Genomic DNA, 56,641 nt, shown 5'->3' on the forward strand with positions numbered 1-56,641 from the left:
GGGTGCGTGCATCGCAAGGCGGAGGATTGAGCCATGGCGGAGCCCTGGTGATTGACGACAACGCCGCGAGGTGCGTGCCCCAGCCCCGTGACGCCACCCCCCAACTGCCGGTCGGTCCAAGGCCCCACGTCCGGAACTGCCCGCTCTCCTGTCCCCCGCGACCTTTGCCAGCTCTGCCACCTTTGCCAGGAGCCGATCAGATGGCCAACTTCTCCAAGTCCCACGTGCCGCAGTTCTCCGTCGACGTGTACCAGAACGAATATCTGCCGGAGGGCGGCCGCGAGGTCAACGCGATCGTCACCGTCACCTCCACCGGCGGCGGCACCACCGGTGGCGTCCCGCTGACCGGGGCGACTCTCTCGCCGGGGCAGATGCCGGGCCGGGGGCCGAACGCCGCCGTGGTGATCATGGTGGACTGCTCCGGTTCGATGGACTACCCGCCGACGAAGATGCGCAACGCCCGTGATGCGACGGCCGCGGCCATCGACACCCTGCGTGACGGCACCTCGTTCGCCGTGGTCGGCGGTACGCACATCGCCAAGGAGGTCTATCCGGGCAACGGCCGCCTCGCCGTGGCCGACACACAGACCCGCGCCCAGGCGAAGGAGGCCCTGCGCCGGCTCAGCGCGGGCGGCGGTACGGCGATCGGTACCTGGCTGCGGCTGACCGATCGGCTGCTCGGTGCCGCCGATGTGGACATCCGGCACGGCATCCTCCTCACCGACGGCCGCAACGAGCACGAGTCGCCGAAGGACCTGCGGGCCGCGCTCGACGCGTGTGCGGGCCGCTTCACCTGTGACGCCCGCGGAGTCGGAACCGACTGGGAGGTGAAAGAGGTCACAGCCATAGCCTCGGCGCTGCTCGGCACGGCCGACATCGTCGCCGACCCGGCGGGGCTCGCCGCGGACTTCACGCAGATGATGGAGAACGCGATGGGCAAGGAGGTCGCGGACGTGGCGCTGCGCCTGTGGACGCCCGTCGGGGTCGAGATCAAGTTCGTCAAGCAGGTCGCGCCGACGGTCGCCGAACTGACCGACCGCCGCACCGAGGCGGGCCCGCGCGCCGGCGACTACCCGACCGGCTCCTGGGGTGACGAGTCCCGCGACTACCACGTATGTGTACAGGTGCCGGAGGCCGGGATCGGACAGGAGATGCTCGCCGCCCGTGTCTCGCTGCTCCTCCCCGACCCGTCGGGGGCGGCGGCTCCGCAGGTGCTCTCGCAGGGGCTGGTTCGAGCGGTGTGGACGGACGACATGGCGGCATCCACCTCGATCAATCCGCAGGTCGCGCACTACACCGGCCAGGCGGAACTGGCACAAGTCATCCAACAGGGTCTCGATGCCCGCAAGTCGGGAGACTTCGACGGAGCGACGGCGAAACTCGGCCGTGCGGTGCAGCTGGCATCGGCGTCCGGAAACGAGGACACTGCGAAACTGCTTTCGAAGGTGGTAGACGTCGTCGATGCGGCGACAGGTACTGTGCGACTGAAGGCGAAGGTCGCGGAGGCCGACGAGATGACCCTCGAAACGCGCTCCACCAAGACCGTCCGCGTGAAGAAGTAACACGAGGGCCGCGCAGCTCAGCGGCGTGGCGAAGCGATCAGCAATGACGGCCCCCGGGCCGGACGAGGAGAGGGGGAAGCGCCGACATGCCGACCTGCCCGAACGGACACCAGTCGGGTTCCGAGGACTGGTGCGAGGTCTGCGGCCATCGCATGGCCGGGGCCGGCGCGCCTGCGGGTGCAGTCCCCCCGCCGCCTCCACCGCCGCCCGCGCCCGGATACGGCTACCCGCAGGGCCCCGGCTCCGACGCCACCCAGCAGGCAGAGCTCTGCCCGCAGTGCCGCACCCCGCGTGAGACGATGGCGCCGTTCTGCGAGGAGTGCCGCTGGAACTTCCTCACGAACACGGCGACGTCGTACACCCCGCTCGCCCCGCAGCACGGCGGTCCGGGCGGACCCGGCCCCGGCGGACCCGTGCCCGGTCTGAACCTGCCGCCCGGCTTCCAGGCGCAGCAGGGACCGCCCACGCCGCCGCAGCAGCGCGACCCGTTCGAGTACCAGAGCTCGCGGCCCTCCCAGGTGAACCGCCCGGCCGAGCCGCTCACCCCGGGGCCCCCGGCGCCGGGCCCGCAGCAGCCGCCGCAGCCGTTCCAGCAGCAGGGCCCGCCGCCGCCGTCCTTCCGGCAGCAGGGCCCGCCTCCTGCTCCGTCGTTCCAGCAGCAGAGCGCGCCGCCGTCCTTCGAGCGGCCCGGTCCGCCCGCCCCGCCGCAGCCGCAGGCTCCGCAGTCCACGGGTGACGACTGGATGCTGCCGCCGCCCTCGCAGCAGCAGGCCCCGGCGCAGCGGCCGTTCCAGGGCCAGGGCCCGAACCAGGGACCGGACCAGAACCAGACCCCCACGGGCTGGACTGCGGTCATCGCCCCGGACCGTGAGTACTTCCTGGCGATGATGCAGCGCAGCGGCCCCGAGGCGACCGGGCTCAACCTGCCCGCGTACTCGCCGGAGCAGCGCCTGCCGCTCACCGGCAACCAGGTCACCATCGGCCGTCGCCGGCACAGCACCGGCGAGTCCCCCGATGTCGATCTGTCCGTGCCGCCGGAGGACCCGGGGGTCTCGCACCAGCACGCGGTGCTGGTGCAGCAGCCCGACAGCAGCTGGGCCGTGGTCGACCAGAACTCCACCAACGGCACGACGCTGAACGGCGCCGAGGACCCGATCCAGCCCTACGTCCCCGTACCCCTCCAGGACGGCGACCAGGTGCATGTCGGGGCGTGGACGACGATCACCATCCGCCGCGGCTGACCGGGTTCCTCAGAGCCTGTCGGGTGACCTCTGATCGGGCGGCCACGCCCTGGCACGCACGCTTCCCGCGTTGCCGAAATGTCCTAGTAGCTCCGCTACAAGGACATCCCGCCGCCTTGGAATCGCACGCACCAGACCGCGTCCGCTATCCGATCGAAGGTCACCCGACAGGCTCTCAGTCGGCGAGCAGTGGCCAGGCGTACGGCCCTTCCGGGTCGTCCAGCCAGGCCCACTGCCTCCCGTCCCGGACGGTGATGCCGAACCTCTCCCGCTCGGGGCGCTTCTCGCGCTGCCAGAGGGAGAGGGCCTCACGCGGGTCGAGGGTGGTGCCGGTCAGCGCCAGCAGGAACCGGAACAGTTCGTTCCCGGCGACCCGCCTCGGCACTCCGCCGGTGTGCGGGTGGCGCTCCGGCGGCACGGCCCCGCGCAGCGGCACGAAGTACGCGGGCGTGTGCAGGAACCGCCCCTCGGCACACGGACCGTGCGGTGACCTGCGTACCCGCAGGAGAATCAGACCGGTCGCGAACGGTGCCAGGATCCGTGCCTCCGGCTTGCACTGCGCCAGCCAGGCCTGCGGTACGGACGGCAGGGTGCAGGTCGCGATGATCCGGTCGTACGGGGCGCGCTCGGGGCAGCCCCGCGCCCCGTCCCCGGTGATCACCGCCGGGTGATAACCCGCTGCCGACAGATGGCTGCGCGCCGACTCCGTGATCTCCGGGTCGAGGTCCATCGTGGTCACCGCGTCGTCGCCGAGGCGGTGGGCGAGCAGCGCGGCGTTGTAGCCGGTGCCCGCGCCGATCTCCAGAACGCTCTGGCCGTCCTGTATGCCCAGCTCTTCCAGCATCCGGGCCATCAGCGACGGCTGGCTGCTCGACGAGACGAGTGCGCCGTCCCGGATCCGGGTGGCCAGCGCCCCGTCGGCGTACGCGCCGTGCAGCCACTGGGCCCGCCGGGCCGGGTCGGGGTCCTCGCACCAGAGTCGTTCGGGCCCGCTGGTCCCGGTCACGTAGTAGTAGGGCACGAACAGATGGCGGGGCACCGCCTCGAACGCGGCACGCCAGGCGGGGTCCTCCAGCTCCCCGTCCGCGACGATTCCCCGCACCATCGCCCTCCGGACCTCGGCGCCGGCCTCCGCGAACTGATCCAGGTGTGGGCCCATACCTCCACTGTCCCGCTCGGGATCGCCGGAGGCGACGAGGCGGACGGTGGACCGGAGCCGACGAACGGCAGGTACACGCCACCCCGGTAGCCGTTTCCGGCCGATCCGGTCGGTCATCCACGTCGGCCGGCGGGCTGCTCTCCCGGCGGTACGGGCACAACCGGGTGCCCCGGGGGGACTGAGCCGTCCCGGTCTGCGGTCCGGGGGTCCTAGGACCCCGGACCTCGGCCGGTGCGTCTGCGACCATGGACGGGTGACAGAGATTCCGCGCGACACGCTTCAGGAGCAGACCTTTTACGAGCAGGTCGGCGGCGAGGAGACTTTCCGGCGCCTGGTCCACCGCTTCTACCAGGGGGTCGCCGAGGACCCGCTGCTACGGCCGATGTACCCGGAGGAGGATCTGGGGCCGGCCGAGGAGCGGTTCACGCTGTTCCTGATCCAGTACTGGGGTGGCCCCCGGACGTACAGCGAGCAGCGTGGTCATCCCCGGCTGCGGATGCGGCATGTCCCGTTCCGGGTGGACCGGGCCGCGCACGATGCCTGGCTGAGCCGGATGCGCGTGGCTCTCGACGAGCTCGGGCTCTCCCCGGAGCACGAGCGGCAGCTGTGGGACTACCTCACGTACGCCGCCGCCTCGATGGTGAACACCGACGGCTGACGGCACGGCCGCGTCCCCCCTCCGGCACGCATGCGCGCGTGCGGAATGCGATGCTCCGCCACCGGACAACGGTCACGATCGCATCAAGGCGCATGCGAAAGCGATGTCCAGGAGCGGGTGCGCTCTGAAAGCATCCGGGGAGCGGCGGGGGCGTGCGGGTGCCGGAGTCGGGCGGCCGGGTGACGGGGCTCGTCTTTCTGCGGGTGAGGGCGCATCGGCTCCTTCTCGCCGCAGCCGTCCGAGGTGCTGCGCCGTACGGAGGTGGACGCGGCGACGGGCCAGGAGTCCCCGGTGGCCCGCGCGTACGCGATGCTCGACCGCGCGGGGCGGCTGCAATTGCCTGCCGAGTACACGGAGACGCTCGGGATGGAGCACCGCGTGATGCTGGAGCTGGAGCAGGACCACATCGGGGTGTGGCCGGACGACCAGCAGCGCGGGTAACGGGCGCCTCTCCCGCGGGTCCGCTCCGGCTCCGCGTCAGCGGGCGCCGATCGTCACCGCGAGGTTGCCGAGTCCGCCGCCTGCGCCGCGCACGGCGATCGACCCGAACGGGGTACGCAGCCGCAGCCACGGTCCCGAGGCGAACAGCGCGACCGGGAAGTCCGGGACCGGGCGGAGGAAGCCGAGGGACTGGGCCGCGTGGACGGCGCGCAGCGGGAGTCCCGTGCCGCCGACCGTGCGCGACCATATCTCGCGGCCGATCAGGTCCCGTTCCGCCCTGGTGCGGCGGTCCTCGGGCAGCGCCTCGTCGCGGGAGCGGAACTCCGCCACCGCGGCGGTGACGGCGGCACGCAGGGAGACGGGGTCGGGCAGTCCCGGCCGTTCCTGCCAGCCGGTGCGCGGCGGGAGCATCCCCGTCCACGGCGGCCCGGTGACGGGCGCGGGCAGCCCGCCACGGGAATCACCCGTGTCGGCGTCGAACGATTCGAGGAGTTCACCGGCGGACACGGTGATGTCGAAGTCGAGCGGGTCGGCCAGCCGCGCCGTCCGGATCGCGAGGACCTCGAACGACGGCGGCCTGCCGAACACGGCCAGTGCGCCGCCGCCCGCCTGCAGCCGGACGGCGGCCGCCCGGTCGTAGTGGAGCAGGCGGCCGAGGAAGGCGGCGAGATCCGCCGCCTCCCTCGGATCGGTGAACTGCAGCGACTGCACGGGCACCGTCATACGGCGGCGGGCTCCTCGGCCAGGTACTCCTGAAGGAAGAGCTTCTCCTCCGCGGAGATCCGCCGGGGCCGCTCCTCGGCCAGGTCGTACGGCACGACGACGGTCGAGGCCCGCACGTACACCTGGTCCGGGTCCTTGATCTCGTACGAAATCGTCAGGGACGCGGCACCTATCTTCGTGACCCAGGACTCGACGGTCACCGGCGCGTGCCGGTGGACCAGCGGGCGCACGTAGTCGATCTCGTGCCGGGCCACGACGGACCCGCCGGCGAAGGAAGGCGAGCCGTCCCCCGGCGCCAGCCGGAACATGAAGTCGATGCGCGCCTCCTCCAGGTAGCGGAGGAAGACCACGTTGTTGACGTGGCCGAAGGCATCCATGTCCGACCAGCGCAGCGGGCAGTTGTAGATGTGACGAGCCAAGACGATCAGCCTCGCGTGAGCTTCTTGTACGTGGCACGGTGCGGGCGGGCCGCGTCCGCGCCGAGGCGCTCGACCTTGTTCTTCTCGTACGACTCGAAGTTGCCCTCGAACCAGTACCACTTGGAGTCGCCCTCGTACGCCAGGATGTGCGTGGCGACGCGGTCCAGGAACCAGCGGTCGTGGGAGATGACCACCGCCGCACCCGGGAACTCCAGGAGCGCGTTCTCGAGCGAGGACAGGGTCTCGACGTCGAGGTCGTTGGTGGGCTCGTCGAGGAGCAGCAGGTTGCCGCCCTCCTTGAGCGTCAACGCCAGGTTGAGGCGGTTGCGCTCACCACCGGAGAGCACGCCGGCCGGCTTCTGCTGGTCCGGGCCCTTGAAGCCGAACGCGGAGACGTACGCCCGCGACGGCATCTCGACCTGGCCGACGTTGATGTAGTCGAGCTCGTCCGACACGACCGCCCAGAGGGTCTTCTTGGGGTCGATGTTGGCGCGGCTCTGGTCGACGTAGGAGATCTTGACGGTGTCGCCGACCTTGATGCCGCCGGAGTCCGGCGTCTCCAGGCCCTGGATCATCTTGAACAGCGTGGTCTTGCCCGCGCCGTTCGGACCGATGACGCCGACGATGCCGTTGCGCGGCAGCGTGAACGACAGGTCGTCGATGAGGACCTTGTCGCCGAAGGCCTTCGAGAGGTTCTCGACCTCGACGACGATGGAACCGAGCCGCGGGCCCGGCGGGATCTGGATCTCCTCGAAGTCCAGCTTCCGCATCTTGTCCGCCTCGGCCGCCATCTCCTCGTACCGGGCGAGACGCGCCTTGGACTTGGTCTGCCGGCCCTTGGCGTTCGAGCGGACCCACTCCAGCTCTTCCTTGAGCCGCTTGGCGCGCTTCTCGTCCTTGCGGCCCTCGACCTTGAGGCGGGAGGCCTTCTTGTCGAGGTACGTGGAGTAGTTGCCCTCGTAGGGAATGGCGCGGCCGCGGTCCAGCTCGAGGATCCACTCGGCGACGTTGTTGAGGAAGTACCGGTCGTGCGTGACGGCGACGACGGCGCCCGCGTACTTCGAGAGGTGCTGCTCCAGCCAGTTCACCGACTCGGCGTCGAGGTGGTTGGTGGGCTCGTCGAGAAGGAGCAGGTCCGGGGCCTCGATGAGCAGCTTGCAGAGCGCGACGCGGCGCTTCTCGCCACCGGAGAGGTTGACGACGGGCCAGTCGCCGGGCGGACAGCCCAGCGCGTCCATGGCCTGCTCCAACTGCGCGTCCAGGTCCCAGGCGTTGGCGTGGTCCAGGTCCTCCTGGAGCTTGCCCATCTCGTCCATGAGCGCGTCCGAGTAGTCGGTCGCCATCAGCTCGGCGACCTCGTTGAAGCGCGTGAGCTTGCCCATGATCTCGGCGGCGCCGTCCTGCACGTTCTCCAGGACGGTCTTGGACTCGTCGAGCAGCGGCTCCTGCATGAGGATGCCGACGCTGAAGCCGGGCGACAGGAACGCATCACCGTTGGACGGCTGCTCCAGGCCGGCCATGATCTTCAGCACCGTGGACTTACCGGCACCGTTGGGTCCCACCACACCGATCTTGGCGCCGGGCAGGAAGCTCAGCGTGACGTCGTCAAGGATCACCTTGTCGCCGTGCGCCTTGCGCGTCTTGCGCATCGTGTAGATGTACTCAGCCAAGAGAAACCGTCCGGCAATCGATGTGTGGGCAGATACACCCCATCTTGCCTGACGTCCACCCCAGGACGGAAACCCGTCCGGCCGACGGTACGTCCCGTGGATGCCTTCCGGTACGCGACAGCCCCGGTACGCGTGGACGTACCGGGGCTGCCATCAGCGCATCGTGACGGCGTGGTCCCGATGCGTCACCCTTTGTTTACTCGTTTACTCCGCGGTGGTCTGCGTCTTCCGCCTCCGCAGGAGGAAGACCGCGCCGCCGCCGCCGACGACCAGGGCGATGGCGATGCCCGCGATGACCGGGGTGGCGCTCGAGCCACCGGTCTCGGCGAGGTCGCCCCCGGTTCCGGTCGAGCTGCCGCCCACGGAAGCCGGGGCGGGCTGGTCGACGGTCTGGGTGTCGGGGCCGCCGGTGGAGCTGCCGCTGGTCTTGCAGTCCAGGACGCCCTTGAACGTCTTGGTGAAGCCGCCGGGACCGGTGATCGTGAAGTCGTAGGCCTGGTCCTCGGCGACCGGGACGGTCACGGTCTCGGACGTCCCGGCCTCGATGGTGTGCTTGATGCCGGCCAGCTCGAAGGTGAACGCCTCGTCGCCCTCGTTGCTCGCGGTGACGTCCACGCCGCCCTTGGCGCAGTTCTTCTTCGCGGTGACCGCGGGGATCGCGCCCTTCTTGGCCCAGGTCGCGGTGGCCGTCGCGGAGACCGTGGACTCGCTGGACCCGGCCAGGATCTGCGTCTGGCTCTTGGTCACTCCGGCGAAGGCCCGGCCGACCGGCACCGAGGTGGTGGCCTGGACGGTCAGCGAGGCGGTGCCGTCGGCGGTGCCCGCCGGGACGTCGAAGTAGAGCTCGGCGCCGTTGGCGGCGGCGGTGACGGGCTTGCCGCTCTTGTCGGTGACCGTGACGCCGCTGGCGGAGTCGGCGGGCGGGGTCACCGAGACCTGGCCGGCGTTGGTGCGGACGGTGACCGGCCCGAGCCGCTCACCGGACCGGCCGGAGACCGCGGCCGCGTCCAGGGCGAGGGACGCCTTGGGCTCGGCGGCGTCCTCGGCGTGCTCCTCCAGCCAGTCGGCGAGCTTCTTGGCCTGCTTGTCGGTGGCCTCGACATCGGCGTCGTCCGAGTAGCGCCAGATGGCGACCTGGGTGCCCGCCGCCGCGGTCTGCTCGGTGAGCGGCCCGGTGCCGGCCTGCTCGGCAAGTGCCGCGAGGTCGTCGATCTGCGGGTAGGAGTGCTCCAGGATCCAGCGGATCCGGCCCGCGTTCTTGTTGGCGCCGAGCGACGTCTGGTTCCAGGGGGTCTCCAGGTACTTCGCCTGGTCCTGGGTGGGGTTATGGATGTCGATGCAGTACGTCTTGAGCTTGCCGCCGCCGTCGACGGTCATCTCGAAGAGCCCGGCGGGTAGTTCCTGCTTCTTCCCGTCCGTGCTGAGCACTGCCCGGTCGTAGGTCTTCAACCCGTCCAGGACTGCGGTGGCGCCGCCCTGGTGGTACGGCGCCTCGTCGGCGGCCGCGGTGCCCGCGCCGACGAGGGCCCCGGCTATGACGAGTCCGGATGCCACCACCGATGCGGCCAGCCGGGCGATGCCCCGGCTCCGTGGCGGATTCGCCTCCGTGTCGGACGATGAAATGGTCGCTGAAGAAGCAGAAAACACAGATGTCCCCTCTGGGCGGGGCCCTCCGCGCCTGATGCGCGTGTGGGGATTGCCCCGCCAGTCGACTCAAGTGCCCCGTGAGTACTGGGGAATCCTAAGGAAGCGACGAAGCACAGTCCCCCGTCATACCGTCGCACAACCATTCCGAATCAGAATCGTTATCGCCGAAACTGTTTGCCACCCGCCGACCCCCGCTCCGCTCGCCCCGAGCACGGCCAGGGACACGGTCACGGCGCCGACGCCAGCTCGGGGATCTGCTCTTGACGCACCATCACCCCCACTGGCGCTCGCGCCGCCGTCCCTGCCGCCTCCCCCGCCGCGGCTCCCGCCCGACGTCGCCCCCGCCCGGCGGCGTTCCCCCTTCCCCGCTCATCTCCCACCGCGTCCGGCCCTTCCCTCCTGCCGGGCCGGGCCGTCAGCGTCGGGTCGCCCCGCAGCACCCGCCGGAAGGCCGCCGTGCCCCGTGTCAGATCGTGTCCGACCGCCACCGCCTCGATGTCCACGAACGTCCGCCGCTGTCCGTCCCGTTCCTCCTCGCGCACCTTCAACCGGCCGTGCACGAGCAGTGGTTCTCCGACCGCGACCGAGCCCGCGATATTCGCCGCCAGCGTGCGCCACGCCCACACGGTGTAGAAGCTGGTGTGCCCGTCCGCCCAGAGCTGTTTCTCCCGGTCCCAGCGGCGGGCCGTCACGGCGAACCGGAATCGCGCCATTCCGCCGGTCGCGGTCTCCCGGAACTCCACCCCGGTCGCCGCGTTGCCCACCAGTGTCACCACGGTCTCGTTCATGTCTCCGCCTCCCCTTCGGCTCCGTGGCCGCTGCCGCGCGGTCACTGATCTCATGCTGAAGGGAAGGCGGGGATCCTGCTGAGGGCTGTGTACTACCGACCGGTTGTGGAAAACTCCGTCACCGCCACGTACCGCTCGCGCACCTCCCGGTACCGCACCAGTTCGGCCGCCACCGGATCGAGTACCCTCGCCCGGCCGACGGCCGCCGCCGCCTCGCGCAGGCGCCGCTCGGCCTCCTGCCCGTACCGCCGGGCGGGCCCCCGTGCGGCCGCCGCACACGACCACTCGACCAACGGCCCGCCGATCACACCCGCCAGCATCACCAGCGCGGGCGTGAGCAGTCCCGGTTCGACTACGCCGATGATCTGGCCGACCAGCCAGAGTCCGCCGAAAACCTGCAGCAGCGTCATGGACGCCTGCGCCAGCACGGCGGCGGGCCACCACGCGGGCCTCGGCGGCTTGCCGCCCATCCGACCGTTGTGCGCCACACCCGATGCACCGGCCACACCGGTGGCCACGACACCCCCTCCGCCGACCGCGGCCGCAGTACCGCGTCCCGCGTCCTCACCCGCGCCCCTGGCCCGCCCGTCCCCCGCCGTTCCCGCCTTCTCGGCCAGCTCGTCCAGTGCCTCCGGCAGCCCCGTCGCCCCGTGCACCGCGGCCTCGCGGACCGCCTGCGCCCAAGGACCCGGCAGCCCGTCCGCGGCGGCGTCCGCCACCGTCCGTACCGCCTGCTCGACCCGTTGCCGGGCGGTGAGCTGTTCCTCCGTCGGCGCGGGCATGGCCGCCGACCGGTCCGGGCTTCCCGGCTGCCGGGTGGACTCGTACCACCGCCACAGCCGCAGCCACGGCGTCCCGCAGGCGCGTCCGGCGTTCCTTCGCCACTCACGTTCGGCGGCCTGACCGGCCGCGGCCGCGCCCACCGCCTCCCCCAACCGGTCGGCGAACTCCTCGCGGGCCCGTTCCCCGAGACCCGGCCGCCCCTCGGCGACGTACACCGGACGCAGCTTCGCCGCCGCGGCGTCCACATCGGCCGAGAGCCGGCGCGCCGCTGCTGTGCGCTCCTGCACGAACCGGCCGAGGAGCTCGCGCAGTTCATCCACGCCTTCCCCGGTGAGCGCGGACAGCGACAGGACGGTGGCGCCCGGTTCGCCGTGTTCGCCGAGCGCCATGCCGTCCTCGTCGAGGAGCCGGCGCAGATCGTCGAGGACCTGGTCGGCGGCGTCACCGGGCAACCGGTCCACCTGGTTGAGGACGACGAACGTGACCTCCGCGTGGCCGGCCAGCGGTCGCAGATAGCGCTCGTGCAGGGCGGCGTCCGCGTACTTCTCGGGATCGACGACCCAGATCACCGCGTCGACCAGCGCCAGCACCCGGTCCACCTGCTCGCGGTGCCCGGCCGCTGCCGAGTCGTGGTCGGGCAGATCGACGAGGACGAGCCCCTGGAGCCCCTCGTCCGCCTCCGTACCGCCCTGCTGGGGCCTGCGCCTGAGCCGTCCCGGGACGGCCAGCCGGTCCAGCAGCCCGGCGGCGCCGTCGGTCCAGGAGCAGGCAAGGGGCGCGGCGGTGGTCGGCCTGCGCAGCCCTGTCTCGGAGATCTGTGCGCCCGCGAGGGAGTTGAAGAGCATCGACTTGCCGCTGCCGGACGCCCCGGCGATGGCGACGACGGTGTGCCGCGAGGAGAGCCGCTGTCGTGCGGCGGCTTCGTCGAGCACGCGTCCCGCCTCGGCGAGCGTGGTCCCGTCGAGCCGGGCCCGGGACAGCCCGACGAGTTCGCGCAAGGCGTCGAGCCGCGGCCGGAGCGGGCTGCCGGAGGGTACGTACGCCTCGACCTGAGGACGTACGTCGTCGGGGGCGGGCTCGGGGTCCTCGGGGTCCTCGGCGAGGACCGCTGCGCGCCGGGCGATGAGCCCGTCGTCCCACCGGCCCACGGACGCGGGGACGTGCCGGCCCTGGGACACGACGACACCACCGGCCTCGCCCTGCTCCTGGCCGTGATCCTGGTCAGTGACGGCAGTCAACACTCCCACCTCTCCTTCTGCAGTACGGACAGCGCGGCGATCAGTTCGGCCTGTGGCTCCGGGGACACGTCGAGCGCGTCGAGCGGCGCCATCCGCCGGTCGCGCTCGCTGCCCAGCACCCGGTCGAGACAGCTCGTCAGCAGTACCCCGCCCTTGTCGCGCAGCCGCAGGGCGCCCTGGACTCCGATGCGTTCGGCGAGCTGTTCCCCTGCGCTGCGGGCACGACGGCCGCCGAGCAGCACGGCGGCCAGCAGCGCGGCCACCGTCTCGGCGTCGGGTGCGGCGCCGCGTTCCAGCCGGCGCACCTCTTCCTCGGCCAGCTCCTCCAGGACCCGCCGCCACCGCCGTACGGCCATGGCGACCCGGCCCGGGACGTCCTCGGCGGGCCCCCAGACCCCGGCTTCCCGGCCCGCGTTCCCGAACCCGAACACACCGGCTGCGGGTTCGCACTGCCAGGTGGTCCGGATCTGTTCGTCGGCGGCGGCCACGGCGCACTGCAACAGCGCGGCGAGGCTCTCCACCAGCGCGTCGAGGAGTTCCTCGGACGTGCTGTAGTGCGGGTATCCGCGCCATCGGGTACGGGCGTCCCCTGCGAGCACGCCCCCGTTCCGCAGCCGCCGCCGGACCCGTGCACCCTCCTTCTGGTAGGCGTCCTCGACGACGCCGGTGAGCCGCACGGCCGCGGCGTACTGTGCGGCAACGGCGCCGGCCAGCTCCGGCATCCGTACGTCCAGCGAGTCGATGACCCCGGCCGCCGTACGCCCCACCGCCTGCTGGCGGGCCGCCGGATCCTGCACGCGGTGGCTGAGCCAGGCGCGCAGCGGGGCAACCGCGGTGGTGGGCAGCAGCCCGCTGCCGCCGCCCGCCGACTCGGGCAGTTCCGGGATGGTGAACCGGGGCACCTCACCCAGTCCCGCTTTGGTGAGGAGCGCCCCGTACTGCCGCGAGACCTCGCCGATCACCTGGTGCGGCACCCGGTCGAGCACGGCGACGAGCGAGGCGTCGTACTCCTTCGCGGTACGCAGCAGATGCCACGGCACCGCGTCGGCGTACCGGGAGGCGGTGGTCACCATGACCCAGACGTCGGCGGCGCAGATGAGTTCGGCGGCCAGCACCCGGTTCCGTACGACGAGCGAGTCGATGTCGGGGGCGTCGAGCAGCGCAAGCCCGCGCGGCAGACTCGCGGCGGTCTCGACCCGCAGCGTCGTCCCCTCCTCCTCCGCGCCGTCGTCGAGCGCGGCGAGCTCGTCGCGGAGGCCGGGATCCGTGGGTTCCCCCGGCGGCAGCCAGACCCGGGTCAGCTGCGGCAGCACTCGGACCCCGGCGAACCAGTGGTGATCATCCGGATGGCAGACAAGGACGGGGATCCGGGTGGTCGGCCTGAGTACCCCGGCCTCACTGACCCGCCGCCCCACGAGCGAATTGACGAGCGTCGACTTCCCGGCGCCGGTGGATCCGCCGATGACCGCGAGCACGGGCGCTTCGGGATCCTTGAGCCGGGGAAGCAGGTAGCCGTCGAGCTGTGCGAGCAGCTCGACCCTCGTCTGCCGGGCGCGTGTCACCCCAGGGAGCGGCAGTGGGAGACGCACGGCGGCGACACGGTCGCGCAGGGCGGAAAGTGCGTCGATGAGCTGAGGCCGTACGTCCATGGTCACCACATGCGAAGAATGCCCAATTTTGGCGCCTTTTTGAAGCGTATAGCCCCCTCTGCGCGCCGATTGCGCCGTCGGGACAGAGGGGGCGAGTGGGACGCAGGCATAACGAGTGCACAACACCCGGGGCGCGAGGCGTCAAAAGCGATGCGCGAGCCGCCCCTACCTGCGATTATCGGTTCGCTTCACCGAACCTACACATCGTGCCACGCAGGTGAAGCAACCGGGTCGAGGCGATCGGAGCCCTATCCTTGTCCCGGCAAGGTCACGGAACGGCCCGGATCCAGGCCACCGAGGCCACCGCCCGGCCCCCGTAGCTCAGTGGATAGAGCAGGCGCCTTCTAAGCGCTTGGCCGCAGGTTCGAGTCCTGCCGGGGGCACTTTGCCCGTACGACATCAGGCCCTCCCTCGGGAGGGCCTTTTTGCTGGTCATGGCACGGTAGCGAGGCCGCTGTAGCGAACGCATAAGCGCCGGACCGGCCCCAGGTCACGGTGGGTGGGGTCCGGCACTGTCCGGCTATCCGGGTCTGTTCGGAGACCCGTTCGTAAATCGTGGTGCACACGGCGCCGAGCGGGGCGCCGTGGTCGGCGCCGAGCAGTCAGCGGCGTCCGGCGGGCTCGTCCGTGCGGTCGAGGGCGACCGAGAAGGCGCGGGCGACGTCGTCGAGGTGGAGGAGGTCCCGGCGGGCCGTCCGTCGGGCACATCGTTATGGGCTCACCGGCCACCGCGCGCGGCGCACCTTCATGGAGACGATGCCCTTGTCCCGGGTGGTCGGCCCGGCGTACGGGGAATGCGGTCTCAGCGGCCGGTCCTCGGTCCACGCGCCCTGCTCGATGGATCCGTACACCTCGTCGGTGGAGACGTGCGCAAAGCGGCGGAACGCCGGCGCGCAGCGCGGCCTCCAGCGGCGTCCGGGTGCCGGGGACACCGGCACGGGCGAAGGGCGCGGCGGTCTCCGGGGAGCGGTCCACAGGCGATTCGGCCACGAAGTGCACGATCGCATCGTGGACCGGCAGCACGGCCGGCCGCGGCGACCGATCGCAGATGTCGCCCTGGGTGAAGGTGAGTCGGCCGTTCGGCGCAGACAGGTTGTCGCAAGGGCCGGCGGACGTCAGCCTGTCGACGACGGCGACGAACCGTCAGAACGAAGATCTCCTGCGCCACACGGACGCTCGGGAGCGACGGCCCGTGACCGCACCGGTCGCGTCGGGGGCGTCGTACGCGCGGCAGGCCTCCTCGACCCGCTCCAGGTTGGCCTGGGACCGGTCGGCAAGCACGGCGAACAGCGGCGAGAGCGGCTCCGGCCGAGGTCGCTGATCTCGTACCACCGGTCCGATGGAGCACGCCTGGGCAGGAGCGACCGTCGTGGCGGAAGGAACCGCCGCTCCCGAAGCGGGAGTCCGCGGGACGGGGGTGTAGGCCTCCCGCGGCCGGCCGCGGTCAAGAAGGCCCGCGATCCCTACGGCTTCTTCCGTTTCGCCCACGGCATCCGCGTGGACCGACGGGTGAGGACCGGGTGGTGGGCTGCTGTCGGCCCACCGTCCGGCCCGGTCATCCCTGCCCGCCAGGCATCAGGACGTTTCTGTACCAGCCGGCATGGAGCGGGAAGTCCGCTTTGAAGCCGTCACCGGGATCGCAGTCGAGGAGCTCCCACACCCGACCATCGGCGAACCAGTGCTCCACGGCGAGCAATTGGAGGGAATGCAGGAGGCGCGGTGACTCGACGAGCCGTGCCCGGGCCTCGTCCAGCGCGATGCCCGCGGCAGCCCACTTCAGCCCGAGCGCGGTGGAGACCACCGCCACGAGATCGGAACAGGCCACCGGATCGGGGTGGTTGACGTGATGGATACCCGCGGTCTCCCGGGGCGAGAGCGCCGCGGCCAGCAGAGCCCGGCCCAGCGCCCGCACATCGATCATGGAGTGCCGGGCTGCGCACCCGGCCAGACCGGACGACAGTTCCCGGACCAGCGCGAACAGACCGGGGATCACCCAGCGGTCCCCCTCGCCATAGACGAGATGGGGGCGCAGCACGGTCCCGCCGGCAGCCAGCACATGGCTTTCCGCGGCGGCACGCGTAACGCTGGTGAGCGAGACCGGGGCGAGCGGCGCCCGGCCGGGGGCCAGGTCCGTGAACGGCCCGCGTCCGTACACGGCTGCCGTGCTCAGACAGACGATGCGGGCGACGCCTGCGCGCTCCGCCTCCTCCACCAGTGCCCGGGTCCCGAGGTCGTTCACGGACCGGACCGTTCGTTCGTCCCCGTTGATCTGCGAGGCGCAGTGAATCACCGCGTCGACCCCGTCGCAGATGCCGCGCAACGACGCGACGGAGGTGAGGTCCCCGTGCACGGTTTCGATGTCGGAGCCTGCGCCGGACGCAGGGACGTCGACGGGCGCCCGGTGTTCCATCAGACGCAGCCGGACGCCGGGTTTGGTGTCCGCGGCCGCCACCACATGTCTGCCGACGAAGCCGCTCGCCCCGGTGATGAGGATGTGCGTCACGACCGGTCGTCCCCATGTGTGTGAGTGAGTTCGCTGGTGAATACCGGCTCGCCGTCCTGTTGTCCGCGTACCCGCACCACAGTCCGGGAACTGTCGTCGAAGGGCATCAGCTCGGCCTCCACCCAGCAGGCGCCGTCGAGTTCGGCGTATTTATGGAAAGCGATCTCCACCGACGTCGGGAGAAATGTGTGCCCCGGAACGACAGCGACGGCTGCCTGGCGAGCCGCCTCCAGCAGCACGATGCCCGGAACATGGTCGTTCGGGCGTCGGAACAGGGTCGGGTGGGTGGTGTCCAGCCGCAATCGCCAGCGGTTCGGCTGAGGTGTCGGCGTCAGTACGACGTCCGACTCCTCCGTCCGGCCCACCTCGTACGGATCCGCACCGGGCGACAGGGGCACGGGACGGCCCATCATGTCCAGACTGTCCTGGCGGAGTCGGCGGTAGGCGCGCGCCGATGTGCAACTGATCCGTCCCGAGCTGGTCGCCAGCACGGTGCCGCCGCGGCAGAAGCGCAGGTCGACCCGCATGGCAGCGATGCTCTTGCCCCGCTTCCGCACATCCGAGCAGGTCAGATCGATCAGGACCTTTCCGGACGCGACCTCCAGGGAAAAATCCGGAACAACGATGTCGTACGCCAGGTCCCACATCACGAACTGGTCGTCGACCGGAACTTCCAACTCCGCGTGGGCCAGCATCATCGTCGCCTGCCGCATGGTCTCGGCTATCAGCAGGGGATCCTGATGGTGGCCCGATCCGGCCGCGAAGAAGTGGTGCGGGCGCGGCCATCGGGCCGATACGGAGAACTCCGTATCGCTCAGCCTGCACCAGGCGGTGGGAAAGATGTCCCTGGGGTCGGACCGGTGAACGAGTTCATGCGAGACGTCGGTTCTCCAGCCTCTCTGCGGAGGGATCGCCGACCGGTGGAGGCCGGATGGTTCGGTCTCGGCGAGGGTGCCAGTGTCGGCCAAATCGATGTGGACCATGGAAATACCCCCAGCTCATCCATGGGGGAGTGCCTCGCTCCCCCACGGTAAGGTACCGACGGACCTGGTTCTTCCACAGTCCGGCTGGTGTACGCGAGATCACACCGCCACGAGAGGCAGGAACGCACAGCTGATGGCCCAACAAGCTCGAGCGATCCAGACCCGGCAGTCGATCCTGCTGGCTGCCGCCACTGTCTTCGACGAGCGTGGCTACGCAAGCGCCACCATCAGCGAGATTCTCGCACGGGCCGGCGTGACCAAAGGGGCCCTCTACTTCCACTTCGCCTCGAAGGAGGAGCTGGCCCTCGGAGTGATGGAGGCGCAGCTTGAAGTCGGTTCGCTGCCGACGCAGTTGACAAAGCTCCAGGAGCTGGTCGACCAGGGCCTGGTGCTGGCCCACCGGCTCCGTCACGAGCCGCTGGTGCGCGCGAGCGTCGGGCTGGCGATGGAGCAGGGGGGCGGTGAACTGGACCGCGGCCTGCCGTTCCACTCCTGGATCGCCCGGCTCGAAACCTTGCTGACCGAGGCGAAGCGGCAGAACGAGGTCCTGCCCCACGTCAATCCGGCGGAGGCCGCCCAGCTCCTGGCCGGCGCCTTCTCCGGCATCCAGGAGATGTCCCACGTCCTCTGCGAACGCAAGGACTTGGAACAACGGATCTCCATGCTGCTGCGCTATGTACTGCCGAGCATCGCACTGCCGGCCGTACTCGCCGTGCTGGAGATCACCGAGACCCGAGCCGTACACCTGCTGGCCGCGGTCGGGGCCCCGGACGTACCCGAGGACGGGCGCGAAGCGGAGTAGGTCCCCGCCCCTGGACTCCGGCCGTGCGAATGTCCGTACCGCACGTCCTGAAACAGCCGCGGCTGGGCCGGGGCTGTGTGACGCATGAGGCCGACCGGAGCGGCCCCCGGGCGCGTACGCCTCCCGGAACGGCGGTCAGGACACCGGCTGTTCGGTCCAGATGCACTTGCCGGTGGCGGTGTAGCGGGCGCCCCAGCGGTGGGCGAGGGCGGCGACCAGTTGCAGTCCGCGACCGCCCTCGTCGGTCTCCGTCGCGTTGCGGATGCGGGGTGTGGACAGGCTGCCGTCGGAGACCTCGCAGATCAGCCGCTCGGCGCGGAGCAGGCGGAGGGCGATGGGGCTTTTGCCGTACCGGACGGCGTTCCCGACCAGCTCACTGACCAGGAGCTCGGCGGTCATGGCGAGTTCGTCGAGCTCCCAGCCCTCCAGTTGGTCCCGGACATGGTGACGTGCTTCGCTCGCGGCGATCGGGCCGTCGGGAAGTGTCCAGCTGGCAATGGAGTCGGCAGGTATCGCAAAGGTGCGGGCGACGAGCAGTGCGGCGTCGTCCATGAGCTGGGTGCCCGGCAGCAGCTCGGCCAGGACCTCGTCGCACAGCCGCTCCAGCCCGAGCGAACTGCCCGCGGCGTCGTCCTCCCGTGCGGCGGCCGCCGCACCGGAGAGCGCCTTCGTCAGATGGCGCATACCCCGGTCGATGTCGCGGGTGGCGGATTCGATCAGTCCGTCCGTGTAGAGCACCAACAGGCTGCCCCGGGGGAGGACGACCTCCGTGGTCTCGAACGGCGGGCGTGCGGTGCCCAGCGGCGGATCCGGCCGGTGGGCGAGGAATGTGGTGTTGCCGTCCGGGTACACGACGGCCGGCGGCGGGTGCCCGGCGGAGCCGAACTTGCACGTGCAGGTGACGGGGTCGTACACCGCGTACAAACAGGTGGCGTAGAAGTCGTCGCCGAGGTCGTTCACCACCTGGTTGAGGCGGGTCAGGAGTTCGGAGGGCGGGAACTCAAGATCGGCGAGCGTGTGCACGGCGGTCCGCAGCCGCCCCATGGTGGCCGCCTCGGACAGGCCGTGTCCCATCACATCGCCGATGACCAGCGCCACCCGGGCGCCGGACAGCGGGATCACGTCGTACCAGTCGCCACCGACCTCGATGCCCTCGTTGGCGGGCACATAGCGGGCGGCGGTACTGACCGCGCACAGCCTCGGAAGCTCGCTCGGCAGCAGTCCCCGCTGGAGCGCCTGGGCCCTCATGTGTTCGGCGTCGAACAGCCGGGCACGCTCGATGGCCTGCGCCATCAGTCCGCTGAGCGTGATGAGCAGAGCCTTTTCCTCACCGCCGAGACGCCGCGGCTCGGTGAAGGAGACGACGCAGCAGCCGACGGAGCGGCCGGAGACGATCAGCGGCAGGAACGCCCAGGACGACTTCCTGGCCTCGGCCGGGCGGCCGGCCATCCGGGGGTAGCGCTCGGTGTACTCCTCCACCGAGTCGATGAAGGCGGCCGTTCTCGTGCGATGCACCTCGTCGAGCGGGGCGATGTCGCCGACCGGCATTCCCTCGAAGTCGCGGAAGAACGTCTCCGGGTATCCGACCTGCCCGGCGACGTGCAGCGTGTCCGCTTCGATGAGATGGACGACGAGACCGGAGGCGCCGAACGGCGCCATGATCCGCTCGGCGGCGGCATTCACGACATCCTGCACCGTGAGGGCCTCGGCGAGGGCACCGGCCAGCGCGGTGATGCGGGCGTTGCGGTCGGCCGTGACGCGCTCCGCGGCGACGGACTCGGCTTCACGCGACCGCATCTCGGTGACATCGGTGGCGTACACCATCAGGCCGTCCGGTACCGGGATCAGCCGCATCTGGTACTGACGCCGGTTGGTGGGCCACCGCACCACGAAGCCGACCGGGGTCCCGCGGTCGACGGCCCGCCGGTACGACGCCTGCAGGCCGAGTCCCACGGCGTCGATGCCGATCTCGGCCAATGCGTCCCACAGGTTCCGGCCGAGCAGCTCCTGCGAGGCTCCGAGGAGCCGCTCCGCCTCCATGTTGAGGAAGGTGATCCGCCACTCGCTGTCGACCGCGAAGAACGCGTCACTCATGTGCCGCAGCGCGCGGCTGACCGAGTCCCGGGCGATCCGGCTCTCGGTGGTGTCCCACACCGTGCCGACCATGCGACCGGGCCGGCCGTCCTCTCCCGGCAGGACCCTGCTCCGCGAGCTGACCCAGCGCGTGGTCCCGTCCGGGCAGCGTATCCGGTACTCCAAACTGGACACCCGCTGGTTACGGATCGCCTGCTCGATCTCGACCAGGAGCCACGGCAGGTCATCGGGGTGGACCAGCCCGCTCCAGGTGTCGAAGCGCTGGTTCGTGGACTGCCCTGCCATACCGAGGATGGCGAGCGTCGACTCGTCCCACAGCTGCTCCCCTGTGGTCAGGTCCCATTCCCAGGAACCGACCTTGATCGCTTCCAGCGCCTGTCGGAGCCGGGTGACGGGTGGCTCCTTCCCCAGCCGCCCGGGGTCGATCCTGCCCCAGCCCATCGAGGGCTCCCGCAGCCGCAGGGCGGCCCAGGCGGCGAGCGTCTCGACGGCCGACCGCTGCTGCGGCGTGGGCTGCCCCTCACCGAGGGTGAGCACGGACAGCGCGCCCACGACCCCGTCCGGCGTGAGGAGCGGAACGGCCAGCAGCCCGCTGCCCGCGGGCAGCGCGGAGAGCGGCGACCAGGGGGCGGCGGCGTGGGGGTGGTGGCCGAGGGGGCTGTCGGGGCCCCGGCCGCCGTGCCGTGCGCCGCCGTCCGTACCGCCCTCTCCGGCGCGTTCTGTGCCGCCCTCTGTGCTGCGCTGGGCCACGGAGACCTCGGGGATGCTCTGCCCGCCCAGAGCGGACATCCATACAGAGGCGCCACCCGCCACCGCACGCGCGGGCGCGGTGTCGCCGTCCACCGCGATCTCTTCCCAGTCCTGGGCCACGGTGCGAACGATCCCGCTGGTCGCCATCAGCAGCAGCCCCCGCCCCCTGGGGCCCCTCACATGGACCATCCCGCCCAGTCCGTCGGCCTCCGTCACCGCATGTTCCAGGGCGAAACCGAGCAGATCGACTCCTCCCAGCCCAACCCCCGCTTCGATGATCATCCGAAGCCGTGCCGCACCGGCCTTGTCCATGAGGAGCTGCTCAGCCATCGCTCGCTTCCTTCCGCGAACCCGCGTAGGACACAGGGCACCCGGAATGAGTGACATTGCCCTCTTAAGTGTACGTACGGGTACGGGCGAGCGAATGTGCAGGCGCTTACCGCGGGACTGGCTACGCGGCGTCCGTCACCGCCGTGCAGCCGAGCTTGTCGACCGCCTGGTAGTAGGTCCAGGCCGTAGCGTCGCAAGAGGCCTTCTTGACGCCGGCGCTGTCGCACGGGCGGCCACGGGAAGGGGAGTTACGCGCGAAGGAACGCCAGCACCGCCAGCACCCTGCGGTGTGTCTCGTCGGCCGGCGGCAGGTCCAGCTTGGCGAGGATGTTGCCGATGTGCTTGCCGACCGCGGCTTCGGAGACCACCAGGTCGCGGGCGATCGCGCCGTTCGACCTGCCCTGGGCGACCAGGGCGAGCACTTCCCGTTCGCGTGCGGTGAGCCGCTCCAGCGGATCGCGGCGGCGGCGCAGGAGTTGGCGTACGACCTCCGGGTCGACGACGGTGCCGCCGTCGGCGACCTCCCGCAGGGCGTCGATGAACTCCTCGATCTGACCGACCCGGTCCTTGAGCAGGTAGCCGACACCGGATCCGTCGCCGGAGTCGAGGAGTTCGGCGGCGTACGTCCGCTGCACGTACTGGCTGAGCACCAGCACCGGCAGAGCGGGCTGCTTCTCGCGGAGTTCCACCGCCGCGCGCAGTCCTTCGTCCTGGAGACCGGGCGGCATCCGGACATCGGTCACGACGATGTCCGGGGAGTGTGCGGCGGCGGCCGCGAGGAGCGCTTCCGCGTCGCCGACGGCGGCGACGACCTCGTGGCCGCAGCGGGTGAGCAGTCCGATGAGACCTTCACGGAGCAGCACGCTGTCCTCGGCCAGCACTACGCGGAGCGATCGGTCCACTCGCAAGGAATCTCCACACGCAACAGGGTCGGGCCGCCGGGCGGGCTGGACAGCGCAAGTCTGCCATCCAGTACGGAGACCCGGTCGGCGAGACCGGTCAGCCCGGTCCCTTCGCCACCGGTGCGCGCACCGCCGCGCCCGTCGTCGCGGATCTCCAGGAAGAGCCGGCCCGCGGCGTGGCCGCCGGTCACCTCGGCACGGCTCGCACCGCTGTGCCTGGCGACGTTGGCCAGCGCCTCGCAGACCACGAAGTACGCGGCCCCCTCGACGGCCTCGGGGAACCGGCCGGGGAGCGCCAGTTCCAGGTCGACGGGGGTCGCGGAACGGTCGGCGGCGTCGGAGACGGCGGCTTCCAGGCCGTAGTCGGCGAGGACCTTGGGGTGGATGCCGTGGATCAGTTCGCGCAGTTCGGCCAGTGCCTGACCGGCCTCCTGGTGGGCCTTGGCCAACTGGTCGGCGAGGGGGCCGGGCGGCGCGTCGAGGCGGGCGAGTCCAAGGGTCATGGTGAGCGCGACGATGCGCTGCTGGGCGCCGTCGTGGAGATCGCGTTCGATGCGGCGCCGTTCCGCCTCGAAGGCGTCGACCAGCCGGACCCGGGAGCGGGTGAGTTCGGTGACCCTGTTCCCCATGTCGTCGCCCCTGTCGGCGACGAGGAGGCGGGCCAGTCCGGCTCTCGCCCCGGCCAGCAGGCCCAGCGCGTAGCAGCCGAGCGCGAGGAGTACGAGGCCGAGCGCAGCGATGGCGAAGGCTTCGGGCCAGGTGGTGACCGTCCACTGCTTCACCACGCGGGCCTCTTCGCCGTTCCCGTACACCTCCATCACCGCGGGGGTGGACATCAGCGCCAGTGGGACAGCCACGCACCCACCCAGTGCGAGGACGTCGAGCGGCCACAGGACCACGGCCCAGAGCAGTGCGTACCCGAGTTCCCGCCAGGTCGCCGGCTCCCGGTATCGGAAGGCGAGCCAACTCCACAGCCCGGGTTCGGCCGGGCGGCGGTGCGGGCCGGGCGCCGGGGTCCGGTCCATCAGGCGGAGCCGTATCCGCTCGATGGCCCCCACCGGAATGCCGGCGAGGGTCGTCAGCGCGAGCAGTGGCAGCCCGATCACCACGACGGTGAGCGCACCGGCGAGCACCACGCCGAGCGTGATCACGAACAGCACCACGACGCCTGCCACGGCTCCGCTCAGCAGGTATCCGACCGAGCGCCAGGGCCAGGACGACAGCAGATAACGGGGTCCCTGCATGGCCTGCCACACGTTCCGAGGGCGCATGGCCCCACCGTAGAAGACGCTGCTGCGCCGGAACCATCGGTGCTGCCGGAGTCCCGGGGGTAGGGCTGGGCCTACCCCCGGGACCCTCCGCGACGGCTCAGCGGTTGACGGGGGATCCCGGCGCCGCGCCCTTCGCGACCGTGCCCAGCGTGCCCTGGCCGAAGGTGAGCGATCCCGTGGCCGTCGGACCGGAAAGCCCCCGGCCGGGTCAGCCCATCTCGCCCTCCTGCTCACCCCCGCCGCCGGGGCCCCTGTCGTCGCCCCGGAGCCGGTCGGCCTGCGCGATCGCCGTCGCCAGCTTCCGTACCGAACTGTCCTCGGTGCCGGCTGCCAACGTCGCCGCCCGGGTGGAGAGTTCGCCGAGCCCCGGCTGACCCGGCAGTGTGCCGCCTCGCAGCTGCTCCGCGAAGTACGCCGCCACCGCGGCCACCTGGAGCCGCTTGTCGCTGTCGCCGCCCCACAGGCTGCCGTCGATCGCACCCGTCTCGACCGTTCCCGACTGCTCGTGCGGCGCCCGTGTCTTCGGGTCCAGCCAGCGCACCGTCGCGGTCGCCACATGCCCGGCGGCGCCGTCCCGGAGCCGTACGGCATAGAGCGCGGTCACGGTGTGCCCGGGGCCGACCTCGCCGCCGTCCACGCTGTCGTCGCGGAAGTCGTCGTCGGCCACCTTGCGGTTCTCGTACCCGATGAGCTTGAACTGCTTGACGTTCTTCGGGTCGAAGGCGACCTGCGCCTTGGCGTCGCGGGCCCGCAGTTCGATGTGGGCGGGAAGCTGATCGACGAAGACCTTGCGGGCCTGGGTCTCGTCGCCGATGTAGGTGGTGTGGCCGTCGCCCTTGTCGGTGAGGCGTTCCATCAGCGCGTCCCCGTAGTCGCTGCCGACGCCGACGCCGAAGAGGGTGATGCCGTACTCGCGGCGGGCGTCGTCGATCCGTTCGAGGATGGCGTCGGCATCGGTCTCACCGGTGTTGGCGAGGGCGTCGGAGAGCAGGACGACCCGGTTGTTCGCGCCCGCGCGGTGGCCGGAGACCGCCTCTTCGTAACCGCGCCGGACACCCGCTTCCACATTGGTGGAGTCGGTGGGTTCCATGGAGTCGACGGCGTCGCGGATCCTTCCGCGGTGGTCCCGCAGCCGGGTCATCGGCACCAGTGTCTTCGCCTTGTCGCTGAAGGTGACCAGGGAGACGGAGTCGTCGTCGCGGAGTTCGTCGGTGAGGATCGAAAGGGACTTCTTCACCAGGTCGAGGCGGCCGGTCCCGGCCATCGAGCCGGAGATGTCGACGACGAAGGTCAGTGCGGCGGGCGGGCGTTCGCCGTCTTCGTCCGCGACTCGGGTGGCCAGGCCGACCCGTACGAGCGACCATTCACCGGCCCCCGCGCCCTCACCCGTACGTGCCCCGTCGACCGTCACCGAGAACCCGTTGCCGGCCGGCCGCCGATAGCCCTGGCGGAAGCTGTTGACGAACTCCTCGGGCCGTACGGTCTCCGCCCCCGGCAACTCGCCGTCGTCGAGCTTGCGGCGCGCGTACCCGTAACTGGCGGTGTCCACGTCCAGTGCGAACGTGGAGAGATAGTCCGGCGCCACGGGCTTCTCCGGCCGATCCTCCGCCTTCCGAGAGGCGTCGTCCTCGGCGCCGGGTGCGGGCGCGGGGGCGACCTGGCCGCCCCCGCTCGTCCCCTGCGGACCGTCGGCACGTTTGGCGGACGAGTTGTACCCGCTTTCCCCCGCCCCGCAGCCGGTGAGCAGCGCCCCGCCCACCAGCATCCCGCCCGCCAGCACCAGTCCGAGCGTCCTTCGATACATCCGGCCATGCGTCCGGTCTTTCATCCCGTACCCCCAACCATCGCGTCAGCACTTGTGGATGTGACGTTCGGGGCGGCGCCAGGGAGCAGACGAAAACGTTGCGGAACAGTCTCGATGCGGCAACGGCGGGCGGAAACGGCGCGAGACGCCGCGGAACATCAACGTCAGGACACGATGTCCTTACGACTGAACCCGCGGAACGCGAGAGCGAAAAGGATCAGGGCGTACGTCACCGAGATCGCCGCCCCCTTCGCCATGCCACCCCACTCCAGGTCCGGCTGGAGCGCGTCCGCCCAGGCGAACTGCCAGTGCGCGGGCAGGAAGTCGCGCCAGGAGCCGAGCGCGGTGACGGCGTCCAGCACGTTGCCGACGATGGTCAGCCCGACCGCGCCGCCGACCGCGCCCAGCGGGGCGTCGGTCTTCGTCGACAGCCAGAACGCCAGCCCGGCGGTGACCAGTTGGGAGACGAAGATGAAGGCGACGACGAGGGCGAGCCGCGGCACGGTGTCGCCGGTCGCGAGCGCACCACCGGTGGGGAGTTCGAGCGGCCCCCAGCCGTATGCCGCCGCTCCCGCGGCCAGTGCGACGAGCGGCAGCAGCACCATCGCGGCCAGGCTGAAGCCGAGTGCCACGACGAGTTTGCTCCACAGCAGCCTGGCCCGGGGCACGGGCGCGGCGAGCAGGTAGCGCAGCGAGGACCAGCCGGCCTCCGAGGCGACGGTGTCCCCGCAGAACAGTGCCACCGGCACCACCAGCAGGAATCCGGCCGAGACGAACAGGCAGGTCGCGGCGAAGTTCGCGGCGGACGCGGTCGCGGTGTCCATCAGAGTGATCCGGTCGCCGCCGCCCCGGGAGCTCGGGGTGCCGCCGATCGCGAAGGCGGTGATCAGGATGAACGGCAGCGCCGCCAGCACCCCGCCCATCAGCAGAGTGCGCCGCCTGCGCAGCTGCCGAACCGCCTCGACACGCAGCGGCAGGGTGCGCCGGGCCAGGTAGCCGGGCGCCTCGGCGGCGTGGGTGAGATCGACTGCGGCACTCATGCGGAGCCTCCGGAGATCAGAGTGAGGAACGCGTCCTCCAGGCGACGGTGCGGCCCGACCCCCGTCAACGGCACGTCCAGCCGGACCAGTTCGGCGATCAGCCGGGAGGAGTTCGCGCCGTCGAGCCGGACGAGCAGGCCCAGCCCGTCGTCCGTGCGGACGGCCGAGTCGATCCCGGGGAGTGCGGCGATCTTCTCCACCAGCGGTTCGGCGATCTCCTCGGCGGTGGCGACGAGCAGCATGTCGCCCGAGCCGGTGATCTCGGCGACCGGTCCGGCCTGGACGAGCCGGCCCCGGTCCATGACCACCAGATGGGTGCAGGACTGCTCGACCTCGGAGAGGAGATGGCTGGAGACGATGACGGTCCGGCCCCCGGCCGCGTAACGGATCATCACGTCCCGCATCTCGCGGATCTGGGGCGGGTCGAGCCCGTTGGTCGGCTCGTCGAGGATGAGGAGGTCCGGCATGCCGAGCATGGCCTGGGCGATCGCGAGCCGCTGCCGCATGCCCTGGGAGTACGTACGCACGGCGCGGGCCAGCGCGTCACCGAGCCCGGCGATCTCCAGGGCCTCCTCGATGTGCGAGTCCCCGGCGGGGCGTCCGGTGGCCTGCCAGTACAGCTCCAGGTTGGCGCGCCCGGACAGGTGCGGCAGGAATCCGGCGCCCTCGACGAACGAGCCGACCCGGGACAGTACGGGCGCGCCCGGCCGGATGGCATTCCCGAAGACGCGGATCTCGCCGTCGTCGGGCGTGATCAGCCCCATCAGCATGCGGAGCGTGGTGGTCTTGCCCGCGCCGTTGGGTCCGAGGAGTCCGAGGACCTGGCCCTTCTCCACGCGGAAGGAGAGGTCCTGCACGGCGTACCGGTCGGCGGACTTGGCGTACTTCTTCGACAGTCCGGTGATCTGGAGGGGGACCTCGGCGAGCACCGGGTCGGGGGCGGGGGTCGCGGTACGCCGCCGTGCGGTGAGCAGCAGGGCGAGAGCGACGACGGCGGCCGCCGCCGGGAGCCCCCAGGTCCACCACGGCAGGGCGGCCGATGCCGTCTTCACCGCGGGGGCGGTGGGAACGGTCAGCGGGCCGGCGAGGGAGACGCTGTACGTGGTCGGCTCGGCCGGTGAGGCGTAGCCGAGGTCCGTGGCGGAGAGGACGAGCCGGAGCCGGTGTCCGGCGTCGAGTGCGTGGTCGACGGCGGGCAGGGTCAGCTCGACGGTCTTGTTCTGCCGCTCCGGCGTGATCCGGTAGGGGGCGACGAGCTGGGCGGGCAGCACCTGCTGCTTCCCGTCCGGCGAGACGTCGTACACCTTGCCGAACAGGACCGCGTCGCCCTGCCCGGCCGTCACCTTCACGCGGACGGTGGGCGATCCGGTGATGCGCATCGACGTATCGAGCGGTGCGGAGTCGAAGCGGGCGTACTGGCCGGGGAAGTCGATCGACAGACCGACGCCGAGGGACGAGAGCTGGGCGATGCCGCCGCCGACGCCCGGGACGGCGGAGATGGCGGGCGGGTTGGCGCCGGCGGGGTTGCGGAAGGTCTGCGTCCGACGGTCCGCGGCTCCACCGGTCCGCCCGGCACCCGCCGCCGCACCTGTACCTGCGCCTGCGCCCGTGATGTCCGGACCGCTGCTCGTCGCGGTCAGCGCGATCTCCCGGTCGCCGCTGGACAGCCCGGGATACGTGTCGCTGCTCGCCCCGCGCCGGAGCGCCGCCCCGTCCGTGGAGTCGATGCCTCCGGTACGGGTGACGCGGAAGGAGGGTCCGGTGTCGGCGCCCTTGTCCTCCTTCAGATAGCGGTCGAACCAGGCCCCGATCCGGTTCTCGACCCGCCCGCTCTCCATGTCCCCGCCGTCGTGACCGCCCGCGATCCAGTCGACGGCGACGGGTGCACCGTTCCCGCTGATGGTCCGCGCCATGGCATCGGCCTGCCCGAGCGGGAAGAGGGAGTCGGTCTGCCCCTGCACGATGAGCGCGGGCACCTTGATGCGGTCGCCGACGGCGCTCGGCGACCGCTCGCTGAGCAGCGCACGCGCGGCGGCGTCCGGCTTCCCGGAGACGGCGACCCGTTCGTACATGGCGCAGAGCTGCTTCTCGAACTTCTCGCAACCGCCGCCCGAGGTGACGAAGATCCCGGCCCAGAGCTTCTTGAAGACCCCGTCGGGGAAGAGCGCGTCGGCGAGGTTCCAGTACGTGATCACCGGCGCGATGGCGTCGACGCGCCGGTCGTACCCGGCGGCGAGAAGCGAGACCGCGCCACCGTACGAGGCGCCCGTGACGCCGACCCGCGGGTCGCCCTTCGCGTCCAGCTGCACCTCGGGCCGCCGGGCCAGCCAGTCGATCAGCCCGGACACGTCCTTGACCTCACGGTCGGGCGCGTTGAGCGAGATCTCCCCGCCGGACTTCCCGAACCCGCGGGCCGACCAGGTCATGACGGCGTACCCGGCACCGGCCAGCTCCTCCGCCTGCGCCCGCACATCGTCCTTGGAGCCGCCGAAGCCGTGCCCGATCAGCACGGCGGGCCGTCGCTCCGAACCGCCGGACGTGAAGTACGAGGTGTCGAGGGACACCCCGTCGATCCGCATCGTCCGGTCCTCGCGGTGCACGGCGGGCGCACGGTCGTCGGCCACCGCGGTCCAGGTACCGGCGCCCGCGAGCACGACGAGCGCGGCCAGGGCCGCCGCCCACCGGCCACGCTCACGGGTCCACCGGCGCCATCGGGAGTCAGGGGTCTGCATGTGTCGACCCTAAGCGCACGACCCTCGCGCCCGGGCTGCCGCGAGGGGGAAGTGTTCGGCCTCCTTCCGGCGTACGGCGCTCCCCCGCCGTACTCCGTACGCGGTATGCCCGCCCGGCCCGGCTCGCCCCCGCCCGGCCCCCTCCACCCCATCTCGTTCTTGGTTGGCCCCGCAACGAAGCTCCCGAACCCGCGACCGCGGTCGACGCCCCCTACCGCCGCCCCGGCATCGGCCGCGCCCTGACCGAGGCGCCGGCCGCCGTCGCCCGAGAGCGGGGCTGCTACGACATGTGAGTCAGCGTGGACCTCGACAACGAGACGGCACGGGCGACCTACCGGTCGGCGGCGCTGCGGACGACGGCGACTTCGCCATGCTGACGTGGAAGTTCGACGCCACGGCGTAGCGGCGGACACTGATGGCCGTCCGCTACCGGCGGCGCACCCACGAGAAGATCATATAAAGGGCGGCACCGACCGGAATATGAAACTCCAGCGTTGCCTCCGGGGACAGGACCACTGACAATTCGATCAGTTTGAGCATTCCTGGATCATCACCTTTCAGGATTTTCCGATGTTCCGCGACTGCGGAATTCCCACTCCCCATGGGAGCCCGATGCGGCGGACCCCAGAAGGGCTCACAGGGGGGCTCACAACTCGCGCACTGGGCCCAACTGGCCCTGGACCTCGGTATGCTGAGGTCCAGGGAGGCGACATGGCAGAGACCCAGGACGTGACACAGCGCGGAAATCCATGGTTGGAAAAGCTGGTGGCGGAATCAGGAATGAGCCACAAACGCCTCGCTCACCGGGTGAATGAGCTGTGCCTTGTCGACGGGAAGCCCAGCCACTACACGCACACCTCGGTGGCGAACTGGTGCCGACGCGGAATGGTGCCGAAATGGCCGATACCCCGGCTCATCTGTATGTCGCTCTCCGAGGCGCTGGGCAGGCCGATGACCCTGCAGGACATCGGCATGCAGGGCGCGGAGGGTGACGCCTCTCAGTTGGGCCTGGAGTTCGCCCGTCGCCAGGACGACGCGGTGACCGAAGCAGCATCGTATTGGAGTGCAGTGAACCGCCGTCAGTTTCTCGCGAGCCAGACGTTCGCGCTGTCCGCCTTCGCCACCCCGGTCACCCGGTGGCTGATCGACCCGGCGGAGGCGACCCGGTCGCGCAGCCAGGGGCCCGTAGTGGTCGGTGAGCACATCAAGGAACTACGGGAGGCAGCCGACGCCGCCCGGGTGTGGGATTCACGCTTCGGCGGCGCCAACTGGAAGTCCCGCTCACTCACCGAGTATCTGTACGGGCGGGTCGTCCCACTGCTCAAGGGCAGCTACTCGGAGAAGGTCGGCCAGGACCTCTTCGGGGTGACCGCGGAGATGGCCCGGCTGGCGGGCTGGACCGCGTTCGACGCCGGTCAGCAGCATCTCGCCCAACGCCACTTCATCCAGGCGCTGCGCCTCGCCCGCGCCGGGGGCGACGCCGACCTGGGCTCGTACATCCTCAGCACGATGGCGATGCAGACCCTGATGCGCGGCTTCACCTCCGAGGCGATCGACATGGCCCAGGGTGCGTTTCAGCGCGGCCGCGCGCTGGAGCCACGGGTGGCGGGGTTCGCCAAGCTGATTGAGGCCAGGGCCCATGCCCGCGCGGGCGACGCCCCGGCCGCGAGCGCCTGCCTCGCCCGCGCCGAGCAACTCCAGGAACGCGGCGCCGGCGGCGAGGGCCCGGCCTGGATCGGCTTCTTCACCCAGTCCAGGATCATCACCGACGCCACCGAGGTCTTCCGTGACCTCGACAATCCCCGCGCCGCCTTCGCCTGGCACGCCACCGGCGGCATGCCGGGCGACGCCTTCCTCCGCTCCCGCAGCGTCCGCCTCTCCGTCCTGGCATCCGCCCATGCCCAGCAGGGCAACCTGGACCAGAGCCTGCACCTGGGCCGTGAGTCCCTCTCCCTGTTCACCCGGCTGGGCAGCGTCCGCGGCATGGAGTACCTGCAGGTCTACAGCAGCTCCCTGGCCCGCTGGCGCAGGGACCCGCAGGTGGTGGACTTCATGACGGAGATCCGCAGATCGACCCGGTCACTGACGGCGGCCTGAGCACGTCACGGCCGGCCCTCCGGCCCGACCCGCATCGGCACGGGCACAGTGCCCGTCGGATACGGCGACTCGCACGGCAGGAGCGCCGTTGCCGCGTCGGTCCTCCCGGCACGGACCAGTTCGTGGACCTGCCGGGCCAGCGGTGAGACGTCACGGATCGAAACCGTCCACTCATCGGCATACCGCCGCGCCGCCTCGCCCGTGAGACCGAGTTGCAGGGAGCGGTGCGGGAGCGGATTGAGGTGGAGGTCGCGTTCGGGGTCCCACTGGACGCGGGCCGGGGACCGGCGCAGACTGCGCTGCCAGCTCGCGCGGTCCGGGTGGGCTCCCCTGACGTAGTGGGAGAGTTCGGCGTTGCCCAGCGCCCAGTCGAAGCCTTCGCGGCTGATCTCGACGGCCAGCACGGTCTCCTGGCCCTCCTTCGTGGCCCAGCCGCAGCGGTACATCATCCACAGGAAGCTCGGCTTGATCCATGTCATGCGGTCGCGCTTCCAGGCGATGGGGAAGCGTCCGTCACGGGCGGCGGGGAGGCCGATGGAGCGTGAGTAGGCCTGGTAGACGATGATGGTGGTGTCCGTGTGCTGGGCGCGGATCTGATGCTGCGGGGCGGCCGGTGCTGTCATGGCGTCATCACAGCACCGGTTGGTCCGGTCCGGCGAGCGGGTTTCCGTGGCTCAGGGCGCCGTGAACAGGGCCGGGAAGCGGGGTGCGAGCCAGGGCTTGCGGCCCCATGTCAGCACTCGGCCACGGGCCATCGCCCCCCATGGATCGCACCGGCCGAGAGCGATCAGCAGGAAGGTGACCGGCTCGATGGAAATGGTGCAGTCGGGGCGACGGAGCGGCTCGCGGCTGACGGCCACCGCACCGTCGGTGACGGCCACCCCGAAGCTGGAGCCGCCGCGCAGCCGGATCGTGTAGCGGGCGGTCAGGCCGGCGGCTGCAGCGGCGACGACCCGCGGCATGGCCGTGAGCATGAAGGGCATCGACAGCTCGACCCGGGTGCGGTCGAGCATGTGCGGACGGCCGAGCGCCCGGGCGAGATCGTAGCCGTGGCCGAGCATGTGGGTCAGCAGGTACGAGCCGAGCGCTGCGAGATCCATCGAACCCAGCGGCGTCGCCACCGGCTCGTCCGGTGCCCGCCGTTCCGCGGCCCGGAGAAATGCGGCCGCCTGCGCCACGATCATTGCGGCCAGCGGATCCGCCCCACGCTCCTCGAACCCGGCGAGGGCGCGCTCGTTGGCCGCCGCCAGGCTCTGCGGCGTGCCGTCCCCGTAGCTGCGCTCGTGGCCTGCGGCGAGCTCCGCCATCAGCTCGTTGGCCTGCGCCAGATGGGCTGCCGCCTCACCGAGCGTCCACTCGGATCCTGGGACGGGCACGCTCGTGTCCGCGCGGCCGCGCAGCAGCGCCGCTATCTCCTCGGCGGTGTCGCGTATCGCCTCGGCGAGCCCTTCGGGAAGCGCGTCGTGCCGCTCCCGGGCAGGCGTGGGTTCCACGGGTGTCTCCCCTCGTCCCTCTCCCCTGACCGGTCTCCGCGTTCGGAGCCCGGTGGACACGTGCAGAATGTCAGGTCGCGCAGGACGGGTCAGCCCCTGGGCGACATCGCGTCCGTCCCGTACGGCAACTCGGCCGGCAGCAGTGCCCTCGCCTCGTCGAGCCGGCCCGCCCGCACCTGGCCGTGGATCTCCCGGGCGAGCTGGGTGACGTCACGGATCGAGACCGTCCACTCGTCCGCGTACCGCCGCGCCGCCTCTCCGTCGAGCCCCGGCTGCAGGGAACGGTACGGGAGCGGATTCAGGTGGAGGTCGCGCTCGGGGTCCCACTGGACGCGGGCCGGGCTCCGGCGCAGGTTGCGCTGCCGGGTGGCGCGGTCGGGGTGAACTCCTCTTACGTAATCGGAGAGTTCGGAAGCTCTCGGGATCACCGGGTCGATGATCGACACGCTGGGCTCGGCAGCCGGGGAATCGGCGTTCGTGGGGCCGGACCAGGCGGCGCTGGAGCAGATGCTGGCCGAGTTCGAGCCCACCGGCGGCGAACCCCAGCCTGTGCCCGGCAGCCCGGAATGACATCGGCGCGCCTCGATCTGCGTGGGACTCAGCCTTGGCGTCGCTTCACCGCCCTGGACACTGCGGACGGACGTGTGTGGCTCACTTCTGCTCGGCGTCGGGAGCCTGAGTGAGCCTCGTACGGCACGACGCACTGGCCAGGTCGACGAGCTGGCCGGCCAGACGTCCGTCCCGCCGAGGCTCATGCTCGGTCCGAGGCAGTCAGTCGGCCAGGGGCAAGGCGGCCGATATCTCGTTCCGCTCCTTGCGGCTGATCAGCGGGAAGATGATCTTCAGGCCTTGCTCCCTGTCCATCGAGGAGATGACGAAGGATGAGTTGAGCACCCGCTCCTTGATCTTCGAGCGGACGAGACCGGCGCGCGGGATCGTCATCAGGTGTTCTTCCGGCCGGGCGAACGTCGGGTTCGCGCGGAAGATGAAGATGCGGCGGTCGGTCATCGCCAAGTACATGGGGGTCGGCGTCGGGATCACGGCCATTGCGCCACCGCTCAGGAGCGCGGAGGCTGCCGCGAATGCCGCCGTCCGCCGCACGGTGACGGAACTCAGGCCCACGATGGCCGTCACCTCAACCTGCTCCCCAGGCTCGAGCATGGGGTCGACGGCGGCCAAGAGGAGCCGACGGCGCTTTCTGTTCACGGGAGTACTCCTGAAAAGTCGGGCGTGAGCCGTACGGGACTGTCCCGTGTGGCTTGCGGCTGTCCGGCTCCTCCGGCACCGCAGGGGTCCCCGTGCCCGGAAACGGCCCGGACCTCGGTCCCACACAGTGCCCGGCCGGCGTGAGTCGTCGGCATACCTTGCCATACATGGTCAGGGATCCATTGATATGCCCCGAACACATGCCTGAGAGGGGTAGTGATCGTGGTGGTCGAGTGCGGCACGTCGCGCGGCAGCACCCCGTGCCGCCGCCGCCAACCGAGGTGTTCCCCTTCCTGCCTCCGAGGGGGAGTGGCACGAGTGAGAACACGCGGGTGCACGTGCATCGTCTCTAACGGGGTACGGGCGTTCCTGCGGCAGCAGTCGGGCGGCGGAGCCCATGTCGCCACCGCTGACGAGGGCATGGATCTCGCGGGCGAGCGGGGTCACGACGCGGATGGCGGCCGTCCACTCGTCCGCGTAGCGTCTTACGGCCTCGCCAGAGAGGCCGAGTTACAGGGAGCAGTACGGCAGGGGCTGTAGACGCAGGTCTCGCTCGGGGTCCCACTGCAAACGAGCGGGCGCCCGCTTCAACTGACGCTGCCAGGCGGCTCGGTCGGGGTGTACCCCGCGGACGTAGCTCGACAGGCAGGCGTGGCGCGGCGCCCACTCGAAGCCGTCACAGCTGATCTCGACAGCGAGCACGGGGTGTGGGGTGCGGCGCTGCTGGGTGAGTGTGTGGTGCGGACGGTGGGGGCGTACACCGTGCCGGTCGAGACGACGGTGTGGCTCGGCACGGTGATCACGGTGGCGACGATGGTGTTCGCGTTCATGGTCTCAGGCCGGGTGGGCGCCGTTCCGATGGCGCGGATGATCGCCCAGGCGGTCCCTGCCGAGAGGACCGCGGACGCCGCACGGTGACGCAGTGAGCCGAAGGGGTGCGCCGTCGCGGCTCCCCCCTTCTGCTTTCCGGGCTGGGTCCCGATCCGGCCCAGGTGGTGCGTCGCTGAGCGGCCGACGGGACGACCGGCCATTACCCGGGAGGTAATTGAGCACCTCCGCCCTCCGTCCATACCGTCCGTGTACGGGCGTGCGTTCCACCGGGAACGACGCCGTCCGGGGCCGTCCTGCCTCGGCCGCGCGGACCGGCGGCGGCTTGTTGCCCGCGTGACCGCATGACAACGAAAGGAAGACCTCATGATGTCGTCCCAGAACGTGGGTACGGTCCCGGCCACAGGTGCCGCCCGTTCCGATGGCCTTCTCCGCCTGGCCCTCGTGGCGGACGTGGTCCTCACCGGTGCGAACGGCATCGGCTACCTCGCGCTGGCCACGGTCCTGGACTCGTTCCTCGGCGTGCCTCCGTCCGTGCAGTACGCGGTGGGCGTGTTCCTCACCGTGTACGCCCTGTGGGTGCTGGTCGTCTCCCGTCAGGAGCGCATCGGCCGCGGCGCGGTCGCCGTCGTCATCGGCCTGAACGTGGCCTGGGCCGTGGCAAGTGTCGTGACCGTGCTCGTGGACGCGCTGACGGCGACGGGCGCCGGCAACGGGTGGATCGTGTTCCAGGGCCTGGCGGTGGCGGCCATGGGTGCGCTCCAGTACGTGGGCCTGCGGCGCATGTGAGAGCGGGCCGGGCAGCCGGACACGGCTTCCGTGCATGCCGACGGCCCGTACGGATACAGCTTCGTACGGGCCGTCGGCGCGGAAGAGCGGCGGAACCAGTGGCGATCAGTGGTTACGCGGGAAGCCCAGGTCCACGCCCGCCGGGGCGTCCGCCGGGTCCGGCCAGCGGGTGGTGACGACCTTGCCACGGGTGTAGAAGTGCACGCCGTCGTTGCCGTAGATGTGGTGGTCGCCGAAGAGCGAGTCCTTCCAGCCACCGAAGGAGTGGTAGCCCACCGGCACCGGGATCGGCACGTTGACGCCGACCATGCCGGCCTCGATCTCCAACTGGAAGCGGCGGGCGGCGCCGCCGTCGCGGGTGAAGATCGCGGTGCCGTTGCCGAACGGCGAGGCGTTCATGAGGGCGACGCCCTCCTCGTACGTCTCGGTGCGCAGGACACAGAGCACCGGGCCGAAGATCTCGTCCTTGTACGCGTCCGAGTCGGTGGACACGTGGTCGAGGAGGGAAAGACCGATCCAGTGGCCGTCCTCGAAGCCGTCGACGGTGTGGCCGGTGCCGTCGAGGACGACCTCGGCGCCCTGGGCCGCCGCGCCGGTGACGTACGAGGCGACCTTGTCGCGGTGGGCCGCGGTGATCAGCGGACCCATCTCGGACGTCGGGTCGTTGCCGGGACCGATCTTGATCTTCTCGGCCCGCTCCTTGATCTTGGCGACGAGCTCGTCACCGATGGCGCCCACCGCGACGACCGCGGAGATCGCCATGCAGCGCTCACCGGCGGAGCCGTACGCGGCGGAGACCGCGGCGTCCGCGGCAGCGTCGAGGTCCGCGTCCGGCAGGACCAGCATGTGGTTCTTCGCACCACCGAGCGCCTGGACGCGCTTGCCGTTGGCGGAGGCGGTGGTGTGGATGTAGCGGGCGATCGGGGTCGAGCCGACGAAGGAGACCGCGGCGACGTCCGGGTGGTTCAGCAGCCCGTCGACCGCGACCTTGTCGCCGTGCAGGACGTTCAGCACGCCGTCCGGCAGACCGGCCTCGGCTGCCAGCTCGGCCAGCAGGTTGGCGGCCGACGGGTCCTTCTCGCTGGGCTTGAGGACGAACGTGTTGCCGCACGCGATGGCCAACGGGAACATCCACATCGGCACCATGGCCGGGAAGTTGAACGGCGTGATGCCCGCGACGACACCGAGCGACTGACGGATCGAGGAGACGTCGACCCGGCTGGAGACCTGGGTGGACAGCTCGCCCTTGAGCTGGGTCGTGATGCCGCAGGCCAGCTCGACGATCTCCAGACCGCGGGCGACCTCGCCGAGCGCGTCGGAGTGCACCTTGCCGTGCTCGGCGGTGATCAGCGCGGCGATGTCGTCGCGGTGGGCGTCGAGCAGCGCGCGGTAGCGGAAGAGGACGGCGGTGCGGGCGGCCAGCGAGGACGTGCCCCACGTGGCGTACGCGTCCTTCGCCGCGGCGACCGCGGCGTCGACCTCTTCGAGGGAGGCGAGCGCGACCTGGGAGGTGACGGCGCCGGTGGCCGGGTCGGTGACCGGGCCGTAGTTGCCCGACGTGCCCTCGACGGTCTTGCCACCGATCCAGTGGTTGACGGTCTTCATGACGAAACTCCTTCAGGCCTTCAGAGGTGACGGCGTCGGGCTGCGGCGTGCCGGTCGTAGTCTTCCCGGGCTTTGACCGCCGACGGGCGGGTGGCCGTCTCTGCTACAGGAACATCCCACCACGCCTGCGCCGGAGGGGGGCCCGACACTGTGTCTGCCGTTTCGGTCTCGACGTAGACACAAGTGGGGCGGTCCGCGCTCCGCGCCTCGGTGAGGGCTTCGCGCAGGTCATGGACGGTCTTCGCGCGCAGCACCCGCATTCCGAGGGAGGCCGCGTTGGCGGCGAGATCGACGGGCAGCGGGGGGCCGGTGAAACTCCCGTCGGCGCTCCGGTGCCGGTAGGCCGTGCCGAAACGTTCGCCGCCGACCGTCTCGGAGAGCCCGCCGATGGAGGCGTAGCCGTGGTTCTGCAGGACGACGACCTTGATCGGGAGGTTCTCCTGCACGGCGGTGACGATCTCGGTGGGGTTCATCAGGTACGTGCCGTCGCCGACGAGCGCCCAGACGGGACGGCCGGGGGCGGCCAGCTGTACGCCGATCGCGGCCGGGATCTCGTATCCCATGCAGGAGTAGCCGTACTCCACGTGGTACTGGCGTCGGGAGCGGGTCCGCCACAGCCTGTGCAGGTCGCCGGGGAGCGAACCCGCGGCGTTGATCAGGATGTCGTCGTCGGTGACCAAGGTGTCGAGCAGCCCGAGGACCTGGGCCTGGGTGGGCCGGGCGTGGGGGTCGTCGGCGCCGAACGCGGCGTCGACGCGCTGCTCCCAGTGCTCCTTCGCCTCGGTGCACTCGGTCTCGTACGCCGGGTCGACGCGGTAGTTGCGCTCGTTCAGCGCCCCGGTCAGCGCTTCGAGGGCGGTGCGGGCGTCGGCGACGAGCGGGAGCGCGGCGAGCTTGTGGGCGTCGAAGCCGGTGATGTTGAGGTTGAGGAAGCGGACCGCCGGGTTGGAGAAGAGCGTGGCGGAGGCGGTGGTGAAGTCGGAGTAGCGGGTGCCGATGCCGATGACCAGGTCGGCGGTGCGGGCCAGCTCGTCGGCGGCCGCGGTGCCGGTCGGGCCGATGCCGCCGACATCGGCGGGGTGGTCGTGGCGCAGCGAGCCCTTGCCCGCCTGGGTGGAGGCGACCGGGATCCGGGTGGCGGCGGCGAACGCGGCGAGGGTCTCCTCGGCGGCGCTGTGATGGACGCCGCCGCCTGCGACGATCAGCGGCCGGCGGGCGGTGCGCACGGCCCGGACCGCCTGCTCCAGCTCATGGGCGTCGGGCGCGGGCCGGCGTACGTACCAGATGCGCTCGGCGAAGAACTCCTCCGGCCAGTCGTACGCCTCCGCCTGTACGTCCTGCGGCAGCGCGAGTGTGACGGCGCCGGTCTCCGCCGGGTCGGCGAGGGTCCGCATGGCCTGGAGGGCGGCCGGGACGAGCGCCTCGGGGCGGGTGATCCGGTCGAAGTAGCGGGAGACGGGACGCAGACAGTCGTTGACGGAGACATCGCCGGCGGACGGGACTTCGAGCTGTTGCAGGACGGGGTCGGCGGGGCGGGTCGCGAAGGTGTCGCCGGGGAGGAGCAGGACGGGGAGGTGATTGATCGTGGCAAGGGCGGCACCGGTGACGAGGTTGGTGGCGCCGGGGCCGATGGACGTGGTGACGGCGTGTGCGGAGAGCCGGCCGGACTGGCGGGCGTACCCGACGGCGGCGTGCACCATGGACTGCTCGTTGCGGCCCTGGAAGTAGGGCATGGAGTGCCCGGTCTCCAGCAGCGCCTGGCCGATTCCGGCGACGTTGCCGTGGCCGAAGATGCCCCAGGTGGCGCTGATCAGACGCTGCCGACGGCCGTCGCGCTCGGTGTACTGGCGGGCGAGGAAGGAGACCAGGGCCTGGGCGGTGGTGAGTCTGCGGGTGCTCATCGTGATGCCTCCTGACCGGAGAGTCCGGAGGGGCCGGAGAGTCCGTGGAGCGGGAGCCGGGGGTCCACCGGCTGCGCCGGCCAGGTGTCGCGGATCCAGCCGTGATCGGGGTGGTCGCTGATCAGCCACTCCCGCTGCTCCCCCGGGCCGGCCATCACATTGAGGTAGTACATGGTGTGGCCGGGGGCGGCGATGGACGGGCCGTGCCAGCCGTCGGGGATCAGGACCGCGTCGCCGCTGCGGACCTCGGCGAGGACATCCGTACCGCCGGGCCGGGACGGGGAGACACGGTGATAGCCGAACCCGGCCGTGCCGCCCCGCTCCTCGATCTCGAAGTAGTAGATCTCTTCGAGGACCGACTCGGCTCCGGGGCGGTGCTCGTCATGTTTGTGCGGCGGATAGGAGGACCAGTTGCCGCCGGGGGTGAGGACCTCGACGGCGATCAGCCGGTCACACTCGAACGTGTCGGCGGCGGCGAAGTTGTTGACCTGGCGCGAGCAGGTCCCGGAGCCGCGCAGCTCCACGGGTACCTCCGGCGCGGGGCCGTAGCGAGCGGGGAGTCGTCGCTCGCACTTCGCTCCTGCCAGGGCGAAGCGGCCTCCTGCGCCGGAGGCGATCTGCGCATGGGCGTCACGTGGTACGTAGGCGAAGTCGGACACTCCGCTGAACACGCTTTCCCGGCCCAGCAGTTCAAAGATCTCACCTGAGGTGTGCACCGTACAGCCACCGGTCAACGGCAGGACGATCCACTCACTCTCCCCGGTGACAAGTGTGTGAACACCGCCGGGCCGCAGCTCCACCACACGCAGGCTCGACCGGTCCCAGCCGGCCCGCTTCGGATCGATGTCCAGGGCGTACGGTCCCTCCGCCGCGCTGCCCGCGGGCAGATGCCACCGGTGCCGCGGCCGTTCCCGTACGCGTTCCTCATGGTCCGTCGTCATGCCTTCTCCCTACCCGTCCCTGTCCACTCGCTACAGCAGTGCCACGGCCGTGTCGACGGCACCGGCCACATCCCCGTCGACCGGATAGAGGAGCGATCTCCCCACCACCAGCCCCTGAACGGTGGGAAGTCGCAGCGCGCCACGCCATTTCTCGTACGCGCCCTCCTGGTCGCCGCCCACCTCGCCGCCCAGCAGCACGGCAGGCAGCGTCGATGTCTCCATCACGCGCGCCATGTCGTCGGGGTTCTCGGTGACGGGGACCTTGAGCCAGGTGTACGCGGAGGTGCCCGCGAGCCCCGAGGCGATGGCGATCGACGTGGTCACCGCGGCCGTGCCCAGGTCGTTGCGGACCTTGCCGTCGACCCGGCGGCAGAGGAACGGCTCGACGAAGACCGGCAGCCGGTGCGCGGCCATGGCGTCGATGGCTCGGGCGGTGGCGTGCATGGTGTCGAGGGAGCCGGGGTCGTCGTAGTCGATGCGGAGCAGCAGTTTGCCCGCGTCGAAGCCGAGGCGGGCGAGGTCGTCGGGGCGGTGGCCGGTGAAGCGGTCGTCGAGTTCGAAGGAGGCGCCCGCGAGCCCGCCGCGGTTCATCGAACCGATGACGACCTTGTCCTCCAGCGCGCCGAGGAGCAGCAGGTCGTCGAGGATGTCGGCGGTGCCGAGGACGCCGTCGACGCCGGGGCGGGACAGGGCGAGGCAGAGCCGCTCCAGGAGCTCGAACCGGTTGGCCATGGCCAGTTCGTGCCCGCCGACGGCGAAGGAGCCGCGGGCCGGATGATCCGCTGCGATGATCATGAGACGCCCGCTGTCGCCTACGAGGGGCCGTCTGAGGCGGCGGGCGGCGGCCTCGGCGACGGCTTCGGGGTGGCGCACGCGCAGCCGTACGAGGTCGGCGACGGAGGTGGCCGCGGGTGTCATGAGACCGCCCCGGGCCCGGGTTCGGGTTCGGGTTCGGGCCCGGGTTCGGGTTCGCCGGTGGTGACGGCGCCGCGGACGAGGGCCTCTTCCACCTCGTGGGGGAACGGCATGGCGGGCGAACAGGCGAGCCGGGAGGCGACGATGGCACCCGCGGCGTTGGCGTACCGCATGATGCGCTCGGTCTCCCAGCCGGCGAGCAGCCCGTGGCAGAGCGCCCCGCCGAAGGCGTCTCCGGCGCCGAGACCGTTGACGACGTCCACGGGCAGGGGCGGGACGTCGGCGACGGTGCCGTCCCGGTGGACGGCGAGGACACCCTTGGGGCCCTGCTTGACGACGGCGAGCTCCAACCCGGCGGCGAGCAGGGCGCGGGCGGCCGCATACGGCTCGCGTTCCCCGGTGGCGATCCGGCACTCGTCGAGATTGCCGACGGCGACGGTGGCGTGGGCGAGGGCCTCGCGGTAGCGCGCGGTGGCCGTGGGGTCGACGAGATGGTCCGCGCCGGGGTGATCGGGCTCGTCGGTCCAGAACATCGGGCGCCAGTCCAGGTCGAAGACCGTGCAGCGACCGGGCCCGATGCTCCGCTCGCTGCCGGACTCCGTCCGCGCCTCGCTCCGGGCGCGCAACGCCGCCAGCGTCGCCGTGCGGCTGGGTTCCGCGCACAGTCCGGTGCCGGTCATCCAGAAGACCCGGGCCGCCCGGATCGCGTCCAGGTCGAGTTCCGCTTCGTGGATCTCCAGATCGGGCGCCTTGGGCAGGCGGTAGAAGTAGAGCGGGAAGTCGTCCGGCGGGAAGATCTCGCAGAAGGTCACCGGCGTCGGATACGCGTCGACAGGAGTCACCCACCGGTCGTCCACCCCGAACTCGCACAGCTGCTGGTGGAGATAGTCCCCGAACGCGTCCCGGCCGGTGCGTGTCACCACCGCCGTCCGCCGGCCGAGCCGGGCGGCCGCGACAGCCACATTGGTCGGTGAGCCGCCGAGGAACTTGCCGAACGTGTCGACCTGAGCGAGCGGCCGCCCGGTCTGCAGGGGGTAGAGGTCCACCCCGATCCGCCCCATGGTGATCACGTCGTACATCTCAGGCATACGCATCCCTTCGACCGGCGACCGGAGCGGCTGCCCCCAGGTCTAGCCCTCCCTCCGGAACCCTGTCAACATTTTGTCCGGACATAAGGACGTACTCTTGACACTCGTCTTCCGGCGCCGAATTCTTGGCCGCATGACCTCCTCCGCTTCCGCTCCGGCCCGCATCCGTATCGGCTCGGCACCCGACTCCTGGGGGGTCTGGTTCCCCGACGATCCCCGCCAAGTGCCGTGGCAGCGCTTCCTCGACGAGGTGTCCGAGGCGGGTTACGAGTGGATCGAGCTGGGCCCGTACGGCTATCTCCCGACCGACCCGGCCCGCCTCGCCGAGGAGACCGGCCGCCGCGGACTCACCGTCTCCGCGGGCACCGTTTTCACCGGATTGCACCATGGCCCGGACGTCTGGGAACGGACCTGGGCGCATGTCGCCGACATCGCGGCACTCACCCGGGCGATGGGCGCCGGACATCTGGTGGTCATCCCGTCGTTCTGGCGTGACGACAAGACCGGCGAGAACCTTGAGGACCGCACCCTCACCGCGGAACAGTGGCGCCACCTCACCACACAGACGGAGCGGCTGGGCCGCGAGGTACGGGACCGTTTCGGACTGCGGATCGTCGTCCACCCGCATGCCGACACCCATATCGACAGCGAGGAGAACGTCAACCGGTTCCTCGACGCCACCGATCCCGACCTGGTCTCGCTCTGTCTCGACACCGGCCACTACGCCTACTGCGGCGGAGACAGCGTCAAGCTGATCGAGACCTACGGCGAACGGATCGGCTATCTGCACCTCAAACAGGTCGACCCGGGCATCCTGGCCGAAGTCGTGGCGGCCGAGGTGCCGTTCGGGCCCGCCGTGGCACGGGGGGTCATGTGCGAACCGCCGAACGGCGTACCCGCCCTGGGGCCCGTGCTGGACGCGGCCCGCCGGCTGGACGTCGATCTGTTCGCGATCGTCGAGCAGGACATGTATCCGTGCCCGCCCGACAAGCCCCTGCCGATCGCCCGCCGCACCCGCGCCTTCCTCCGCTCCTGCGGCACCCCGGCGTCGGCACCCGAGCAGGACACACCGAACCGGGCACGGATGTGACGTCCTGACGGTGTGCGGTGTTGTGCTCGGGGAGAAGCGGGTGCGGTCCCTTCCGCACCCCGTGACCGCACGAGGAGCAACTCACCGTGATCCGCAAGACGTCTCTCTCCGCAAGGACGGCAGGGGCCTCGGCCCTGGCCGCACTCGCCCTGACCGCCGCCCTCACCGCCGCTCCCGGCGCCTCGGCCGCCGGGCACGCCCCTGAGCAGCCGCTCCTCTCGCCCGGCGCGGCCTGCGTGTTCTACGACGGCAACCAGCTCACCTTCTTCGGCGAGCAGGGCGAACGGGTCTCCGAGGTGCAGTGCCTTCTGGCCAACCGTCGCTACCTGCCGTGGAGTGCCGTCGACGGTCTCTTCGGAACGACGACCCTCGCGGCTGTCCAGCGCTTCCAGGCGGACCATCCGCCACTCGTCCCGGACGGCCTGGTCGGTCCGCAGACCTGGTCCGCACTCTGGCACGCGTAGCCGACTCCGCCCCCAATGCACGCCTTCTGTCACAGATATCACCCCCTCGTCACACATGTCTCCGTCACGCGGGTCTTCCGTCACAGGCGATCGACAGCCCCTCCCCGCCCGTCACCCCGTGTCGTTCACCACACACAGGCTGAGTGATCGTCAGCGTCCGTGCCGCAGCTCCGCCGACAGCCCCCCGGCTGCCGCTGCGGCGCAGAGAGGTGTCATTTATGACGGACAGAAGGCTCTGGTCCTACAAGGACATTGCCGCGCACATCCGGGTCCAGCCGGAGACCGTTCGCTCGTACCGCAAGCACGGTCTTCTTCCCGCACCCGATCATGTGGAGAGCGGTAAGCCCTACTGGTACGCGGACACCGTCCGCGCCTGGGTCGCTGCCCGCCCGAGCAACCGGGGCCGCAAGGGCTGAATCCCTCTCCCCCTCCTCCGTCCGTTCCAGGCCCCGTACGGCGACCGGCTCTCACCCGGCGCCGCACGGGGCCTCCGTCTGCGTCTGCTTCCCCTTGCGCCGGTTCCCGTTGCGCCTGGTCCTCAGTCGTGCCTGCCTCGGCCGACCGGGCTACTTCGTGGGGTCGTTGATCGTTGATGGCTCGATCCGCCCGCACCGCAGCACTCGATTGGGCCCACGAGGGCAAGGAGCGGGAGGCATACATCAGGGAGTTGAAGACCGTACTCCTCCGCTACCTGGAGCCACTGGCCGGCGACCGGACCCCCCGGGCCCCTTCGACCGCCCCGGTCACCGCTCCGCCGAATGGCCGATAGCGCGAGAAGCGACGCCACCCCACCTCGCGTTCATACCCCCTAGGGGTATAGTGTCCGAGTGTTGGGGCGCACCGGCCTTCCCGGGGCTCCCTGGCGCCACACTGAAGCTGTACGCGTCGAAGAGGAGAACACCATGACCGCCGAGACCCAGCTCCCCCAGGCCACCGGCTCCTGCTGCTCGCCCGGCGGCTCCTGCCACGACGGCGCGGGCACCGAGGCCGCGGAGGGCGCAGTCACCACCGTCTACCAGGTGACGGGCATGACCTGCGGGCACTGCGAGGGCGCCGTCTCCGAGGAGATCTCCGGCATCGAGGGCGTCACCTCGGTGAAGGCCGTGGCCTCCACCGGGCAGGTGACCGTCGTCTCCGAGGCGCCGCTGTCCGAGGACGCCGTCCGCGCGGCGGTGGACGAGGCGGGTTACGAGCTCGCCGGCCAGGCCTGAACGCCGTCCGGGCCCACCCGGACACCCCACAGACCCGCACCACCAGCATCACCCGCATCATCTGCACCACCCCTTGTGCCGCCGGGCCGGACCGACCAGCAGATACTGGTGGGGCACGGCCCGGTCGGCACCTCAGGAGTTCGGACATGCACAACGCAACAGAGGCCGAAGCCCCGGCAGTCGCGAGTTCGGAAGCGGAACTCACGATCGGTGGGATGACCTGCGCCTCGTGCGCGGCCCGTGTCGAGAAGAAGCTCAACCGGATGGACGGCGTGACCGCGTCCGTGAACTACGCGACAGAGAAAGCGCGCGTCGCGTTCGGTGCCGGGACCCGGCTGGCTGATCTGATCGCCACGGTCGAGAAGACCGGATACACCGCACAGCCGGCGCAACGGCCCGTACCGCCCCCGCCGCCCGCGAAAACGCCCTCGGCGCCCGAGGCCACCGGCCCCGCCGAAGCCGAACGGGCCGAAGGAGCCGAACAGTCCCGGGCATCCGAGGAGACGACACACACCGACACGGCGCCCGAGGAAGCCGAAGCCGAGCGCGGCGCGGCCGACGCCCTCGCCGCCCTGCGTCAGCGGCTGATCGTCTCGGCCGTCCTCGCGGCCCCCGTCGTGCTCCTGGCCATGGTCCCGTCCTTCCAGTTCGACAACTGGCAGTGGCTCTCCCTCACCCTTGCCGCCCCCGTGGTCGTCTGGGGTGGTCTGCCCTTCCACCGCGCCACCTGGACCAACCTCCGGCACGGCGCGGCCACCATGGACACGCTCGTCTCCGTCGGCACCCTCGCCGCATTCGGCTGGTCGCTCTGGGCGCTGTTCTTCGGGGACGCGGGCATGACCGGGATGCGGCACGGCTTCGACTTCTCCGTCTCACGTGCAATGGGGTCTCCCCTGCTCGAGCGGAGCCGAGAGCTCGGGGAAAGCTCCTCCACCATCTATCTGGAGGTCGCCGCCGGGGTCATCACCTTCATCCTGCTGGGCCGCTACCTGGAGGCGAAGTCCAAGCGGAAGGCCGGTTCCGCGCTGCGTGCGCTGATGCACCTCGGCGCGAAGGACGTCTCCGTCCTCAAGGACGGCACCGAGGTACGCGTCCCCGTCGCCCGGCTCACCGTCGGCGACCACTTCGTCGTCCGTCCCGGCGAGAAGATCGCCACCGACGGCACCGTCACCGAGGGCACCTCGGCCGTGGACGCGTCCATGCTCACCGGCGAGTCCGTTCCGGTCGATGTGAACGTCGGGGACTCCGTCACCGGCGCCACCGTCAATGTCTCGGGCCGCCTCGTCGTGCGCGCCACCCGGGTCGGCGCGGACACCCAGCTGTCCCGGATGGCCAGGCTGGTCGAGGACGCCCAGAACGGAAAGGCCGAGGTGCAGCGCCTCGCCGACCGGATCTCCGCGGTCTTCGTCCCGATCGTCCTGCTGCTCGCACTGGTCACCCTGGTCGTCTGGCTGCTGTTCACGGACGACGTGACCGCCTCGTTCACCGCCGCTGTCGCCGTACTGATCATTGCCTGCCCGTGCGCGCTGGGCCTCGCCACTCCCACCGCGCTCATGGTCGGCACCGGGCGCGGCGCGCAGCTCGGCATCCTGATCAAGGGCCCGGAGGTCCTGGAGACCACGCGTCGCATCGACACGATCGTCCTGGACAAGACCGGTACGGTCACCACCGGCCGGATGACTCTCCAGGACGTCCACCCGGCGCCCGGCACCGACGCGGCGCAGCTGCTGCGGCTGACCGGCGCCCTGGAGCACGCCTCCGAGCACCCGATCGCCCAGGCCGTCGCCACCGGCGCCGCCGAACGTACCGGGGCCGCGCTCCCCGCCGTCCAGGGTTTCGCCAACGTCCCTGGGCTCGGGGTACGCGGCACCGTCGACGGGCACCAAGTGCTCGTCGGACGCCCCCAGCTGCTCATCGACGCCGGGATCGTCGTCCCCGAGGCCTTGTCCGGCTCCCTCGCGGACGCGGCGGCCCAGGGACGTACGTCCATCGCGGTCGCCTGGGACGGCGAGGCGCGTGGCGTTCTCGGGGTCGCCGACGCGATCAAGGACTCCAGTGCGGCAGCCGTCGCCGAACTGCGCGCCCTCGGTCTCAGGCCGGTGCTGCTGACCGGCGACAACCGGGCCGTGGCGGACGCCGTCGCCCGAGCCGTCGGCATCGACGAGGTCTACGCCGAGGTGCTCCCCGAGGAGAAGGTGCACGTCATCGAGCGGCTCCGGGCGGAGGGACGTTCGGTCGCGATGGTCGGGGACGGTGTCAACGACGCGGCGGCCCTCGCCACCGCTGACCTCGGGCTGGCCATGGGTACCGGCACGGACGCCGCGATCGAGGCGAGCGATCTCACTCTCGTTCGTGGAGATCTCAAGGTGGCCGCCGATGCCATCCGGCTCTCCCGGCGCACCCTCACCACGATCAAGGGCAACCTTTTCTGGGCTTTTGGCTACAACGTTGCCGCCCTACCCCTTGCGGCATTTGGCCTGCTCAATCCTATGATTGCCGGAGCGGCGATGGCCTTCTCATCGGTCTTCGTCGTGACCAACAGCCTGCGGTTGCGCGCCTTCACATGATTTCCACAAAGAGATCTAGATCACATCGGTTTGGGGGTAACCATCCGATGGGTTCGCGAGTCTAAGAGTGCGATGCCAAGGATGTCTTGGGGGACGTCCGACGAAGTGTCTTGGGGGATGCTTCAGGCAAGCGTTGGCCGGGGCACGTGCACTGGGAAGCTTTGAGCGGCCCTCCCGAACGTACGTACCCCGGCAGACCGCGAGACGTGCAACCGCAGTGACGTAGTGGAGCAGTACCGAGGAATACCCAGGAGCTTCGGCTCCCGCAGACGCCCGGCCGGATCCCGTGGGGGGAATCCGCTCCGGGATATGGGAAGCGCCTCGCTGTCGGCCCGTGGGGGGATCGACGGCGGGGCGCTTCTCGCTCCATGCGGGAGCGGGTCGGGTACGCAAATCGCCCCGGACACCGCGCTCTGTGCGAAAGCGCGGTACGCGGGGCGAAGGCAGCCCGCCCGCAGCGGCCGGGGCGGTGCAGGGGTGCTACGAGGTTCAGCGACCCTCGACCGGGACGAAGTCGCGCAGGACCTCGCCGGTGTAGATCTGGCGCGGGCGGCCGATGCGGGATCCCGGCTCCTTGATCATCTCGTGCCACTGGGCGATCCAGCCCGGAAGCCGGCCGAGCGCGAAGAGCACGGTGAACATCTCGGTCGGGAAGCCCATGGCCCGGTAGATCAGACCCGTGTAGAAGTCCACGTTGGGGTAGAGGTTGCGCGAGACGAAGTACTCGTCGGAGAGCGCGTGCTCCTCCAGCTTCAGCGCGATGTCGAGCAGCTCGTCGGACTTGCCGAGCGCGGACAGCACGTCGTGGGCCGCGGCCTTAATAATCTTGGCGCGCGGGTCGAAGGACTTGTAGACGCGGTGGCCGAAGCCCATCAGCCGGACGCCGTCCTCCTTGTTCTTCACCTTGCGGATGAAGGAGTCGACATCGCCGCCGTTGGCCTGGATGCCCTCGAGCATCTCCAGCACCGACTGGTTGGCGCCACCGTGCAGCGGGCCCCACAGGGCGGAGATACCGGCGGAGATCGAGGCGAACATGTTCGCCTGCGAGGAGCCGACCAGACGCACGGTGGAGGTCGAACAGTTCTGCTCGTGGTCCGCGTGCAGGATGAGCAGCTTGTCGAGCGCGGAGACGACGACCGGGTCCAGCTCGTACTCCTGGGCGGGGACCGAGAAGGTCATGCGCAGGAAGTTCTCGACGTACCCGAGGTCGTTGCGCGGGTAGACGAAGGGGTGACCGATCGACTTCTTGTACGCGTACGCGGCGATCGTCGGCAGCTTGGCCAGCAGGCGGATCGTCGAGAGGTGGCGCTGCTCCTCGTCGAACGGGTTGTGGCTGTCCTGGTAGAAGGTGGACAGCGCACTGACGACCGAGGACAGCATGGCCATCGGGTGGGCGTCGCGCGGGAAGCCGTCGAAGAACCGCTTGACGTCCTCGTGCAGCAGCGTGTGCTGGGTAATCTCGTTCTTGAAGGTCGACAGCTCGTCGATCTTGGGAAGCTCACCGTTGATGAGCGTGTACGCGACCTCAAGGAACGTCGAGCGCTCGGCGAGCTGCTCGATGGGATAGCCGCGGTACCGCAGGATGCCCTGCTCACCGTCGAGGTAGGTGATGGCGGATTTATACGCGGCGGTGTTGCCGTATCCGCTGTCCAGCGTCACCAGGCCGGTATTCGCCCGGAGCTTCCCGATGTCGAAGCCCTTGTCGCCGACGGTGCTGTCGATCACCGGGTAGGTGTACTCGTCATCGCCGTACCGCAGTACTACAGCGTTGTTGGTGTGCTCGCTCACGTCATCCCTCACCGACGTAGTGCCTCTTCTTCGAGGTTCCCTGACTGTCTCCACCCTCCCCCATTTGGCTCAGGAGAGTGCACTCGGGGTCGTCCATTGGACCTACTGGCGGCACTCAGTGCCGCCAACTTACTCATCCTGCCCCCTTGACTCCGGTTCCGGAAGGGCTCCGTGATGTTTGCCACCGATTTGATCGATCATTTTTTCCGCTGATCCTCCGCCCGACCCTCCGCGTAGCCGGTAATCCAGCGCCGTACAGCGTCTGCCTGCGGAAACCGTGCGGACCGCCTGGCCGATCGCCTGCCGGGAGCCGACCAGCACGACGAGCTTCTTGGCCCTCGTCACGGCCGTGTACAGCAGGTTCCGCTGGAGCATCATCCAGGCGCTCTTGGTGACGGGGATGACGACGGCCGGGTACTCGCTGCCCTGGGAACGGTGGATCGTCATGGCGTACGCGTGGGCCAGCTCGTCCAGCTCGTCGAAGTCGTACGGGATCTCCTCGTCCTCGTCGGTGAGGACCGTCAACTTCTGTTCGTCCAGGTCAAGGGCAGTGACAACACCGACCGTGCCGTTGAAGACGCCGTTCTCCCCCTTGTCGTAGTTGTTTCGGATCTGGGTGACCTTGTCACCGACCCGGAAGACCCGGCCGCCCATCCGCTTCTCGGGCAGATCGGGACGGGCCGGGGTGATGGCCTGCTGAAGGAGTCCGTTGAGCGTGCCCGCGCCGGCCGGACCGCGGTGCATGGGGGCGAGGACCTGCACGTCACGCCTCGGATCGAGGCCGAATTTGGCCGGAATGCGACGGGCGGCGACGTCCACCGCGAGGACGCCCGCCTCCTCCGTCTCGTCCTCGACGAAGAGGAAGAAGTCGCTCAGGCCCTGGGTGAGCGGCGGTGTCCCGGAGTTGATCCGGTGGGCGTTGGTGACGACACCGGACTGCTGGGCCTGACGGAAGATCGTCGTCAGCCGGACCGCGGGAACGGGTCCGCCCTCGGCGAGCAGATCGCGCAGCACCTCCCCCGCGCCGACCGAGGGCAGCTGGTCGACATCCCCGACAAGCAGCAGATGGGCACCGGGTGCCACTGCCTTCAGGAGCTTGTTGGCGAGCAGCAGATCGAGCATCGACGCCTCGTCGACGACGACGAGATCGGCGTCCAGCGGACGGTCCCGGTCGTACGCCGCGTCCCCGCCCGGCTTCAGCTCCAGCAGCCGGTGCACGGTGGACGCCTCGGCGCCGGTCAGCTCGGACAGCCGTTTGGCGGCCCGCCCGGTGGGTGCGGCCAGAACGACCTTTGCGCGCCTGGCGCGGGCCAGCTCGACGATGGAGCGGACCGTGAACGACTTGCCGCAGCCGGGTCCGCCGGTCAGCACGGCGACCTTCCGGCTGAGCGCGAGCCGTACGGCCGCCTCCTGCTCGGGGGCGAGCGTCGCCCCGGTACGACCGGCGAGCCACGTCAACGCCTTGTCCCAGTCCACGTCCTGGAAGACCGGCAGCCGGTCCTCGGGTGTCCGCAGCAGCCGCTGCACCTGCGCGGCGAGAGCGACCTCGGCGCGGTGGAACGGTACGAGGTAGATGGCGGTGATCGGCTCACCTCCCTCGGGCGACGGCACCTTCTCCCGTACGACGCCCTCCGGATCCTCGGCCAGTTCGGCGAGGCACTCGATGACCAGCCCCGTATCGACCTGCAGCAGCTTGACCGCATCGGCGATCAGCCGCTCCTCCGGGAGGAAGCAGTGCCCCTGGTCGGTGGATTGCGACAGCGCGTACTGCAGCCCCGCCTTGACCCGCTCCGGACTGTCGTGCGGGATGCCGACCGCCTGCGCGATCTTGTCGGCGGTCAGGAAACCGATGCCCCAGACGTCTGCGGCCAGCCGGTAGGGCTGGTTCTTGACGACGGAGATCGACGCGTCCTCGTACTTCTTGTAGATACGGACGGCGATGGAGGTGGAGACGCCCACACCCTGGAGGAAGACCATCACCTCCTTGATCGCCTTCTGCTCCTCCCAGGCGGCGGCGATCATCTTCGTCCGCTTCGGCCCGAGCCCGGGGACCTCGACGAGCCGCTTCGGCTGCTGCTCGATGATGTCGAGCGTGTCGACGCCGAAGTGGGTGGTGATCCGGTCGGCCATCACCGGGCCGATGCCCTTGATCAGTCCGGAGCCGAGATAGCGGCGGATGCCCTGGATGGTGGCGGGCAGCACGGTCGTGTAGTTCTCCACCGTGAACTGCTTGCCGTACTGGGAGTGCGAACCCCAGCGCCCCTCCATCCGCAGCGACTCGCCGACCTGCGCCCCCAGCAGCGAACCGACGACGGTCAGCAGATCACCCGCACCCCGCCCCGTGTCGACGCGGGCGACCGTGTACCCGTTCTCCTCGTTCGCGTACGTGATGCGCTCAAGCACACCTTCGAGGACGGCCATGTTGGACATGTACCGACGCTACCGGCTCACACTGACAACCCGGACCCGGTCCCTCCGCACGACCGTTCAACCGATCGCCGACTCTCAGACCCCCGTCCGCCGTCGAAGCGCTCGCGGATGAGGTCGTCGTGCCCGCAGTGGCGGGCGTACTCACCGATCATGTGCGTGCAGATCCAACGCAGGGTGACCTGCCCACCCATGAACGGGCTGGTGTCGTCGAGCGACCGGGCGACGCAGTTCGCCCTGGCCCGCTCCACCTCGGACTGCCATATCGACAGCGCCGTGTCGTAGTCGGCACCCTCGGCGAGGTCGAACCCCGCCGTCCTCGCCGACGGGTCGGCGTCGGGGGCGAAGATCGGCGGCGCGTCCTCCTCGGCCAGGACCCGACGGAACCAGTTCCGCTCGACCTCCGCCATGTGCTGGACAAGGCCGAGCAGACTGTTCGGTGCGGGCTCCACTGATGCCTCACGCAACCGCTCGTCATCAAGGCCCTCGCACTTCTGGGCCAGGGTGGTGCGGTAGAAGTCCAGCCAACTCGTCAGCGAGGTCCGCTCGTCGGCGTCCAGGGGCGGAATGGCGCGTTCGGAAGTGCTCACGGAGCAAGAGCCTGCCACGAGGATCTGACAACGCACCTTGAAATAATTCATTCACACACGCCGCCGGGCAGGCCCGATGATGTGCGCATGGCACTGAAGGAGACACTGGAGCGCGTGGACGCCGACCTCGCCGCAGGACGCGTACCCATGGCGCGCCAACGGCTGCGCGGACTGGTCTCGTCCTACCCGCACTACCCCGGTCTGCGCCGACGCCTGGCCGACATCTACCGGCTGTACGGCGACCCGGCCGAGGCCGGCCGGTGGACCTACCTCGAAGAGGACAGGCTTCCTGACGAGGTCGCCGCGTTCGAGGAGAGGTACAGCGACCCCGTACGGCGGATGCGCGCCCTCGCCTGGCAAGGCCAGGAATCGGCGGCCGACTCCCCCTTTGTCGAGCAGCAGTTGGCGGCCGTGCGTACCGCCGCCTCCAAGGCCCTCGGCCACCCGGTCACCTGGGACACGCTCACTGAGGTACGGGGTGACGCGCCGGAGGCGGGTTCGTTCCGCCAGTCCTTGGCGGCCATGGGCTGCGCGCTCCTGGCGATCCTGTTCGTCGGGATCTGGGTGAACGGGTTCCTCGACCTCTTCCGCTGACGGCGAATGCCTCGAAGTCGCCCGTGGCTACGCCACCGTCCCTGTCCGCGACAGCCCCCAGCAAGCCTCCATCAGCAGGAACTCGCCCACCTCGGCACCGAGCAGCGCGCCGACCACCGCGAGGAGATCACCGCTGCCGTTCCCGGTGTCGACGTGGGCGACGGTGTACCCGTTCTCCTCGTCGGCGTAAGTGATCCGCTCCAGGACACCAGTCACTTCACAAACACCTTCGCGGCTGCCCCGCTTGGCGTCAGCTCCCCCACTGGGCACCGCCCCACCTGCTCATCCGGTATCCGCTGTCTCTGGGAGGCTGTCGCCCGCCACCGACAGAGCGGGCTTGATCTTCCGCGAGGCTTCGCTCCGTGAGCAGGGTCCGCCCATGTCTGCCGGCCAAGAGCTCATCCACGCGCGAGGTGGATATCCGGTGTGTGGCGCTGGCCGGGCTGTTCGTGAGGTCCCTGACGTCAGCGTGTACGAAGGTGCAGCCGATGACGTCGCAGGGAGGGGTGGCCATCCGGTTCGGGCGAGTGGTTGCGGGCAGGGGTGGAGTGAGTAACGGCTTGGACTCGTGACCCCCTGGCACGTCTCGGCACCGGCATGCTCAGGCCATGGGAAAACGCGACGGGGTGCGCAGTGGAACGGCCTGGGGGTGTCTGTTCAACGGTTGTCTGGCCGTGCTCGTGCTGCTTCTTGTGTGCTCCATCGGGCTGTGGGTCTGGGCGGCCACGGCGGATGACCGCGCCGAGGGAAAGGCCCGCGCTGATATGCGGAGTGCTGCTGAGGATCGGCAGGAGAGGCTCGTCGGGGCAGCAGCCGACGGTGTGCTGGACGACAGCGAGATCGCTCGGGTTTTCCCACGGGGAAAGCCGGCTCAGGGCCTGGTCGGCATCGAGCGGCAGGGCCCTGATCTCACGGTGACGGCAGAACTGCTGGGCATCGGGCCGGGGGTCTTCCTCACCAGCGAGACATTTGTGACGGGGTGCTTCGCCTTCGAGGTCGCACTGGACGGCAAGTCAGAGCCTGCGGTCACCGTCAGGGAACTGGCCGTAGAGAACCAACCGCAGTCCGCGTGTACAGCAGCAGGAGTGCCGTCTCCCAGCGCCTTCCCGAGGGAGGATCCCACTCCGTCGTGACTCAGGTCACATTTGTTTGGCAATGTGGGATCCGCTCCAGCACACCTTCGAGGACGGCCATGTTGGACATGGACCGACGGTACCCGGCAGGTACGACATCCCTCGCCGGACCCACGACACCCCGTAACACTCGGTGTTACCGTAATGGCATGGCAACCGAGCGCTTTTCGATCAGCATGCCGGCCGAGGTTCGGGACCGGATCAGAGAACACGCCGCAGACGCCGGACTCGACGTCTCCACGTTTCTCACGATCGCCGCACAAGCGCAGATGGACCAGCAGGACCGCGTCAAGAAGATCTTCAAGTCGTTCGAGGAGGCCCGCGCGGAGGCCGAGGAACAGGCGGGCACCGGCACCTGGGCAGGCGACGAGATCGAACTGACCAGAGAGGAACGGGCGGAGGTCGACGCGATCCTCGGCCGCCCCTCGCACGATGAGGCCGCCGCGTGAATGTCGTCGTCTACGACACAGGAATGCTGATGGCACTGGTGAGCCAGGACCGTCGGGCACACATCCTGCACAAGGGCTTCATCGCGGCCGGCGGACACCAGCCGATCGTCCCTGGTCCGGCCCTCTCGCAGGCCTGGCGAACGAGCCCGAAAACCGCCTACGCCTGGAAACGCCTTCTCGCCGACGTCGTCGTATATTCAGCGGCCAGGACCCGCTGCCCCGCGGACCTGGCGCCCCGCTGCCTCCCCTGTGCGGGGGGAATGGCCGTCGAAGGCTGGAAAACTATCGGCGACATGATCGGCGCGGCCGCACTGCCCCCCAAGAAACGACCCGACCCGGTGGATGCCCTGGCCGTCCTCATCGCGGCCGTCCACGGAGGAGGCAGCGTGCTCACCTCCGACACCGACGACATCAAGGCGTACGCCGCCACACTGCCCGAAGCCGAGGTCTCGGCCGTAGCTGTCTGACTCGCGGGTCCGGTGAGGGACCGCCCACCTCCGGTCCCTGACGGGGTGGTGGCGCCGGCCGCGCCCGGTCCGCGCCGGGCTCAAGCGTCGAGCGCGTGCGCCACGGCCAAGGCGATGCGGTCGATCCAGTTGATCGCGTCCGTGACGTCGGGCTCGGCGATGGGCCGTCGTTGCTTGAGATCGCCGTAGCGCCCTGCCTGCCACGTGCGCAGACTGAGGCGGGAGCGATCGTCCCCGACGGACTGCCGCAGGCTCTGGCACAGGTCCCCGACCCGCGTGATCCGCGCGGGGTGCGTTACCGGCTGGCGACGCTGCTGGCGATCGGGGTCTGCGCTATGACCACCGTTGGCCACAACTCTCTTGTGGCGATCGGTGAGTGGGCGCGTCGCTGCGATGAGCAGGCCCTGGCCGACCTCGGCTGTCCCTTCGATCCGATCACCGGGCGGATGCGGTGCCCCGACGAGAAGACCTTGCGTGACGCCTACGGCAAGGTCGATCCGGGCGAGTTGACCCGGGCCGGCTACCAGCGATTGGCTGCCGTAGTCGAGAAGGAAGCGGCAGTGAACGCGCAGACTCCCGAGGGGCTGCCCGAACGCGAACAGCGCCGCACTCACCGCGCCACCGAACGTGAACCACTACCCCCGCGCGGCGCCGGGTCTTCGCAGCGGACGGCAAGTGTCTGCGCGGTGCCACGCGCCCTGACGGCACGCAGGTCTACGTCTTCTCCGCGGTGCGCCACCAGGACGCGCTGACCATCGCGGCCCGCGAGGTAGGCGCCAAGACCAATGAAATCCCGGAGTTCCAGCCCTTGATGGAACAGATCTCCGACGAGGAACTGGAGGCGGCCCTGGTCACTCTCGACGCCCTGCACGCCCAGCGCGAGCACGCCCGCTACCTCGTGGAGGAGCGCGGCGCCCACTACCTGCTCAGCGTGAAGGGCAACCAGAAGAACCTCGCCCGGCAGCTCAAGTCTCTTCCCTGGAAGCAGATCCCGGTCCTGCACCGAACCAGCGAGCACGGCCACGGCCGTGAGGAGATCCGCGAAGTCCAGGTTGCCAGCGTGAACGGACTGCTGTTCCCCCACGCCCGCCAGGTCGTCCGCATCCGCCGACGGCGCCGCTCCCTCGCCGGGAAGAAGTCGACCAAGGAGATCGTCTATGCGCTCACCGATCTGCCCGCCGATCAGGCAAGCGCCAGCAAAATCGCCTCCTGGGCCCGCGATCACTGGAAGATCGAGAACTGCGTCCACCGGATCAGGGACGTCGTCTTCGGCGAGGACGCCCGCACCATCCGCACCCGCAACGCCCCCGCCGTCATGGCCAGCCTCGGCGATATCGTCCGGGGCACCCTCCGGGCTCTGGGCCGGGTCAACACCGCCAGCGCCAGACGTGCCCACACCGACCCCGCCACCGTCCTCCAACTCCACGGCATCACATGATCAAACCGAATCGTAGGCGATGTTCGTGGTGAACGCCTCGAACTGACTCGTGCGCGGCCTGGGAATGGCCATCCGTAAGCCCCCGTACTGTCACATGTTCTCTGAGCTGCGTGAACAGGTTTGGCGACAGTCCGGGAGCTCGCCAAGCGGCTTACCGACTCACGGGTTGTTGATGTCCGGTTCTCGGTGTCCCGACCTGCTCGTTGTCCGGAACGTGCCCACTCGCGTTCAGTCGCGCCCCTCGGCTCTCCGCGACCCGCTTGACCTCCTGCAGCGACTCGCTCAGCCGGCTGGCGAGGAAGTGGAGCTCCACACCTGTGACCCGTCGGTCCGCCAGCAGGTCGGCGGCGTGGCCGAGCAGGTCGCCCGCC

49 protein-coding genes, 1 tRNA gene and 6 pseudogenes (1 of these 56 cut by a window edge) are annotated in these 56,641 nt (G+C 70.4%); 21 read left to right on the forward strand and 35 right to left on the reverse strand.

Annotated elements, in window-relative coordinates:
* Positions 1-200: 200 nt before the first annotated feature.
* Together AB0I23_RS05110 and AB0I23_RS05115 are read left to right on the forward strand one after the other, a co-directional pair.
* A complete protein-coding gene (locus AB0I23_RS05110; RefSeq protein WP_359106960.1) occupies positions 201-1,562 on the forward strand; it encodes a vWA domain-containing protein in 1,362 nt (453 codons plus the stop codon).
* A gap of 86 nt (positions 1,563-1,648) precedes the next feature.
* Positions 1,649-2,803, forward strand: coding sequence for an FHA domain-containing protein (locus AB0I23_RS05115; protein WP_359106962.1), 1,155 nt, complete (start codon positions 1,649-1,651; stop codon positions 2,801-2,803).
* Positions 2,804-2,978: 175 nt separating this feature from the next.
* Here AB0I23_RS05115 and AB0I23_RS05120 read toward each other — a convergent pair whose 3' ends face one another.
* Positions 2,979-3,962, reverse strand: a complete 984-nt coding sequence (locus AB0I23_RS05120; protein ID WP_359106964.1) for a methyltransferase domain-containing protein — start codon at positions 3,960-3,962, stop codon at positions 2,979-2,981.
* A 253-nt stretch (positions 3,963-4,215) separates the two neighbouring features.
* Here AB0I23_RS05120 and AB0I23_RS05125 point away from each other — a divergent pair, with 253 nt between their 5' ends.
* Positions 4,216-4,620 carry a globin gene (locus tag AB0I23_RS05125; protein ID WP_037698315.1) on the forward strand — a complete coding sequence of 135 codons (405 nt, stop codon included), beginning with the start codon at positions 4,216-4,218 and terminating at the stop codon, positions 4,618-4,620.
* A gap of 237 nt (positions 4,621-4,857) precedes the next feature.
* Positions 4,858-5,061, forward strand: a pseudogene (locus AB0I23_RS05130) (ABC transporter ATP-binding protein); the annotation flags it as partial.
* 36 nt (positions 5,062-5,097) lie between these two features.
* Here the strand turns inward: AB0I23_RS05130 and AB0I23_RS05135 are convergent.
* From AB0I23_RS05135 to AB0I23_RS05165, 7 genes are all read right to left on the reverse strand, one after another.
* Positions 5,098-5,784 (reverse strand): hypothetical protein, encoded by a 687-nt coding sequence (locus AB0I23_RS05135; protein WP_359106966.1) that lies wholly within the window; start codon positions 5,782-5,784, stop codon positions 5,098-5,100.
* Entirely contained in the window at positions 5,781-6,203 is a 423-nt protein-coding gene (locus AB0I23_RS05140) for an acyl-CoA thioesterase (protein WP_359106968.1), read from the reverse strand. Before AB0I23_RS05140 ends, AB0I23_RS05135 begins: the two co-directional genes overlap by 4 nt.
* A 5-nt stretch (positions 6,204-6,208) precedes the next feature.
* The gene (gene ettA / locus AB0I23_RS05145; RefSeq protein ID WP_359106970.1) at positions 6,209-7,873 is read right to left on the reverse strand and encodes an energy-dependent translational throttle protein EttA; all 1,665 of its coding nucleotides are present in this window, start codon (positions 7,871-7,873) and stop codon (positions 6,209-6,211) included.
* Between the two features lie 204 nt (positions 7,874-8,077).
* On the reverse strand, positions 8,078-9,520 hold the full coding sequence (locus AB0I23_RS05150; protein ID WP_359106972.1) for an LAETG motif-containing sortase-dependent surface protein: 1,443 nt from the start codon (positions 9,518-9,520) through the stop codon (positions 8,078-8,080).
* Between the two features lie 227 nt (positions 9,521-9,747).
* Positions 9,748-10,308 carry a single-stranded DNA-binding protein gene (locus AB0I23_RS05155; protein ID WP_359106974.1) on the reverse strand — a complete coding sequence of 187 codons (561 nt, stop codon included), beginning with the start codon at positions 10,306-10,308 and terminating at the stop codon, positions 9,748-9,750.
* Positions 10,309-10,400: 92 nt separating this feature from the next.
* On the reverse strand, positions 10,401-12,329 hold the full coding sequence (locus AB0I23_RS05160) for a YfjP family GTPase (RefSeq protein WP_359106976.1): 1,929 nt from the start codon (positions 12,327-12,329) through the stop codon (positions 10,401-10,403).
* Complete coding sequence (locus AB0I23_RS05165; RefSeq protein WP_359106978.1) at positions 12,326-13,978, reverse strand: dynamin family protein; 1,653 nt, start codon at positions 13,976-13,978, stop codon at positions 12,326-12,328. Before AB0I23_RS05165 ends, AB0I23_RS05160 begins: the two co-directional genes overlap by 4 nt.
* Before the next feature lie 310 nt (positions 13,979-14,288).
* On the opposite strand from AB0I23_RS05165, the gene AB0I23_RS05170 reads away from it, so the two are divergent.
* Positions 14,289-14,361 (forward strand) — tRNA-Arg (locus tag AB0I23_RS05170).
* Between the two features lie 327 nt (positions 14,362-14,688).
* On the opposite strand, the gene AB0I23_RS05175 is transcribed toward AB0I23_RS05170, so the two are convergent.
* The 5 genes and pseudogenes from AB0I23_RS05175 to AB0I23_RS05195 all read right to left on the reverse strand — a co-directional run bounded on the left by AB0I23_RS05175 (position 14,689) and on the right by AB0I23_RS05195 (position 17,464).
* Complete coding sequence (locus AB0I23_RS05175; RefSeq protein ID WP_359106979.1) at positions 14,689-14,910, reverse strand: GDP-mannose 4,6-dehydratase; 222 nt, start codon at positions 14,908-14,910, stop codon at positions 14,689-14,691.
* A 7-nt stretch (positions 14,911-14,917) separates the two neighbouring features.
* A pseudogene (locus AB0I23_RS05180) lies at positions 14,918-15,097 on the reverse strand (dTDP-glucose 4,6-dehydratase); the annotation flags it as partial.
* A 24-nt stretch (positions 15,098-15,121) separates the two neighbouring features.
* The gene (locus AB0I23_RS05185) at positions 15,122-15,310 is read right to left on the reverse strand and encodes a hypothetical protein (protein ID WP_359106980.1); all 189 of its coding nucleotides are present in this window, start codon (positions 15,308-15,310) and stop codon (positions 15,122-15,124) included.
* Positions 15,311-15,533: 223 nt separating this feature from the next.
* A complete protein-coding gene (locus AB0I23_RS05190; RefSeq protein WP_359106982.1) occupies positions 15,534-16,481 on the reverse strand; it encodes an NAD-dependent epimerase/dehydratase family protein in 948 nt (315 codons plus the stop codon).
* The gene (locus AB0I23_RS05195; RefSeq protein WP_359106984.1) at positions 16,478-17,464 is read right to left on the reverse strand and encodes a ScbA/BarX family gamma-butyrolactone biosynthesis protein; all 987 of its coding nucleotides are present in this window, start codon (positions 17,462-17,464) and stop codon (positions 16,478-16,480) included. The genes AB0I23_RS05190 and AB0I23_RS05195 overlap by 4 nt, the downstream gene beginning before the upstream one ends.
* Positions 17,465-17,597: 133 nt before the next feature.
* Here AB0I23_RS05195 and AB0I23_RS05200 point away from each other — a divergent pair, with 133 nt between their 5' ends.
* Positions 17,598-18,266, forward strand: coding sequence for a ScbR family autoregulator-binding transcription factor (locus AB0I23_RS05200; RefSeq protein WP_359106986.1), 669 nt, complete (start codon positions 17,598-17,600; stop codon positions 18,264-18,266).
* Between the two features lie 135 nt (positions 18,267-18,401).
* On the opposite strand, the gene AB0I23_RS05205 is transcribed toward AB0I23_RS05200, so the two are convergent.
* The 7 genes and pseudogenes from AB0I23_RS05205 to AB0I23_RS05230 all read right to left on the reverse strand — a co-directional run bounded on the left by AB0I23_RS05205 (position 18,402) and on the right by AB0I23_RS05230 (position 29,189).
* On the reverse strand, positions 18,402-21,440 hold the full coding sequence (locus tag AB0I23_RS05205; protein WP_359106988.1) for a SpoIIE family protein phosphatase: 3,039 nt from the start codon (positions 21,438-21,440) through the stop codon (positions 18,402-18,404).
* A gap of 121 nt (positions 21,441-21,561) precedes the next feature.
* A pseudogene (locus AB0I23_RS41595) lies at positions 21,562-21,654 on the reverse strand (phospholipase); the annotation flags it as partial.
* 34 nt (positions 21,655-21,688) lie between these two features.
* A complete protein-coding gene (locus AB0I23_RS05210) occupies positions 21,689-22,348 on the reverse strand; it encodes a response regulator transcription factor (RefSeq protein WP_359106990.1) in 660 nt (219 codons plus the stop codon).
* Positions 22,321-23,613, reverse strand: coding sequence for a sensor histidine kinase (locus AB0I23_RS05215; RefSeq protein ID WP_359106992.1), 1,293 nt, complete (start codon positions 23,611-23,613; stop codon positions 22,321-22,323). Before AB0I23_RS05215 ends, AB0I23_RS05210 begins: the two co-directional genes overlap by 28 nt.
* 208 nt (positions 23,614-23,821) lie before the next feature.
* Entirely contained in the window at positions 23,822-25,417 is a 1,596-nt protein-coding gene (locus AB0I23_RS05220; protein ID WP_359106994.1) for a vWA domain-containing protein, read from the reverse strand.
* Between the two features lie 164 nt (positions 25,418-25,581).
* Entirely contained in the window at positions 25,582-26,457 is an 876-nt protein-coding gene (locus AB0I23_RS05225) for an ABC transporter permease (RefSeq protein ID WP_359106996.1), read from the reverse strand.
* The gene (locus tag AB0I23_RS05230; RefSeq protein ID WP_359106998.1) at positions 26,454-29,189 is read right to left on the reverse strand and encodes an alpha/beta fold hydrolase; all 2,736 of its coding nucleotides are present in this window, start codon (positions 29,187-29,189) and stop codon (positions 26,454-26,456) included. The genes AB0I23_RS05225 and AB0I23_RS05230 overlap by 4 nt, the downstream gene beginning before the upstream one ends.
* A gap of 711 nt (positions 29,190-29,900) precedes the next feature.
* On the opposite strand from AB0I23_RS05230, the gene AB0I23_RS05235 reads away from it, so the two are divergent.
* Positions 29,901-31,286: a sporulation protein gene (locus tag AB0I23_RS05235; RefSeq protein ID WP_359107000.1), complete on the forward strand. Its 1,386-nt coding sequence runs from the start codon at positions 29,901-29,903 to the stop codon at positions 31,284-31,286.
* 5 nt (positions 31,287-31,291) lie between these two features.
* Here AB0I23_RS05235 and AB0I23_RS05240 read toward each other — a convergent pair whose 3' ends face one another.
* The 3 genes and pseudogenes from AB0I23_RS05240 to AB0I23_RS05250 all read right to left on the reverse strand — a co-directional run.
* Complete coding sequence (locus tag AB0I23_RS05240) at positions 31,292-31,909, reverse strand: DUF4291 domain-containing protein (RefSeq protein WP_359107002.1); 618 nt, start codon at positions 31,907-31,909, stop codon at positions 31,292-31,294.
* 51 nt (positions 31,910-31,960) lie between these two features.
* Complete coding sequence (locus AB0I23_RS05245) at positions 31,961-32,779, reverse strand: maleylpyruvate isomerase family mycothiol-dependent enzyme (RefSeq protein WP_359107004.1); 819 nt, start codon at positions 32,777-32,779, stop codon at positions 31,961-31,963.
* Positions 32,780-32,868: 89 nt separating this feature from the next.
* Positions 32,869-33,192, reverse strand: a pseudogene (locus AB0I23_RS05250) (DUF4291 family protein); the annotation flags it as partial.
* A gap of 22 nt (positions 33,193-33,214) precedes the next feature.
* On the opposite strand from AB0I23_RS05250, the gene AB0I23_RS05255 reads away from it, so the two are divergent.
* Positions 33,215-33,349, forward strand: a complete 135-nt coding sequence (locus AB0I23_RS05255; RefSeq protein WP_359107005.1) for a hypothetical protein — start codon at positions 33,215-33,217, stop codon at positions 33,347-33,349.
* A gap of 201 nt (positions 33,350-33,550) precedes the next feature.
* Here the strand turns inward: AB0I23_RS05255 and AB0I23_RS05260 are convergent, their stop codons facing one another.
* Both AB0I23_RS05260 and AB0I23_RS05265 read right to left on the reverse strand, forming a co-directional pair.
* The gene (locus AB0I23_RS05260) at positions 33,551-33,985 is read right to left on the reverse strand and encodes a hypothetical protein (RefSeq protein WP_359107007.1); all 435 of its coding nucleotides are present in this window, start codon (positions 33,983-33,985) and stop codon (positions 33,551-33,553) included.
* 333 nt (positions 33,986-34,318) lie between these two features.
* A pseudogene (locus AB0I23_RS05265) lies at positions 34,319-34,687 on the reverse strand (DUF4291 family protein); the annotation flags it as partial.
* On the opposite strand from AB0I23_RS05265, the gene AB0I23_RS05270 reads away from it, so the two are divergent.
* On the forward strand, positions 34,637-34,903 hold the full coding sequence (locus tag AB0I23_RS05270; protein WP_359107510.1) for a hypothetical protein: 267 nt from the start codon (positions 34,637-34,639) through the stop codon (positions 34,901-34,903). The pseudogene AB0I23_RS05265 and the gene AB0I23_RS05270 overlap by 51 nt on opposite strands.
* A 276-nt stretch (positions 34,904-35,179) precedes the next feature.
* Positions 35,180-35,602: a hypothetical protein gene (locus AB0I23_RS05275; RefSeq protein WP_359107009.1), complete on the forward strand. Its 423-nt coding sequence runs from the start codon at positions 35,180-35,182 to the stop codon at positions 35,600-35,602.
* A 105-nt stretch (positions 35,603-35,707) separates the two neighbouring features.
* On the opposite strand, the gene mmsA is transcribed toward AB0I23_RS05275, so the two are convergent.
* Genes mmsA through iolC form a run of 5 tightly spaced genes read right to left on the reverse strand, consistent with a single transcriptional unit; the run spans position 35,708 to position 42,052 of the window.
* Entirely contained in the window at positions 35,708-37,207 is a 1,500-nt protein-coding gene (mmsA, locus tag AB0I23_RS05280; RefSeq protein ID WP_359107011.1) for a CoA-acylating methylmalonate-semialdehyde dehydrogenase, read from the reverse strand.
* Between the two features lie 20 nt (positions 37,208-37,227).
* Positions 37,228-39,108, reverse strand: a complete 1,881-nt coding sequence (iolD, locus tag AB0I23_RS05285) for a 3D-(3,5/4)-trihydroxycyclohexane-1,2-dione acylhydrolase (decyclizing) (protein WP_359107013.1) — start codon at positions 39,106-39,108, stop codon at positions 37,228-37,230.
* Positions 39,105-40,049, reverse strand: coding sequence for a 5-deoxy-glucuronate isomerase (gene iolB / locus AB0I23_RS05290; protein ID WP_359107015.1), 945 nt, complete (start codon positions 40,047-40,049; stop codon positions 39,105-39,107). Before iolB ends, iolD begins: the two co-directional genes overlap by 4 nt.
* Positions 40,050-40,079: 30 nt before the next feature.
* Entirely contained in the window at positions 40,080-40,967 is an 888-nt protein-coding gene (locus AB0I23_RS05295; protein WP_359107017.1) for a Cgl0159 family (beta/alpha)8-fold protein, read from the reverse strand.
* Entirely contained in the window at positions 40,964-42,052 is a 1,089-nt protein-coding gene (gene iolC, locus AB0I23_RS05300) for a 5-dehydro-2-deoxygluconokinase (protein ID WP_359107019.1), read from the reverse strand. Before iolC ends, AB0I23_RS05295 begins: the two co-directional genes overlap by 4 nt.
* 133 nt (positions 42,053-42,185) lie before the next feature.
* Between iolC and AB0I23_RS05305 the strand changes: the two genes are divergently transcribed.
* The 5 genes from AB0I23_RS05305 to AB0I23_RS05330 all read left to right on the forward strand — a co-directional run bounded on the left by AB0I23_RS05305 (position 42,186) and on the right by AB0I23_RS05330 (position 47,384).
* Entirely contained in the window at positions 42,186-43,142 is a 957-nt protein-coding gene (locus AB0I23_RS05305; protein ID WP_359107021.1) for a sugar phosphate isomerase/epimerase family protein, read from the forward strand.
* A gap of 86 nt (positions 43,143-43,228) precedes the next feature.
* Positions 43,229-43,606, forward strand: coding sequence for a peptidoglycan-binding domain-containing protein (locus tag AB0I23_RS05310; RefSeq protein WP_359107023.1), 378 nt, complete (start codon positions 43,229-43,231; stop codon positions 43,604-43,606).
* A gap of 218 nt (positions 43,607-43,824) precedes the next feature.
* The gene (locus AB0I23_RS05315; protein WP_037694159.1) at positions 43,825-44,022 is read left to right on the forward strand and encodes a helix-turn-helix transcriptional regulator; all 198 of its coding nucleotides are present in this window, start codon (positions 43,825-43,827) and stop codon (positions 44,020-44,022) included.
* 486 nt (positions 44,023-44,508) lie between these two features.
* Positions 44,509-44,817, forward strand: coding sequence for a heavy-metal-associated domain-containing protein (locus tag AB0I23_RS05325; RefSeq protein ID WP_359107025.1), 309 nt, complete (start codon positions 44,509-44,511; stop codon positions 44,815-44,817).
* A 146-nt stretch (positions 44,818-44,963) separates the two neighbouring features.
* Positions 44,964-47,384, forward strand: coding sequence for a heavy metal translocating P-type ATPase (locus AB0I23_RS05330; protein ID WP_359107027.1), 2,421 nt, complete (start codon positions 44,964-44,966; stop codon positions 47,382-47,384).
* Positions 47,385-47,873: 489 nt separating this feature from the next.
* On the opposite strand, the gene AB0I23_RS05335 is transcribed toward AB0I23_RS05330, so the two are convergent.
* The 3 genes from AB0I23_RS05335 to AB0I23_RS05345 all read right to left on the reverse strand — a co-directional run bounded on the left by AB0I23_RS05335 (position 47,874) and on the right by AB0I23_RS05345 (position 52,189).
* The gene (locus tag AB0I23_RS05335; RefSeq protein WP_359107029.1) at positions 47,874-49,172 is read right to left on the reverse strand and encodes a citrate synthase; all 1,299 of its coding nucleotides are present in this window, start codon (positions 49,170-49,172) and stop codon (positions 47,874-47,876) included.
* A gap of 129 nt (positions 49,173-49,301) precedes the next feature.
* A complete protein-coding gene (gene recD2 / locus AB0I23_RS05340; protein ID WP_359107031.1) occupies positions 49,302-51,602 on the reverse strand; it encodes an SF1B family DNA helicase RecD2 in 2,301 nt (766 codons plus the stop codon).
* A 17-nt stretch (positions 51,603-51,619) separates the two neighbouring features.
* The gene (locus AB0I23_RS05345; protein WP_359107033.1) at positions 51,620-52,189 is read right to left on the reverse strand and encodes a DinB family protein; all 570 of its coding nucleotides are present in this window, start codon (positions 52,187-52,189) and stop codon (positions 51,620-51,622) included.
* Between the two features lie 87 nt (positions 52,190-52,276).
* Between AB0I23_RS05345 and AB0I23_RS05350 the strand changes: the two genes are divergently transcribed.
* The gene (locus AB0I23_RS05350; RefSeq protein ID WP_359107035.1) at positions 52,277-52,783 is read left to right on the forward strand and encodes a DUF6584 family protein; all 507 of its coding nucleotides are present in this window, start codon (positions 52,277-52,279) and stop codon (positions 52,781-52,783) included.
* 54 nt (positions 52,784-52,837) lie between these two features.
* Here AB0I23_RS05350 and AB0I23_RS05355 read toward each other — a convergent pair.
* Positions 52,838-52,999 (reverse strand): annotated as a pseudogene (locus AB0I23_RS05355) (YrrC family ATP-dependent DNA helicase); the annotation flags it as partial.
* A 392-nt stretch (positions 53,000-53,391) separates the two neighbouring features.
* On the opposite strand from AB0I23_RS05355, the gene AB0I23_RS05360 reads away from it, so the two are divergent.
* The 5 genes from AB0I23_RS05360 (at position 53,392) to AB0I23_RS05380 (ending at position 56,270) form a co-directional block, all read left to right on the forward strand.
* Positions 53,392-53,916: a hypothetical protein gene (locus AB0I23_RS05360; protein WP_359107037.1), complete on the forward strand. Its 525-nt coding sequence runs from the start codon at positions 53,392-53,394 to the stop codon at positions 53,914-53,916.
* A gap of 149 nt (positions 53,917-54,065) precedes the next feature.
* The gene (locus AB0I23_RS05365; protein WP_359107039.1) at positions 54,066-54,365 is read left to right on the forward strand and encodes a hypothetical protein; all 300 of its coding nucleotides are present in this window, start codon (positions 54,066-54,068) and stop codon (positions 54,363-54,365) included.
* Positions 54,362-54,832 carry a hypothetical protein gene (locus AB0I23_RS05370; protein WP_359107041.1) on the forward strand — a complete coding sequence of 157 codons (471 nt, stop codon included), beginning with the start codon at positions 54,362-54,364 and terminating at the stop codon, positions 54,830-54,832. The genes AB0I23_RS05365 and AB0I23_RS05370 overlap by 4 nt, the downstream gene beginning before the upstream one ends.
* 290 nt (positions 54,833-55,122) lie before the next feature.
* Positions 55,123-55,584, forward strand: coding sequence for a hypothetical protein (locus tag AB0I23_RS05375; protein ID WP_359107477.1), 462 nt, complete (start codon positions 55,123-55,125; stop codon positions 55,582-55,584).
* The gene (locus AB0I23_RS05380) at positions 55,512-56,270 is read left to right on the forward strand and encodes an ISAs1 family transposase (protein ID WP_359107478.1); all 759 of its coding nucleotides are present in this window, start codon (positions 55,512-55,514) and stop codon (positions 56,268-56,270) included. Before AB0I23_RS05375 ends, AB0I23_RS05380 begins: the two co-directional genes overlap by 73 nt.
* A gap of 151 nt (positions 56,271-56,421) precedes the next feature.
* Here AB0I23_RS05380 and AB0I23_RS05385 read toward each other — a convergent pair whose 3' ends face one another.
* On the reverse strand, positions 56,422-56,641 hold the 3' portion of the coding sequence (locus tag AB0I23_RS05385; protein WP_359107043.1) for a hypothetical protein. 143 nt of this gene lie beyond the right edge of the window; the window shows 220 of its 363 coding nt (coding positions 144-363); the start codon falls outside the window, past its right edge — the gene reads right to left on this strand; it ends in the stop codon at positions 56,422-56,424.

Source organism: Streptomyces atratus, assembly GCF_040655115.1.
GTDB classification, from domain to species: Bacteria; Actinomycetota; Actinomycetes; order Streptomycetales; family Streptomycetaceae; genus Streptomyces; species Streptomyces atratus_D.

Bases quoted from the DNA above. Each gene is read 5' to 3' on its own strand.
- AB0I23_RS05255 (WP_359107005.1), top strand. From the start codon at position 33,215: ATGATCGACACGCTGGGCTCGGCAGCCGGGGAATCGGCGTTCGTGGGG.
- AB0I23_RS05240 (WP_359107002.1), bottom strand. From the start codon at position 31,909: ATGACAGCACCGGCCGCCCCGCAGCATCAGATCCGCGCCCAGCACACG.
- AB0I23_RS05230 (WP_359106998.1), bottom strand. From the start codon at position 29,189: ATGCAGACCCCTGACTCCCGATGGCGCCGGTGGACCCGTGAGCGTGGC.
- AB0I23_RS05205 (WP_359106988.1), bottom strand. From the start codon at position 21,440: ATGGCTGAGCAGCTCCTCATGGACAAGGCCGGTGCGGCACGGCTTCGG.
- AB0I23_RS05195 (WP_359106984.1), bottom strand. From the start codon at position 17,464: ATGGTCCACATCGATTTGGCCGACACTGGCACCCTCGCCGAGACCGAA.
- AB0I23_RS05155 (WP_359106974.1), bottom strand. From the start codon at position 10,308: ATGAACGAGACCGTGGTGACACTGGTGGGCAACGCGGCGACCGGGGTG.
- AB0I23_RS05365 (WP_359107039.1), top strand. From the start codon at position 54,066: ATGGCAACCGAGCGCTTTTCGATCAGCATGCCGGCCGAGGTTCGGGAC.
- AB0I23_RS05120 (WP_359106964.1), bottom strand. From the start codon at position 3,962: ATGGGCCCACACCTGGATCAGTTCGCGGAGGCCGGCGCCGAGGTCCGG.
- AB0I23_RS05325 (WP_359107025.1), top strand. From the start codon at position 44,509: ATGACCGCCGAGACCCAGCTCCCCCAGGCCACCGGCTCCTGCTGCTCG.
- AB0I23_RS05360 (WP_359107037.1), top strand. From the start codon at position 53,392: ATGGGAAAACGCGACGGGGTGCGCAGTGGAACGGCCTGGGGGTGTCTG.
- AB0I23_RS05315 (WP_037694159.1), top strand. From the start codon at position 43,825: ATGACGGACAGAAGGCTCTGGTCCTACAAGGACATTGCCGCGCACATC.
- AB0I23_RS05330 (WP_359107027.1), top strand. From the start codon at position 44,964: ATGCACAACGCAACAGAGGCCGAAGCCCCGGCAGTCGCGAGTTCGGAA.
- iolC (WP_359107019.1), bottom strand. From the start codon at position 42,052: ATGCCTGAGATGTACGACGTGATCACCATGGGGCGGATCGGGGTGGAC.
- recD2 (WP_359107031.1), bottom strand. From the start codon at position 51,602: ATGTCCAACATGGCCGTCCTCGAAGGTGTGCTTGAGCGCATCACGTAC.
- AB0I23_RS05235 (WP_359107000.1), top strand. From the start codon at position 29,901: ATGGCAGAGACCCAGGACGTGACACAGCGCGGAAATCCATGGTTGGAA.
- iolB (WP_359107015.1), bottom strand. From the start codon at position 40,049: ATGACGACGGACCATGAGGAACGCGTACGGGAACGGCCGCGGCACCGG.
- AB0I23_RS05115 (WP_359106962.1), top strand. From the start codon at position 1,649: ATGCCGACCTGCCCGAACGGACACCAGTCGGGTTCCGAGGACTGGTGC.
- AB0I23_RS05135 (WP_359106966.1), bottom strand. From the start codon at position 5,784: ATGACGGTGCCCGTGCAGTCGCTGCAGTTCACCGATCCGAGGGAGGCG.
- AB0I23_RS05225 (WP_359106996.1), bottom strand. From the start codon at position 26,457: ATGAGTGCCGCAGTCGATCTCACCCACGCCGCCGAGGCGCCCGGCTAC.
- AB0I23_RS05295 (WP_359107017.1), bottom strand. From the start codon at position 40,967: ATGACACCCGCGGCCACCTCCGTCGCCGACCTCGTACGGCTGCGCGTG.
- AB0I23_RS05275 (WP_359107009.1), top strand. From the start codon at position 35,180: ATGATGTCGTCCCAGAACGTGGGTACGGTCCCGGCCACAGGTGCCGCC.
- AB0I23_RS05215 (WP_359106992.1), bottom strand. From the start codon at position 23,613: ATGCGCCCTCGGAACGTGTGGCAGGCCATGCAGGGACCCCGTTATCTG.
- AB0I23_RS05200 (WP_359106986.1), top strand. From the start codon at position 17,598: ATGGCCCAACAAGCTCGAGCGATCCAGACCCGGCAGTCGATCCTGCTG.
- iolD (WP_359107013.1), bottom strand. From the start codon at position 39,108: ATGAGCACCCGCAGACTCACCACCGCCCAGGCCCTGGTCTCCTTCCTC.
- AB0I23_RS05305 (WP_359107021.1), top strand. From the start codon at position 42,186: ATGACCTCCTCCGCTTCCGCTCCGGCCCGCATCCGTATCGGCTCGGCA.
- AB0I23_RS05110 (WP_359106960.1), top strand. From the start codon at position 201: ATGGCCAACTTCTCCAAGTCCCACGTGCCGCAGTTCTCCGTCGACGTG.
- AB0I23_RS05350 (WP_359107035.1), top strand. From the start codon at position 52,277: ATGGCACTGAAGGAGACACTGGAGCGCGTGGACGCCGACCTCGCCGCA.
- mmsA (WP_359107011.1), bottom strand. From the start codon at position 37,207: ATGAAGACCGTCAACCACTGGATCGGTGGCAAGACCGTCGAGGGCACG.
- AB0I23_RS05165 (WP_359106978.1), bottom strand. From the start codon at position 13,978: ATGGACGTACGGCCTCAGCTCATCGACGCACTTTCCGCCCTGCGCGAC.
- AB0I23_RS05220 (WP_359106994.1), bottom strand. From the start codon at position 25,417: ATGTATCGAAGGACGCTCGGACTGGTGCTGGCGGGCGGGATGCTGGTG.